We start from the raw sequence: 57671 nt of genomic DNA, 5'->3' as shown, positions 1-57671 counted from the left end.
CCGGCCGGGCGCACCTGCGGGCCATGGCGCACAGCAACGGCATCCCGGTCCGCCGGGTCGACGAGGTGCTGGACACCGTCGGGCTGGACGAACGGGCCGCCGGCAAGCCGGGGCGCACGCTCTCCCTCGGCATGGGCCAACGGCTCGGCATCGCCGGCGCGCTGCTCGGCGACCCGCCGGTGGTGATGTTCGACGAGCCGGTGAACGGCCTCGACCCGGACGGGGTGCGCTGGGTACGACAGCTGACCCGCTCGCTGGCCGACGAGGGGCGCACGGTCTTCGTCTCCAGCCACCTGATGAGCGAGATGCAGCTCACCGCCGACCAGCTCGTGGTGATCGGCCGTGGACGGCTGCTCGCCGACGCGCCGATCGGCGAGGTGATCGCCCGCGGCACCGTCGCGGTCCGGGTCCGCAGCCCGCACCCGGACGGGCTGGCCGCCCTCGCCGCGCGCCTCACCGCCGCCGGGGCGAGCGTCGAGGCAGCCGACCGCAACGAGCTGACAGTCACCGGCGCCACCGCGGACCAGGTCGGCGACCTGGCCCACGAGCTGGGGGTACGACTACACGAGCTGAGCGCGCACGCCGCGTCGTTGGAGCAGGCGTTCATGGAGCTGACCGCCGACAGCGTCGAGTACGCGGGCGGCCCGACCGGAGGTGGGGCGCGATGAGCACCAGTACCCGTGGTGGCATCGTGGCCGCCGAGTGGACCAAGCTCTCCTCCGTCCGGAGCAGCTGGTGGACGGCGCTGGCCGGGCTGCTGGTGATGGCCGCGAGCGCCGGCCAACTGGCCATCTACGCCGCGAACGACAACACCAACGACGACCCGACGGACGACCGGGGGATCGTCACCGTCGGCAGCGTGCTGATCGCCTCGGTCGAGCTGACCCAGTACGTGGTGCTGGCGCTGGGCCTGCTCGCGATCACCGCCGAATTCACCAGCGGCACCATCCGCACGACGTTGCAGTGCACCCCGTCGCGCGGTCGCGTCCTGCTGGCCAAGGCCGCCGTCGCCGGCGCTGTCACCTTCGCGCTCGGGTTGCTGCTCGGCGGCGTCGGCGCCCTGGTCGCCCGGCCGGTGCTCGGCGAGTGGGGCAGCGCGCCCGCCGCCGACACGATCGCCGACATCGTGCGGGTCGCGATCTACCTGGCGCTGATCGGCGTCCTCGCCCTCGGCCTCGGCGCGGCACTCCGCAGCGCGGTGCTCACCCTCACCGTGCTCCTCGCCACCCTGATGATCGTGCCGCTGTCGCTGCAGGAGCCGGACATCGACGTGCTGAACCGGATCGCCGACGTGTTCCCCGGCGTGGCCGGCGGGCACTTCCTGACCGGCGACACCGAGCCGTACCCGCGGGTGGTCGGGCTGCTCCTGCTCGCCGGGTGGGCCGGTGCCGCGCTGCTGCTGGGCCGGGCCGCACTGCGCCGCCGCGACGCGTAGGGCGAACGGGCTGAGCGGGGGCTGGCCGGCCCCCGCTCAGCCGTCGACCAACCCCGCCTCGTACGCGAGGATCGCCGCCTGCACCCGGTTGCGCACATCCAGGCGGGTGAAGATGCTGGTCAGATAGCTCTTCACGGTGCCCTCCACCAGGTGCAGCCGGCGGGCGATCTCGGCGTTGGAGAGGCCCGCCCCGACCAGGGCCAGCACCTCCCGTTCCCGCTCGGTCAGCCCGGCGGTACGGTCCCGTGCCGCGGGTCGGCGGGCCAACCGGCCGGCCCCCAGCTCGATCACCCGGCGGGCCACCCTCGGCGACAGGTACGCCCCGCCGTCGGCGACCGCGTGCACACCGGCGATCAGTTCACGCGGGTCGCCGGCCTTGAGCAGGAATCCGCTGGCACCGTGCCCGAGCGCCCGGGCCACGTGGTCGTCCTCGCCGAACGTGGTCAGCATGATCGTCGCGGTGTCCGGCACGACCCGGCGGATCTCGGCGGCGGCGGCCAACCCGTCCAGCCGCGGCATCCGGATGTCCAGTAGCGCGACCCGGGGTCGGTGGGCCCGGACCAACTCCACCGCCGCGTGCCCGTCGCCGGCCTCGGCGACCACCTCGATGCCGGGGTCGCTGGCGAGGATGGCCCGCACACCGGCCCGGATCATCGCCTCGTCGTCGGCGAGCACGACCCGGATCGGCGGTGCCCCCGTCGTGTCGGTGTCCACTACGCGATCCACTCCTTGCTGACCAGCCGGCCATCGGTGAAGCAGAGCCGCCAGGTCGGCTCCGCGAGGGGGAAGTTGCCGTCGGTGTAGTACTCGCAGCCAGCCCGGTCGACCGCTGCGGGCCGTTCCAGCTGCCGCCGGGGCAGCCCGACCAGCTCCGATCGGGCCGCGCCGACGCGCATCTGGTCGAAGGTGGCCCGGTCCAGCACCGTCCCGGCCGTCGCCACCGGGTAGTAGACGAGCGAGAGCACCAGGGCGAAGCCGACCGGTGCCACCAGCGCCACCAGCAGACTGCGCCGAACCCGCCGTCGGGCGTCGTGCAACCGCCGCTCGGCATCGGTCGGCCGCCGCACCGGGCCGGTCCGCTCGGGCCACGGCGCCAGCTCGGCCTCCGCCGCCGACCCGATCGCCGCCGGCGGCGGCGCGGTTGCCGGCAACACCGCCCGTACCGCGAAACCGCCGCCGGCCCGGTGGTCGGCGTCGAGCGTCCCGCCGGCGAGACGGACCCGCTCGGCGAGGGCGAGCAACCCACTGCCCTGCGACGGCGGGGCGGGCAGCGGCGCGGCCGATGGGGCGTCGTTGACGACCGTCACCTCGACCCGGTCACCGTCGAGGGTGAGACGCACGTCGACAGCCGCGCCGGGCGCGTACCGGGCCGCGTTGGTCAACGCCTCACGAACGATCCGGTGCGCCGCGTGACCGGTCATCGCCGGCAGCTCGGCGACCGCCGGGGCGGCGGCCAGCCGTACCGCCATGCCCGCCTCCCGGGCACCCACGACCAGGTCGGCGACGGTCTCCCCGCTCGGACGCAGCGACGCGCCACCCTCCTCGCGGAGCACGCCGATGATCTCGTGCAGTCGCTCGGTGGCGGAGGAGACGCTGGCCCGCAGTTCCGCCGCCGCGGCCCGGTGCCGGTCGTCGAGGTCGGCGGCGACCTCCAGGGCACCGGCGCGCAACGCGATCAGGCTGAGGTCGTGACCGAGCGAGTCGTGCATCTCGTGGGCGATCCGAGCCCGCTCCCGCAGCCGGATCCGCTCGGCGGCACCGCGCTGCTCGCGGGTCAACGCGTCGACGTGTCGGCGACCCGCCTCCGCGAGCTCCTGCTGCTGACGGCGATACCGGCCGACCAACCAGGGAAACACGGCGGCGAAGAGCAGCACCGAGGCGAGCAGGAACCAGGTGGCCGCGCCGGTGCCGAGCATCCCCAGGTTGAGCGCCGTGCCGCCGGCCGCGATCAGGACGAAGACCCCGACCGCCGAACCCACCGAGGCACTGCGCCGCCCGGCCAGGTAGCTGAAGACCGGAATGGCGAACACGAAGTTGCCATCGAGCAGCGACCCAAGCACCACCAGCACCAGGGCGACCAACGGCAGACGTCGACTCGCCACCACCGCCACACCCAGGAGCAGCAACTTGCCGACCAGCAGCGGCAACGCGTACGGCGGGTAGGGCGGGCTGACCCCGGCATAACCGACCGGAGCGGCGACCGCCGCCCAGAGCAGCACGTCCAGCAGCAGGCGACGCCGCCGGTGCGGCCAACCCGGCGGCGCGGAGTCGAGGATCCGCACGGCGGCCAGGCTACCCACGCCCGACCTGCCCCGACACCGACGAAGGTCAGGTGTTCAGCTGCTCTCCTCGGCCCACACCCGCCAGTCGTCGAGCACGCCGTGCAGGGCCGGGGTGAGCCAACCCGGCGCGGAACGCCGGAACACACCCGGGTCCATCGCGCCCGCGCCGTTCGGCAGCGCGCCGAACAGGTTCGGCACCAGGTCGGTGAGATTCGTCCAGTGCACCAGCTCCGGCCGGGCCGGCCAGGCACCGATCACCACGCCCGCCGGCACCGCCCTACGGTCCAGCGCCTCCAGGGTCAACGCGATGTGATTGAGCGTGCCCAGACCGGCGCGGGCCACCACCACCGCGGGCGCGCCGAGCGACACCGCCAGGTCGGCCATCGTCCACGGCTCACCCGACGGCCGCAGCCCCATCGGAACCAGCAACCCACCCGCGCCCTCGATCAACACGAGGTCGTGCTTGTCGGCCTCCGCACGGACAGCGTCGACCGCCGTGTACAACTCCAGCGGCGGCAGATCGGCCACCCGCGCGGCGGCCAACGGGGCGAGCGGATCCGGAAAGCTGGCCAAGGTCCGACCGGTCAGCGGCGCAGCCAGCCGGTTGACCACGTCCACGTCACCGGGTTCACCGCCGGCCGTACCGGTCTGGCCCGGTTTCACCACCGCCACCCGCAGGCCGGAGGCCTGCGCGGCGGCAGCGATCGCCGCGGTCACCACCGTCTTGCCGACCTCGGTGTCCGTCCCGGTAACCAACACCGGCCCCACCCACCCGGTCATTGCGCCACCTCGGTTCGCGACTGCGGGGCTCGCAAACCCGGCTCACTCCTCGCGCTCACGGCGCCACCTCGGTTCGCGACTGCGGGGCTCGCAAACCCGGCTCACTCCTCGCGCTCACGGCGCCACCTCGGTTCGCGACTGCGGGGCTCGCAAACCCGGCTCACTCCTCGCGCTCACGGCGCCACCTCGGTTCGCGACTGCGGGGCTCGCAAACCCGGCTCACTCCTCGCGCTCACGGCGCACAGTCCACGATGACGTCCAGGGCCCGCTCGAACGCTGCCCGGGGCACCCCGGCGCTGACCGTGAGCCGCAACCGGGAGCGGCTGTCCGGGGTGGACGGCGGCCGGAAACAACCCACCGCGACGCCGCGGTCCCGGCAGTCCGCGGCCCAGGCGGTCGCCGCCTCCGGCCCGGGGGCGGTCACCGAGATCACCGCCGCGTCGGGGGCGGAGACGGTCAGCCCGGCCGCCCTTAGTCGACCGACCGCCAGCGCCACCCGGTCGGACAGCTCGGCGCGCAGGTCGTCGCCGACCCGGGCGAGCCTCAGCGCGGCGTGCACACCGGCGGCGACCGCCGGTGGCAGTGCGGTGTCGAAGATGAACGTGCGCCCGGTCTCGACCAGATGCCGGACGAACTCGGCCGGGCCCGCCACAACGCCACCCGCGCCACCGAGCGCCTTGGACAGGGTGGCGGTGACCACCACGTCCGGCTCGCCGGCCAGCCCGGTTGCCGCCACCGCTCCCGCGCCGGCCGGGCCGGTCACGCCGAGCGCGTGCGCGTCGTCGACCAGCAGCAGCGCGCCGTGGCGGCGGGCCACGGCGTGCAGCCGAGCCAGTGGGGCGAGGTCACCGTCGACCGAGAAGACCGATTCGGTCACCACCACCGCCGGGCGGCCGGGAGCGGCAGCGAGCGCGGCGGCGACCGCGTCGACGTCGGCGTGCGGGGTGACCACCGTCTCCGCGCCGGAGAGGCGGCAGCCGTCGATCAGCGACGCGTGGTTGTGCGCGTCGGAGACGAGCAGCGTCCGAGGTTGGACGAGCGCCCGCAGCGCGCCGAGGTTGGCCAGGTAACCGGAGGAGAAGACCAGGGCGCCGTCGGTGCCCAGCCAGCGCGCCAGGTCCTCCTCCAGTGCCCGGTGCGCGTCGGTGGAGCCCCGCACCAGGCGCGACCCGGTCGCCCCCAGCCCGTACGCCGAGAGAGCCGCCGTGGCCGCGGCGGTGACCTCCGGGTGGGTGGCCAGGCCGAGGTAGTCGTTGCCGGCCAGATCAATCAGCTGATCGTCGGCCGGACGCGAATGCAGTCGCCGGGTGAGCCCGGCCTTCGCCCGCAGCTGGGCGCGGCGGTCGAGCGCCGCCAGCCAGTCCGCCACCGTCACCCTCCCCCGCTGTGCGTGCCGGTCAGCCCGAACACCCGCCGGGCGAAATTACCACCCGCCGCCATCGGCCCGACCATTCCACTCGGTGTGAGCTGTCGGCGAACTGCCAGGGCATTCCGGCTGATCGGGGGCTCTCGCACAGGCCTAGTAGGGTACGAGCCATGCCAGAGATCCTCGACCAGGCCCGGACCCAGGTCCTGGGTGACGGTGTCGGCCTCGATCAGGCCGGCATCCTCGCCGTGTTGAACCTGCCCGACGAGCACCTCCCCGCCGCCCTCCAGCTCGCTCACGAGGTGCGGATGCGCTGGTGCGGCCCGGAGGTCGAGGTCGAGGGAATCGTCTCGCTCAAGACCGGCGGCTGCCCGGAAGACTGCCACTTCTGCTCGCAGTCGGGCCTGTTCACCTCGCCGGTGCGCTCGGTCTGGTTGGACATCCCATCGCTGGTCGAGGCTGCGAAGCAGACCGCCGCGACCGGGGCGACCGAGTTCTGCATCGTCGCCGCGGTCCGCGGCCCGGACGCCCGGCTGATGAAGCAGATGCGCGAGGGCGTCGCCGCCATCAAGGCGGCTGTCGACATCCAGGTCGCCGCGTCGCTGGGCATGCTCACCAAGGAGCAGGTCGACGACCTGGTCGACATGGGTGTGCACCGTTACAACCACAATCTGGAGACCTGCCGGTCGTACTTCCCCAACGTGGTCACCACGCACTCGTGGGAGGAGCGCTGGGAGACGCTGCGGATGGTTCGCGACTCCGGCATGGAGGTGTGCTGCGGTGGCATCCTCGGCCTCGGCGAGACCGTCGAGCAGCGGGCCGAGTTCGCCGCGCAGCTCGCCGAGTTGAACCCGCACGAGGTGCCACTGAACTTCCTCAACCCGCGCCCCGGCACCCCGCTGGGTGACCGCCCGGTGGTGGAGGGCAAGGACGCGCTGCGGGCCATCGCCGCGTTCCGGCTGGCCATGCCGCGCACCATCCTGCGGTACGCCGGTGGTCGCGAGATCACCCTCGGCGACCTCGGCACCCGCGATGGCCTGCTCGGTGGCATCAACGCGGTGATCGTCGGCAACTACCTGACCACGCTGGGTCGACCGGCCAACGCCGACCTGGAGCTGCTGGACGAGCTGAAGATGCCGGTCAAGGCTCTCTCCGCCACGCTGTGACGACCATGACGACGACGGAGCTGTGGTGCGACAGGTGTGGTGAGGCGGCGACGGCCGCCGCCCACCCGGCCTGCGCCTCGGCCCGCCAGTTGGAGCCGCCCCGGTTCTGCCCCCGCTGCCGACGCCGGATGAAGGTGCAGGTGTTGCCGGTGGGCTGGTCGGCGGTCTGCGTCGAGCACGGCGAGATCCGGGGCTGAGCCGTGCTGCGGGGGCGGGCGGTGACCCTGCGACCGGCGACGGTCGCGGACGTGCCGGCCCTCGCGGCGATCCGGGCCGACCCGGAGGTCCGCCGGTGGTGGCGCGGCGGCGACGACCTGGCCGACTCCGTCCGCGCCGACCTCGCCGACGACGACCTGCACGTGTACGCGATCGAGCACGACCGCCGGGTGATCGGCGCGATCCAGTGGTACGCCGAATCGGACCCGGACTACCGGCACGCCAGCCTGGACGTCTTCCTCGATCCTGCGGAGCGCGGCGCCGGCCTCGGCGGTGACGCCATCCGCACCCTGGCCCGACACCTGATCGACGAGTACGGCCACCACCGCTTCACCATCGACCCGGCTGCGGCGAACAGCGCCGCCATCCGGGCGTACGCCAAGGTGGGCTTCCGTCCGGTGGGCATCATGCGCCGCTACGAACGCGGCGAGGACGGCCGCTGGCACGACGCGCTGCTGATGGACCTGCTCGCGGAGGATCTGGTCGGCTGAGTCAGCCCGCCCAGAGCAGATGCCCGTCGGGCAGGCGGCGGGCGCCCTCGGCCGGCCGGTGCGGGCTGAGCCGGCCGTCCGGCATGAGGTGCGACACCGGCACCCCGCGGCCGAGCACTGCGACGTCGGCGATCAGCCGCCGGTGGCAGCGCCACCAGACGCTCTCACTGCACATCACCGCTGTGGTGCGCGGTACGGCGTCGGCCAGCACCTCGTCCAGGGCCGTGTCGAAGTCGGGGGTGCGCGTGTGCGCGGCGTACGCCCGGAAGGCGGCGACAGTCCACCAGGTGTCCGGTTCCGGCTCGCCGGCGCGGACGTGCCGGCGACCGCCGAGGCGCGGCTCCCAGCGGTAGCCGATGCCCCGTTCGGGCAGCCAGCGTTCCATGGCCTCCCGGTGGACGTCCGGGTTGGTCCGGCTGGCCGGGTAGCGGCGCACGTCCACGACCAGGGCGACCTCCGCGCCGGCCAGCAGTGCCCCGAACTGGTCCCGGCCGGCGGCCCCGTGCCCGACGGTCACCAACGCGCGCTCCATCGCCCCAGCTTGCCCCGGGTCGCCGCCGTCCGCCCGCCGGCCCGGCACGGTCCACCGAAAAGCGCGCCCGGCACCATACGGGTGCCGGGCGCGCTTCGGTTCTGCGCAGTGGGCCTAGCGCTGGATGGTCAGCACACCCGGCCGCCACGGCAGCCGGTTGTAGTCGCCGCCCGCACTGGGGTCCTTGCCCTGGTACAGCAACTGCAGGTTGCAGGCGTCGACGGTCTTGGTCTGGTCGGGGTTGGTGCGGACCAGGTCACCGTGGCTGATGTCGTTGGTCCACGTCGCGCCGCTGTTGGCCTTGCCGGCGAACGGGTTGCTCTCGGTGGCGGCCTGCGGGGTCCACGAGCCGCTCAGGCTGTTGGACGTGAAGGAGCGGAAGTACCGCCCCTGGCTCCCGATCGCCTCGACGATCATCAGGTACTGGTTCTGGCCCGCCACCTTGTAGACCTCGACGCCCTCGAACAGGTTGTTGGTCGAGTCCGTCATGATCGTCGTGTAGGTCGAGCCGAAGCTGCCCGGGAAGTTCCCCAGCGGCATGCTCGACCGGTAGATCTTGCCGTTGTCCCCGGCGAAGAAGAGGTACATGTTCTGGTCGTCGCCGATGAGGGTCTGGTCGATCACCCCGTACGGGGCGTCGGAGAGGGTGGCGGTGGAGAGCGTCTGCGCCGAGGACCAGCCGTTGGCGTTGGTCGGGTCGCTCGACGTCTTGTAGCTGAACGAGGTCGGTCCCCACTGGTACGCCAGCACCCAGATGTTCTTCGGGGCGAAGTACAGCAACGTGGGCGCCACCGTGCCCTGGTTCATTCCGTTCTGGCTGGCCGAGGCCATGTCGGACCAGTTGGTGAACGGGCTGAAGTTCATCGAGCTGTACTGGCCGCTGCTGTTGACGTACGACCCGTAGACCAGGTGCTGGCCGTTGTAGACCACGTTGGTGAAGTCCTTGAGCGAGAGCCAGCCGTTCTTCGGGCTCGTCAGCGCGCCGGTCGACGACCACCGGTAGGTCGACGGGAGCGCGCAGCCACCCGTCGGCGGGGGCGTGGTGGTCGGCGGCGCCGACGTCGGCGGGGTGCCGCCACCGAAGTCGGTCCGCCACTGCTGGTTGGTCTGGCCGTGGCAGTCGTACAGCTGGACCTGCTGGCCGTTGCCGGTGCCCCAGACGTCCAGGCACCGGCCGGACTGCACGCCGCTGATGGTGCCGTTGGAGTTGACGTTCCACTGCTGGTTCGCCCCGCTGTTGCAGTCCCAGATGATGATTCCGGTGCCGTTGGCGGTGGCCCCGCCGTTCGCGTCCAGGCACTTGCTGCCGTAGACCCGCAACTCCTTGTTGGAGGTGTACGTCCACTGCTGGTTCGACTGACTGTGGCAGTCGTAGAGCTGGACCCGGGTGCCGTTGGTCTGCGAGGCGTTGGGCACGTCGATGCACCGGCCCGACTGCACCCCGACGATCCGGCCGGCACCACCACTCGGCGGCGGGCTCACGGTCGGGCTGACGGTCGGGGTCACGGTCGGCCCGGAGGTCGGCGGGGCCGCGTTGAGCGCGTTGAGGACGGAGTTGTAGGCGGCCTTCTTGTTGCCGTTGCCGTCGAAGAGCAGCGGGCTCTCGTTCGAGCGCCAGGAGTCGCTGTCGCGTACGCCCCAGACGGTGATGCCGATGCAGCGCGGCACGTTCAGGCACGCCTGGGTCAGGCCGGCGTACTGGGTGGTGGAGGAGTTGGTGACGTCGACCTCGGTCAGCGCCACGTCCACGCCGAGGGCGGCGAAGCTGGACAGCGTGGTCTGGAAGTTGCTCGGCAGCGAGCTGCCGCCGGTGAAGTGGGTCTGCAACCCGACGCAGTCGATCGGCACGCCCCGGGACTTGAAGTCCTGGATCATGCGGTAGACGCCCTGCGTCTTGCCGTACGACCAGTTCTCGATGTTGTAGTCGTTGTAGCAGAGCTTGGCCGACGGGTCGGCCGCCCGCGCGGTGCGGAACGCCACCTCGATCCAGTCGTTGCCGGTGCCCTGAAGGTTCGACTGGCGGCGGCTGCCGTCCTCGTTGAACGCCTCGTTGACCACGTCCCACGCGGCGAGCTTGCCCCGGTAGTGGCCCATCACGCCGTTGATGTGGTCGATCATCGCCTGACGCAGGTTGCTGCCGTTGAGGCTCTGCATCCACCCCGGCTGTTGCGCGTGCCAGGCCAGGGTGTGCCCACGCACCTTCAGGCCGCGCTGGGTCGCCCAGTTGTAGATCTGGTCACCGGAGTTGAAGTTGAACTGGCCCCGCTGGGGCTGCGTCGCGTCCGGCTTCATCTCGTTCTCGGCCGTGATCATGTTGAACTCACGCGCCGCGATCGTGCTGTACGTCGAGTTGCTCAGCCGGCCCGCCGCGATGGCGGTGCCGAAGTACCGGCCGGACTGGGCGGCGGCCGCGCCGAGTGTGCTCTCGGCGGCGTTCGCCGAGGGCATCATCACCGCGACGGCGGCCACGGTCACGACGCTGAACGTGCCGGCGAGCAGCGATCGGACGACGGGCGATCGCAGTCGCCGAGTCCCGCCGCGAGGAACGGATGGGCTCATTTCCATCTTGGCCTCCTTACTGGTCAACACCCGGAACGCCGAGGTGGGACGACCGGACGTCTTGGCTGGGTATTTGACTCGATCGATGTTTGCACCACGCGGCCGGAGCGCCGCGGCCTGGCCTCAGGCGATGGCGCAGGTGGTGTTGTTGACGGTGAAGGCCGTCGGCTTCGGGTTGCTGCCGTTGTGCGCGCCGTTGAATCCGAAGCTCACCGTCGCGCCCGGCGCGATGGTGCCGTTGTAGGACAGGTTCGTCGCGGTGACCGCAGCGCCGCTCTGGGTGACCGTCGCCGACCAGCCCTGGCTGACCGTCTGCCCGCCGGCGAAGCTGAACCGCAGCGTCCAGCCGTTGATGGCGGTGGTGCCGGTGTTGGTGATCGACACCGTGGCGGTGAAGCCGGTGTTCCAGTCGGTCGTGGCGTACCCCACCGAGCAGGTGCCGCCGACCGGCGGGGCCGCGGTGGTCACCGCCACCGGCGCCGACGCCGCGGAGGTGTTGCCGGCCGCGTCCACCGCCACCACGTAGAACTGGTACGCGGTCGAGGCGGTCAGCCCGGTCACCGCGAGGGTGGTGCCGGTCGGCGAGCCGACCAACGCGTCGGTGGCGCCGGCCTCCCGGTAGACCCGATACCCGGTCACGCCCACGTTGTCGGTGGACGCGGCCCAGCTCAGGGTGAGCCCGGTGGCGGTCACCGCCGAGGCGACCGGGGTGCCGGGCGCGGTGGGCGCGGTGGTGTCCGACGCCGGTCCGGCCGGCGTGGTGACGCTGACGGCGGCCGACGACGCCGACCGGTTGCCGGCACCGTCGAGGGCCCGCACGGTGAACTGGTACGTCCGCTCCGGCAGCAGCCCGGTCACCGCGAGCGTGTTCGTGGTGGCGGTACGCAGCACCAGCGCGTCGCTGCCCGGCTGCGACTGGGTGATCTCGTAGCCGGCCAGGCCGCTGCCGCCGGTGTCGGTGGACGCGGCCCACGTCAGCGTGAGCCCGCTCGACGTGACGGCGGACGCGACAGGCGTACCGGGCACGCTCGGCGCGGTGGTGTCCGGCACCGTCGGCCCCGGCTCGTCGCCCCAGACCCGGGTGCTGCCGGAGTAGAGCGGCACCTTGCGGTTGGGCCCGGCGGTGGCCTGGTACGACGGGTCGTTGGTGGGGTCCCAGGTGCCGCCCTCCGGCACGCCGACCTTGAACTGGACCTCCATCCGGTGCTGCGACTGGCCCGCCGGGGCGATGGTGTACCCGGTGCAGTCCACCTCGACGTACCAGATGTCCCCGCTGAACTGCTTGGCCGTGGTCGGGGACGGGCAGCCCTGGGTGTAGCCGGCGGTGACCTGCACTGCGCCGGTGCCGTCGGGCCGGAAGTAGTACCGGAACTTCCCGTCGGTCAGCGCCCGGGCCGGGAACGCGGACTTGTTGTAGACCATCACCTTGAGCCCGGTGGCCCGAGGCTCGGCCTGCGTCACAGTGGTCTCCACGGTCAGCTCGTCGATGTCCGGCGTCTCCGCGACCGGGAAGTTCGCCAGCGGCGTGCCGCCGTACTCGGAGGTCAGCCGGACCAGCGCGGACGTGAAGCCGGCGTTGTAGTCGGTGGCAACCTCGTTCATCACGTAGTCCGACCGGCTGTCGCTGTACGCGTCGTTGGCCGAGGACGGGCCGCCGACCAGCGCGCCGTAGAGGGTGTGCCGGGTCTCGACGGGCACGGTCTGGCTGTCCCACCAGGAGCCGTGCGCGGTGCGGTGGTGCGGGTTCTTCGGCGAGTTGGCGCCGAACCCGATGACGTAGCTGGAGTTGCGGGGGTTGTCGCCGAGCGCGTAGTTGATCTGCCGGACGGCGAAGTCGTGGTAGCGCGCCTTGCGGGTCGTGTCGGTGGTCTTGTCGCTGTAGACCAGCGCGGCGAACGAGGTGTTGGCGGCGTAGCGCAGCGCGCCCCAGGAGTCGAGCACCGCCATCCCACCGGGGGAATACGGCACCCGCTGCCCGTTCACCCCGACGGTCCAGTAGTCGAGCCACCGGTTGGCGTCGTCGACGTACTTCTGCTTGCCGGTCAGGTTGGCCAGCAGCACGTACGCGCCGAACTGCTTGTTGTCCCAGGCGATCGTCCACTTGTAGGAACGGGTGGTGGACTGGTTCTCGGTGCCGAGCTTGTCGTACTCGCTCTCGGCCTTGGCCAGGTAGCTGGCGTCACCGGTGGCCCGGTACAGCCAGATCGCGCCCCAGACCAGCTCGTCCTGCCAGCCGCTCCACGAGCGGTAGAAGCTCGTGGCGTCGGTGATGCACTCGTGGTAGGACTTCCGCACCGTGTCGGCGAAGGTGTAGAGCTGCCGGGCGTGGGTGAGCAGCCGGTCGGCGTAGGTCGCGTCGGTGGGCCGGAACACCATCGACGAGGCGGCCATCGCGGCCGCCGTCTCCCCCGCCAGGTCCGCGCCGCCACAGCTCGCATCGATCTTGTACGCGGGCCGCGCCATCGGCATCACCTCGGCCGGGCCCCACCACTTGTGGTCGTCATCGCCCTTGCCGACCTGTCCGTAGAGGACGTTGGCCGACGGATGCGCCTTGATGAAGTAGTCGTTGACGAAGCGCAGGTTGTTGAGCAGGTGCGGCAGTTGCCCGGACGCGGTGTAGCCGCTGCGGTACTCGACCGCTCCCCAGGCGAGCATGGTGGCGCTGAACGCCATCGGGAAGCCGAACTTGACGTGGTCGCCGGCGTCGTACCAACCGCCGGTGAGGTCCACGCCCGAGCCGGCGCCGTCGGTGAGCGCGCTGTCACCGCGCCAGGAGACCCGGTTCCAGTCGGGCAGTCGACCGGACTGCTGCGCCTCGTAGAAGAGCAGCGACTTCTGCAACGCCTCGGCGTAGTTGTAGGTCGCCGCCGGCGCGGCGGAGGCGGGCGCGGACGGCGGCGCGGTCACCGCGAGGGACGCGCCGGTGAGCAGCGCGACGCCGATGGTCAGCAGCCGCCGGGGCCAGGGCTGGTCGGCGGCCGGTGACCGGCCAGGCTGGCCGCTGAACGGCCGGGTCAGGTGGCGCATGGCGGGCTCCTGTCGGAGGCGTCGCCGGCGGTCGCACCGACGCGGGACGGCGTACGGGCGGCACGGCCACCGGCGACAGCGGGGCGGCGGTGTGACCACGGGCCGTGGAAGCGCTCCCATGGATAAACGACAATGTAATGGTCGGCTCGACGGTTGGGAAGCCTGCCGACCTGGACCGACCCGCCCGGGGTCCACTCCGTACTCGCGAGTAACCACTGCGGACCATTTCACACCATCGATACGTATCGATTAATGTCTCATGTTTCCGCAGCTCACGGTGTGCGTTTCTGGAAAGATCCTCGCGCCGTTCGGACGCTTGGGCGGCCAGCCAGACAAACGTACTGTTGCTGACCCGCTACCCGGCGCGAGACAGTACCGCTCACCAGCGGTGCCGTCGACGCCGCCGCTCCCCGGTCAACCCTGAGGAGAAGCGATGGCACTACGACTCGCCGACGGCACCGCCTGGACCGACATCCTGGCCCGCGCGGTGGCCGTCACCCCGGAGGCGTTCGGCCCCGAGGTCGACGGCGTCACCACACTGCACAACCTGGTCGAGGGCGAATGGCAGGCGGTCGGCCAGCCCGCCGCGGTCCGCACCCCGCTGGACAACACCGTCATCATCAACCTGCCCCGGCTCGACGCCGACACCGCCCGCGCCGCGGTCGCACACGCCGCCACCACACACCGCGCCTGGGCCCGGACCCCGCTGGCCGACCGCAAGGCCCGGGTCGCCGACGCCCTGGACTCGCTCACCGCCCACCGCGACCTGCTCGCCCTGCTGCTGGTCTGGGAGATCGGCAAGCCGTGGCGGCTGGCCTGCGCCGACGTGGACCGGGCGCTCGACGGCGTCCGCTGGTACGCGGAAGAGATCGACCGGATGCTCGCCGACGGCCGCGAGCCGCTGCCCGGCCCGGTCAGCAACATCGCCTCGTGGAACTACCCGATGAGCGTCCTGGTGCACGCCGAGTTGGTGCAGCTCCTGGCCGGCAACGCGGTCATCGCCAAGACCCCGTCCCAGGGTGGCGCGGTGTGCCTGACCGTCGCGCACGCGCTGATGCGCCGGGCCGGGCTGCCCGCCACGCTCGTCTCCGGCAGCGGCGGTGAGCTGTCCGAGGTGCTGGTGCGGGCACCCGAGATCGGCGCGGTGGCGTTCGTCGGCGGCCGGTCCAACGGCGGCAAGGTCGCCGCCGCGCTGCTCGACAGCGACAAGCGGCACTTCATCGAACAGGAGGGCCTCAACGCCTGGGGCATCTGGAACTTCTCCCAGTGGGACCAGCTCGCCACGCACCTGAAGAAGGGCTTCGAGTACGGCAAGCAGCGCTGCACCGCGTACCCCCGGTTCGTGGTGCAACGCGACCTGGTCGACGAGTTCCTCGACATGTACCTGCCGGTCGTCCGCTCGGTCCGCTTCGGTCACCCGCTCGCCGTCGACGACGCCTGGGCCGCCGGTGACCCACTGCCCGAACTGGACTTCGGGCCGCTGATCAGCGCCGCCAAGGCCGACGAGCTACGCCGCACCGTCGACGAGGCGGTCCGCGGCGGCGCGATCCCACTGCACCGGGGCAAACTCACCGCCGCGCCGTTCCTACCCGGGCAGGACACCTCGGCGTACGTGGCGCCGTCGGTGCTGCTCGCCCCGCCCGGCCGGTCCCGGCTGATGCACGCCGAGCCGTTCGGGCCGGTCGACACGATCGTCGTGGTGGACACCACCGACGAACTGCTGGCCGCGATGAACGCCTCCAACGGCGCGCTGGTGGCCTCACTGGCCTGCGACGACACCGAGGAGGCCGGCAAGCTCGCGGTGGACCTCCAGGCGTTCAAGGTGGGCATCAACAAGCCGCGCTCACGCGGTGACCGGGACGAACCGTTCGGCGGCCGGGGCGCGTCGTGGAAGGGCGCATTCGTCGGCGGCGACCTGCTGGTGCAGGCCGTCACAGTCGGGGGCGACAACCGGCTCTACGGCAACTTCCCCGACTACAGCAGCTACCCCGCCACCTGAGCGGCGGCGGCAGGAGGGGCACCGACGCTACAGCGAGGTGCCTCTCCCGTCCGCCAGGGCGGCGACGGCGAGCGGGACCGTCACGGTGAGCAACCCGCCGTCGCGTTCCACCTCTCCGGGCCGGTCCAGCCGGCGCAGCGTACGCAGCATCGGATCGTTCGTGGCCTGGACGTGCAGCACCAGCGCCGCGTACCCGGACCGGTCGGCGTGCTGAGCCAACCGGCGCAGCAACGCCGAGCCGAGCCCACGCCGCTGCCAGTCGTCCCGCACCAGCAACGCCACCTCGGCCTCGTCGCCCTCGCCGAGCAGGTTCGCCATGGCGACCACCGACTCGACAGCGCCCTCGGCGCCGGTGGTGGTGGCGACCAGTGTCAGCCCCCGGCTCGGCTCCAACAGCCGGCGCAGGCGGGCCGGCTGCGGCAACGCCGCCCCGCCCAGATAGCGCCGCTGCCGGCTGCACGGTGAGCACGCCTCGTGCAGCTCCACGACACCGGACAGATCGTGGGCGCTGGCCGGCCGGACGGCCACCTCCCCGCCGTGCGGCAGCACCAGGATGACCTGTTCGGCGGCCCGGCGAGCCACGGTGGCGGCCAGCTCGACCAGAGCCTGCGCCCGCGCGTACTCCGCCGGGGTGAAGTCGGGCGCGACCCGACGCAGCGCGAACGAACCGCCCGCCGGGTCGGCCAGCAACATGCTGGCCCCGGTGATCCCCCGTTCAGCGCCGACCGACGCCGGCCGCCAGCTGACGACGTCGGCAGCGAGCAGGGCCCGCAACGCCTCGCCCGTCGCGTCCGGGTCACGCACCAGCCGGTTGGCCAGCCCGAGCACCCGGGTGGGCTGGTCGGCCAGACCACGCGCCTCGCTGCGCGCCACCCAGCAGTCCCGGCCCCGACCCCGCTCGACGGCGGCGATCAGCTCGGCCTCGTCGAGCGCGTCCGGCGCGTCGACCAGGAAGTCGTCAACCGCCCCCTGCTCGGTGGGCTGCACCTGCACGGTGAGGATGTTGACCCCACGCAGCGCGAGGCTCGCCGTGAGCACCGACAGGTAACCCGGTCGGTCGTCCACCGTCGCCCGGATCCGCCACAACGTCATGGTTGGCTCCCTTCCCCGGTAAGAGCCTCACCCCCGCCTGTTGCCGCCCGGTTGCCCGGCGGTGTCGGCCCGGGAACTCCTCGCGCCGGTCAGGGGCCGGTCAAGGGCCGGCGACCACCGGCGGCGTGCCGACGAGATCCAGCCGGTCACCGAGGATCACCGCGCTGGCGCGCACGAGCTGGGTGAGCCGATCCACCTCGGTGCTGTGGAACGCCGCGGCGGAGAGGGTCTCGCTGCGCTCGCGGGCCACCACCAGCACCAGGCCCGCCCGGCCGAACGGGGTGATCGCGTGGTGGGTGCCGTCGGGCGTGGTCATCGACCGACCGCGCAGCGGAGTCACCTCCGGCAACCGCAGGGGGACCGGGGCGCGCCAGCTCGCGTGCCCCACGGTCGCCCCGCCACCGCCGGTGCGCGAGGCCCAGTCGACCGGCACCACAGCCGCCACGGCCCAGTCGGCGGCCAGCAGCCCCGGCACCGCGTCGACCAGGGTCGCCAGCCCGTCGGCCGGGTTGGCAGCGACCTGGGCCAACAGCTCCGCGTCCTGTCCGGTGGTGGTGGGCGCGCCGATCGCCCGCCACACACCGTCCACCCGCACCCCCGGTATCGCCGCGAGGCCAGCCAGCAGCCGCTCCACCCGCGCCGCGCCCGGCCAGACGACAGTGAAATCGTCCACCGCCCGCCCGCCGAGCCGTTCGAGGACCACCACCTGGACGATGTCCGCCCCGGAGACGCCCAACGTGCGGGCGACCTGGCCGAGGGTGCCCGGACGGTCCGGCAGGGTGACCCGAACTCGCAGCAACATGTCTGTCCCTCCGCTCGGCGGGCCGGCTGAAGAGCCGCCGGCAGGCTGTTCCCAGCCTGGTCGTTGACCATTTCGTCCCTGTTGCAGGGGCATGTCCCGAGGGGAAATTCCGACCTTGACAACGTGAGCGGGCTGCCATCAACTAGTCGGATGAGTGATCCGGCCGTCGATGCGCCACGGCCGGGGGCCGTCTCCACCTCCCCGGCGGGGCTGGCCCTGGACCGGCTCGCCGACCATCTGGCGCAGCACCGGCCCGAGCTGGCAGTCGGGCCGCTACATGCTCAGCTGATCGCGGGCGGCAAGTCCAACCTCACCTACCTGCTGCGCCTCGGCGACCGCGAGGTCGTGCTGCGCCGACCCCCGCTGGGGCACGTGCTGGCAACCGCGCACGACATGGCCCGCGAGTTCCGGGTCATCTCGGCGCTGGCCTCGACCGCGGTGCCGGTGCCCGGCGCGCTGCTGCTCTGCACCGACCCCGACGTGATCGGCGCCCCGTTCTACCTGATGGAACGGATGCCCGGCGAGGTGTTCCGCACCCGCGCGCAGACCGACCCGCTGGGCGACGAGCGCCGTCGTGCCCTCGCCATGGCGATGATGGACACGCTCGCCGCGCTGCACAACGTCGAGCCGTCCACCGTCGGGTTGGCCGACTTCGGCCGCCCCGAGGGCTACCTCGCCCGGCAGGTGCGCCGCTGGGCCGGGCAGCTCGACCGCTCCCGCAGCCGCCCACTGCCCGGCATCGACGAGCTGCGTGACCTGCTCGCGGCGACCGCCCCGGAAGGCGCGAACGCCGGCCGGATCGTGCACGGCGACTATCGGCTGGACAACCTCCTCGCCTCGGCCGACCCGGTCGCCGTGCACGCGGTGCTCGACTGGGAGATGGCCACCCTCGGCGACCCCCTCGCCGACCTGGGGCTGCTGCTGACGTACTGGGACGTGCTCGGCGGCAGCGACACCGCCGCGGGCAACCCCGTCGCCGACGGGCTCGGCCCGCGCGCCGGCTTCCCCACCGGCAGCGAACTGATCGACAGGTACGCCGGGCGCAGCGATGTCGACGTCGGGCCACTGCACTGGCACGTGGCGTTGGGCTGTTTCAAACTCGCGGTCATCTGCGAGGGCATCCACTACCGCCACACGCTCGGGCAGACGCTCGGCGAGGGCTTCGACCGGATCGGCGAGATGGTGGCACCGCTGGTCACGCACGGGCTGAGCGCCGCCAGGGAGCGGTGATGGACTTTTCATACGATGCCCGGACCGAGGAGCTGCGCGACGAGCTGACCCGGTTCCTGACCGAGCACGTCTACCCGGCCGAGGCCGTGCACGCCGAGCAGGTGGCCGCCGGAGACCCGTGGTCGCGTACCCCGGTGTTGGCCGAGTTGAAGGCGGAGGCCCGCAAGCGTGGCCTGTGGAACCTGTTCCTGCCCGACCCGCGCTACGGAGCCGGCCTGACCAACCTTCAGTACGCCCCCCTGGCCGAGCTCACCGGGCGCAGCCCGCACCTCGCGCCGGAGGCGGTCAACTGCGCGGCACCGGACACCGGCAACATGGAGTTGCTGGCCGAGTTCGGCTCGGAGGCGCAGCAGCAGCGCTGGCTGATGCCGCTGCTCGAAGGTGAGATCCGCTCGGCGTTCTGCATGACCGAGCCGGACGTCGCGTCCTCCGACGCCACCAACATCGCCACCCGGATCACGCGCGACGGCGACGAGTACGTGATCAACGGGCGGAAGTGGTGGTCGTCCGGTGCCATGGACCCGCGCTGCGAGATCTTCATCGTGATGGGCAAGACCGACCCCACCGCGGACCGGCACCGCCAGCAGAGCATGGTGTTGGTCCCCCGCGACACCCCCGGGGTGACCGTGCGCCGAGGCATGACCGTCTTCGGCTACACCGACGGTTCGCACGGCGGGCACGCCGAGATCGACTTCACCGACGTCCGGGTGCCCGCGGAGAATCTGATCGGCGCCGAGGGCACCGGCTTCGCCATCGCCCAGGCCCGGCTGGGTCCGGGCCGGATCCACCACTGCATGCGATTGATCGGAATGGCTGAGCGGGCATTGGAGCTGCTCTGCAAGCGGGCGCTCGGGCGGATCGCGTTCGGTCGACCGCTGGCCGAGCAGGGCGTGGTCCGGGAGTGGATCGCCGAGTCCCGGGTCCGCATCGAGCAGGCCCGGCTACTGGTGCTCAAGACGGCCTGGCTGATGGACACCGTCGGCAACAAGGGCGCGCACACCGAGATCCAAGCCATCAAGATCGGCACGCCGGCGATGGCGGAGTGGGTGATCGACAAGGCCATTCAGGCGTACGGCGGCGCCGGCGTCAGCCAGGACACGCCACTGGCCGCCCTCTGGGCGCAGACCCGCACCCTGCGCCTCGCCGACGGCCCCGACGAGGTGCACCGCAACTCCCTCGCCAAGCGCGAACTCCGCCGCTGGGCCCCCTGACGCCCTAGTCGATCATGAAGTTATTGCCACCCGCCGCGGCGTGTCGTGGCAATAACTTCATGATCGACGGGGTCGGGGTGGGGTTGGGGTTGGGGGTTAGGGGGTTAGGCGGAGGCTCGGTGGACTAACTGGGTGTCCAGGAGGATGTGGGAGGCGGGTAGCTCCTCGCCTCGGATCCGGGCCACCAGCAGGCGGGCCATCTGCCGGCCCATCTCCTCCACCGGCTGGAAGACCGTGGTCAACGGCGGCTCCGCCCGCAGGGCGATCGTCGCGTCGTCGAAGCCGATCACCGCGACGTCCTGTGGCACCCGCCGGCCGGCCTCGCGCAGCGTCCGCAACGCGCCGAACGCCATCAGGTCGGAGGCGACGAAGACCGCGTCCAGGTCCGGGCAGGCGTCCAGCAGCCGACGCATGGCGGCCGCCCCGCTGCCCTCGCTGAAGTCGCCGTACGCGATCAGGTCGGGGTTGACACCGGCCCCGGTGGCCTTGACCGCCTCGGTGTAGCCGGTCAACCGCGCCAGGCCGACGCCCATGTCCTGCGTTCCGGCGATGGTGGCGATACGTCGCCGCCCCTGCCTCGCCAGGTACTCCACCGCCTGCCGGGCCCCGCCAACGTTGTCCACATCGACAAACCAGGCCGGTTGGGCGCCGGGTTGCAGCATGCGGGCGGGCCGACCGCCGAGCACGGCGGGCAGGCCGCGCTCCTCCAGCAGCGTCGGCAGCGGGTCGGAGTCGTGCAACGACAGCAGCAGTACGCCGTCGACGTGCTGGTTGGTGAGGTGGTGCTCGACCCGCTCCCGCTCCACCGGCGACTGTGCCATGGCCAACCAGAGCTGCATCGGCGTCTCCAGCAGCCCGGAGCTGATCCCCCGCACGATCGCGGCGAAGAACGGCTCGGTGAAGACCCGCTCGCCGGATTCGGACACCACCAGCGCGACGGAGTCGGTCCGCTGGGTGACGAGCGCACGGGCGGCCCGGTTCGGCACGTACCCCAGCTCTGCGATCGCCTGTTGGACCGCGGCCCGGGCCTCCGGGCTGACCTGGGGCGAGCCGTTGACCACGCGGGAAACCGTGCCCCGACCGACGCCGGCACGCGCCGCGACCGCGTCGAGGGTCGGGCGCCCGAGCGACCGGGTGCGCTGCGTTGTCATCGTCTGCTCCTCCGACGGCGGGCGGACCCGGCGCCACCTACGGGAGGTGGACGCCGGGGCCGTCCTGATGGCTGGCCCGAGCCTATTGTGCGGCCAGACCGTTGCGCCGGATCACCGAGGCGTACCACTTGGCGCTGGACTTGGGGGTGCGGACCTGGCTGTCATAGTCGACGTGGATCATGCCGAACCGCTTGGTGTAACCCCAGGCCCACTCGAAATTATCCATCAACGACCAGGCAAAGTATCCCCGCAGGGGCACTCCGGCCTCGATCGCCTCGTGGGCGGCGCGCAGGTGGGCGTCGAAGTAGGCCAGCCGGTCGACGTCGTCGACCTGCCCGTCGACCACCGAGTCGACGAACGCGGAACCGTTTTCCGTGACGTACAAGGGCAGGTCGGTGTAGCCGTGCACCCGACGCAGCGTCTCGGTCAGGCCCGGGGCGTCGATCTCCCAGCCCATGTCGGTCACCGGGACGCCACGGGTGACGAACCGGACGTCCTCGCTGCCCGGCCAGCACGACGGGGCCGTGTCGGCCTCGACGCCCTCGACCGGTGCGGCGACCACGTGCCGGCTGTAGTAGTTGACCCCCACCAGGTCCAGCGGCGTGGAGATGGTCGCCAGGTCGCCGTCACGCACGTGGTCGAAATCGGTCACCGTGCTGAGGTCGGCCACCAGGTCCTCCGGGTACGACCCACGCAACAGCGGGTCCAGGAAGAACCGGTTGGCCAACCCGTCGATCCGCCGGGCGGCATCCCGGTCGGCGGCGGTGTCGCTGGCCGGGTCGACCGGGTAGAGGTTGACTGTCACGCCCACCTCGACGCCCGGCCGGGCGGCCCGCAGCGCCTGCACGGCCAGGCCGTGACCGAGCATCAGGTGGTGTCCGGCGCGCACCGCGTCCGCTCCGTTGGTGCGACCGGGCGCGTGCACACCCGAGCCGTAACCGAGGAACGCGGAGCACCACGGCTCATTCAGCGTCGTCCAGTAGCGCACCCGGTCACCGAGCGCGTCGGCCATCAGGGTCGTGTAGTCGGCGAACCGGGCCGCGGTGTCCCGGGCCGGCCAGCCACCGGCATCTTCCAGCGGCTGCGGCAGATCCCAGTGGTAGAGGGTCAGCCACGGCTCGATGCCGTTGGCCAGCAACTCGTCGACCAGTCGGCGGTAGAAGTCCAACCCCTGCGGGTTGGCCGCACCGGTGCCGCCGGGCTGCACCCGGGACCAGGAGACCGAGAAACGGTACGACTTCAGGCCCAGCTCGGCCATCAGCGCGACGTCCTCGCCGAGGCGGTGGTAGTGGTCGCACGCCACGTCCCCGGTGTGCCCGGCGACGACCCGGCCCTCGGTGTGGCTGAAGGTGTCCCAGATCGACGGGGCGCGGCCGTCCTCGGCCGCCGCCCCCTCGATCTGGTACGCCGCCGTCGCGGCCCCCCAGAGGAATCCTGGTGGAAAGGTCAGCCCGGGGCGCTCGTCGAGGACGTCGACGGCGGGTGGGCTGGCGGGGTTGCTCACGACTTGACGGCACCTTCCATGATCCCGCCGATGATCTGGCGGCCGAACACGAGAAAGACGAGCACGAGGGGGATGGTGCCGACCGCCGTGGCGGCGAACACCTGTGAGTAGTCGGTGTAGTAGGCGTACGAGAGGAAGGAGAGCGAGACCTGCAGGGTCGGGTTCTCCGGGGTGAGGATGGCGTACGGCCAGAGGAACGAGTTCCAGGTTTCCATGAAGGTCAGCAGACCGAGGACGCCGGCGGCGGGACGCAGCGCGGGAAGCACGATGCTCCAGTAGATCCGGAACGTGCTCGCCCCGTCGACGCGACCGGCCTCGATCAGCTCGTCGGAGATCGCCTGACTGGCGTACTGCCGCATCATGAACACGCCGAAGGCGCTGGCCAGGAACGGCACGGTGACCGCGTAGAGGGTGTCGTCCCAATTGAGGTCCACCATCATGCCCCAGAGCGGGATGATGCCCATCTGGGTCGGGATCATCAAGGTGACGATGATCGCCAGCAGAAGGGCGTTGCTGCCCCGGAACCGCAGTTTGGCGAAGGCGAACCCGGCCAGCGAACCGGTGAGCACCACCGACAGGGTGACCACCGAGGAGACGATGATCGAGTTCACCATGCCGGTGAGGAAGTTGGCGGCGTCGTTGTCGAGGACCCGCCCGAAGTTGTCGCCGAACGCTCCGGCGGGCGTTATCGGTGGCGGCACGTCGTTGATGTTGTCCAGGCTGCGAGTGCCGATCACCACCATGTAGTAGAACGGGTAGATCGACAACAGTGCCGCCAGGACAAGCGCCACGTAGGTCAGCGGACTGGTGCGCCACAGGCGCTGGGAAGCCGAGATCATCGCTCTCTCCTCACTTCGCCGAGCGGCGGACGAGTAGGAAGTTGATCAGCGACACCACGACAATGATCATGAAGATCGCCCAGGCGACCGCGGCTCCGTAGCCGGCGGTGTTCAGGTTCTCGATGCCCATCTCGTACATGTACATGGCCAGCGTCTGGAACTCCCGCTGGTTGCCGCCGAGGATGTTGCCGTTGGCGAAGAGCAGCGGCTCGGTGAAGAGCTGCATGCCGCCGATCGTGGACAGGATGACCACGAAGATGAAGGTGGGCTTCAGCATCGGCAGGGTGATCTGCCAGAACTGCCGCCACGGGCTCGCGCCGTCGATCTCCGCGGCCTCGTAGAGGTCCTTCGGGATGGCCTGCATGCCGGCGAGCAGGATCAGGGTGTTGTACCCGGTCCACCGCCAGTTGACCATTGAGGAGATGGCGAACCAGGAGCTCCACCGCTGCCCGTCCCAGTCGACCGGGTCGACCCCGACGAGGCTGAGCAGCCAGTTGAACAAGCCGAACTCCCGCTGGAACAACATCCCGAAGACGATCGCGACCGCGGCCACCGACACCACGTTCGGCATGAAGATGGCCATCCGGAAGAAGGTCTTGGCACGCAGGAAGGTCCGGTTGAGCAGGTTCGCCAGGAAGAGGGCGAGCAACAGCTGCGGGATGGTCGACAGCACGAAGATGCCGACCGTGTTGTAGAGCGCGTTCCAGAAGTACTCGTCGGACACCAGCCGGGTGTAGTTGTCGAAGCCGATGAACGAGTGCTCGCCGATCATGTCCCAGTCGTGCAGCGACATCCAGGCGGTACGCAGCATCGGGTACAACCCGAAAATTCCGAAGATCAGGAAGAACGGTGCGATGTAGAGGTACGGCGAGTACTTGACGTCGAGACGGTTGAGTAACCTGCCCCGGTTGCGTCGGGAAGAGACGCCGGGGGAAGGCGGTGCTGCTGGCGACGGTGGTGCCGTCGTGGCCGACAGGCTCATGCGAATTTCCTTTTCCGGCGAGGCCCGGGGGCCCTCGCGCAGGGCGCTACGCGGAGGGGACCGGCCGGTGGCGTCCGGGAAATCCCGGACGCCACCGACAGGGAATCACTCAGAAGGCACCCTGAGTCTTGGCGTCCTTCGTGAACTGCTCCCAGGCCTTGTCCTTGCTGGCCTGCCCGTTCTCGAACGCCCGCATTGCCGGCTCGAACGCGTTCTCCTTCACCGCCTGGTGCCTCGGGCCCAGGTGGGTCGGCTGGATCTTGGCGACGCTCTCACCGAAGATCTTGCCGGTCGGCGCGTTGCTGAAGTACTCGTTGGTGTAGCCGAGGAACGCCTCGTTCTTCAGCGCCTCCAGGTTGGTGGGCAGCGGGCCCTTGAGCTTGAAGGCCTCCACCTGGCTCTTGGCGTTGGTGAGGTACTCGGCGAGCTTCGCCGCCTCCTTCGGGTACTTGCTCTGCTCCGGAACCGCGAGCCACGAGCCGCCCCAGTTACCGCCGCCGCCCGGCACGGCCGCGACATCCCACTTGCCCTTGTTGGCCGGGCCCGAGTTGTCGGAGACGATGCCGAGCATCCAGGACGGGCAGAAGGTCGCCGCGAAGGTGCCCTGCTTGAAGCCACCGGACCACTCCGGCGACCAGGTCTGCGCCTTGGCGGAGATGTCCACCATCGAGGTGGCGGTGTCCCAGGCGTTCTTCACCGCGGGGCTGGTGTCCGCGATGATGTTGTTCTCCTTGTCGTAGAACAGGTCACCGTTGCCCTGGAACATCACACCGTTGGAGACGGCGGTGATCGAGTCGATGAACGCCTTGCCGGTGGCCTGCTTGTACTTCAGGCCGGCGTCGTGGAAGCCCTTCCAGTCCGGCCAGAGCGCCGACACCTGGTCGCGCTCGGTGGGCAGGCCGGCAGCCTGGAACAGGTCCTTGCGGTAGCAGACGGCGAGGCTGCCGACGTCGGTCGGCAGGCCGATCAGCCGACCGTCGGGCGCCTTGCCCAACTCCCACTTCCAGGGCAGGTATTCCTTGGAGTGGTCGGCGATCAGCGGGTTGAGGTCGGCCCAGTTGCGCGGGTTGGCCTTGAACTCGTTGAGGATGCCCTCTTCCAGGGCAATGACGTCCGCCGCGCCCTTGCCAGTGGCCAGGTAGCGGACCAGCTTCGGCCGGTACTCACCGAGCTGCGCGGTCTTGCGCAGCTCGACCTTGATGCCGGTGTCCTTCTCGTACTGCTTGACGAGCTCGTCGTAGCCGAACTCGCTGAAGGTGTCGACGACCAGCTTGGTCGGCTTCTCGCCGGCTGCCGGCTTGTCGTCGTCGTTGCCGCAGGCCGCGAGACCGCCGATTGCGGTGATCGCAGCCAGGGCAGCGGCCGCCAGGCGGGTACGCCGCGTGGTGACACTCATGCGCTGACCCCTCTTTCCGGTGGTGAGGCTGGGTGGTTGTGGTGGGGGGTGCCCGTCGCGCCAGGCCGGGGTCCGTGAGTGAGCCACGCCACCTCCGGGAGCGCTCCCATGAGATTGCCGGCGGGTAACGGGAGTGTCAATAGGGCGTTGGGAGCGTTCCCAGATCGTTACCGCTGATCACTCGGGTAACAGCCGCCCCAGGCCGCACCCCCGCCCCAGGGTGATCAAGAAGTTTCGGTCAGAAAACGAGGCCCAGCTGACGCAAACCTCTTGATCGACAACGCTCGGTCCGGGTGGGGGGTGGGGGGTGGGGGGCGGGTCAGCAGAAGCGGCGGAGGAGGGTGGTTGCGCGGGTGGGGTCGAAGCGGGACGGGTCGAAGGTGGGACCCGCCCAGTCGCGCAGCATCGCGTGACGGGGGCTGACCAGGTCGCCGGCTGCGGTCTGGTCGTCCAGGGCCTCCAGCAGCGCCTGGTAACCCAACGGCCCGCCGACACCCTCCGGCGGGCAGGCCCGCTCGCCGGCCAGGCAGACCGGGTACCGCTCGTCGGGGTCGGCGGTCAACGCGTCCTCCACGACCAGGTCGTGCTCCCACCAGTCGCCGAAGTCGTACGTGTAGGAGAACCGGCTGCCCTTGCCGAGCACCGCGTCGAGCCGCACGTCCAGCTCGTCGTGCAGCGCCAACTCCCCGTCCGGGTCGGGGTCGCCGTACTGCACCGCGTCGATCTCGAACGAGTGCAGGTGGCAGTCTCGCCAACCCATCGCGTGCTGCACCACCCGGTGCAGCCGGTCCAGCGTGTAGCCGGCCGGCACGAGCACCCGACGCCACACCGGCGGGCGGGTCCCGGCGAGGGACATCTTCACCTGGAAGATCTGACGCGGCATGCTGTCCTGTCCTCCCGCGGCTTAGGCTGCGAGCATGATCTGCCGAGCGTGCCGGGCCCGGCGACACGACGACTGCCCGGGCCGGAACTGGTGCGACTGCCAGCACCGTACCGCCGAACCCACCCCTCCGGTCACCGGTCCGGCCGGCGAATGACCGTCGGAATTCCGATCCGACGGCTCTGGCCCGAGCCGTCGACGCAGCCGCTCGACGACGCTGCGCTGACCGCTCTCTACGGCCGCGCCGACCAGCCCCGACTGCGGGTGAACTTCGTGACCAGCCTGGACGGCGCGGTCACCGTGGACGGCTACTCCGCCGGGCTCTCCGGCGAGCCGGACAAGCGGGTGTTCGGCCTGCTGCGGATGGCCTGCGACGCGCTGGTGGTGGCCGCCGGCACGCTGCGTCACGAGGGGTACCGGGCGGTCCGCCTCGACGAACGCCGCCGCGCCTGGCGTCGGTCCAACGGACTGGCCGAATACCCGACGCTGGTGGTCGTCTCCGGATCGCTCGACCTGGACCCGGCGCAGGCCGCCTTCGCCGACGCGCCGACCCGCCCGATCGTGCTCACCCACGCCGCCGCCGACCCGCCGCCCGGGCTGACCGACGTCGCCGACGTGCTGCGCTGCGGCACCGATCGGGTCGACCTGGCCGCCGGCCTCGCCGAGCTGCACGGACGCGGGCTGACCCAACTGCTCTGCGAGGGCGGCCCACACCTGTTCGGCGCGCTCACGGCCGCCGACCTGGTGGACGAGTTGTGCCTCACCGTCTCGCCGCTGCTGGCGGGCCCCGGCCCCGGCCGGATCACCGCCGGCGACATCACCGCGCCCCGGCATCTGCCGCTGCGGCACGTGCTCGCCACCGAGGACGGCGTCCTCCTGCTCCGCCACGCCCGCCAGTAGGTCGGTTGGCTCCGGCCGCAGCGAGGCCCGGATCGGCTCAGTCCGTGAGCACCGCCCCGGGAGCCCACGGGATCCGGTAGCGCTGACCGCTCGCGGTGCTCGCCCAGACCTGCACCTCGTCGTACGGCTCGGCGGCGACCACCTCCGCCACCGCGCCGCGCGGCGCCGGGCCGAGCAGGTGCGGCACGCCGGCGGCGACAACCTCGACGGTACGCCCCGGCGGCGCCTGGACCAGGACGTAGAGCCGGCCGCCGGTGCGCCGGGCCACGGCCACGCCCAGCCCGCTGCCGGTGGCTCGGACTGCCGCACAGGCCGCGTCACCGTCGACGCAGGCCAGGTCGTACGAGAGGTAGTCGGTCAGCCGGCGCGGATCTCCCCCGTCCGGGGCGGTCCAGACCTCCGCCGCCCGCCCCCCGGCGGCCCGCTCCTCGCCGCGTGGCTCCCGTTCGATCAGCACGAGCGTCTCCGCTCCGGTACGGCCGACGGCAACCACCTGCGCCTGCGTCACGGGTCGACCGTCAGGATCGACGATCCCGGTCGGCACGTCGACAACCGCACTCGGCCCGATGCCGCCGGCCTCGCCGTCACCACGGCCGACGGGCCCCAGGTGCGGAAACAGCAGCGCCCCCACGGCGACCGCCACCGCCACCGTGCCGCCCGACAGCAGCAGACGTCGGCGACGCCGCGCCCGGCTGCCCGTGATGACCCGGCGGGCGAAATCAGGCGGCAACTCCACCGTTGCGACAGCATGGTCGAGGAGGCCGGCCACCTCGTGGTCACGCATGGTTCTCCTCCGCGAGGTCGAGGTCGAGTGGGGTGACACCGGCGGATTCCAGTCGGGCCCGCAGACGGTGCAGCCCACGGGAGGCCTGGCTCTTCACCGAGCCCACGGAACAGTCCAGTTCGGCGGCGGCCTCCGCCTCGGAGAAACCAAGCCAGTACCGGAGCACCACCGTTGCCCGCATCCGCGGCGGAAGCTCCCGCAGCGCCGCCAGCAGCAACTCCCGGTCGTCGACCCGGGTCATCTCATCCTGTTGCAATATCGCGTCCGGAAGGCCGGCGGTCCGACGTCGGTTCCATGGTGAACGCAACCGGCTGACCAGCCGGTTGGTCATCGCGCGACGCAGATAGGCCTCCGGCTGCCGCTGCCGGACCGCGTGCCAGCGGGGGTACGCCCGCTCCAGCACCTCCTGCAGCAGGTCCTCGGCGTCCGCCCGCTGCCCCGTGATCAGAACGGCGAAGCGGAGCAGTCGCGGGCCGCTCGTCGCCACGAAGGCGCCGAAGTCGTCATTCATGCGTGCTCCATGCCTAGATAACGCGACCAACGCCTCGGTAGTTGAGTCCCGGACTCGCGCGGTGCCCGACACCGCTCCCGCCCACCTGGTGCGCTCGGTTGAGCACCCAGCGTCATGAGTGTGACGGGGCATGGTGTCCTCCGCCGCGTCGCGTGGCGACCTGTCGTACTCCTCGGGCAGGATGCACTGCATGCGCGCCGACCGTGATGCCCGAGCGACCCGGGTCGCCCGATGACCGACGCCGACCTCGACAGCCCTGGCGAGGCGGTCGGCCGGGTGCTGGGCACCGCCGACGCCACCCCGCTGCAGTTCTGGACGGCCGTCGCCCCGGGCAGTTACCTCCAGCTCGACGACGTGGTTGTCACCCGGCGGGAGCTGCCGGACCGGGAGCCGGTGACGATCGCCGGGGTGGTCACCCAGGTCCGCGCCCGGCACGAGGGCGCCCAGTTCGAGTCCGACGTGTTCGCCATCGCCGACGGCACGCTGCCCGCGCAGGTGCAGGAGGCGGCCGAGGTGACCACTACCCGGGTCGACCCCGAGCTGTACGTGCCGCCGACCCCGGGCGCGGTGGTGCACCGGGCCGAGGGTGACGCCCGGGCGCGAGCGCTGCACTTCGACCGGATGGAGCGGCGCATCCCGATGGGCATGGGCCGCGACGGCGTGCCGGTCTACCTCAACGCCGACTTCCTCGACGGCAGTCGGGGCGCGCACGTCTCCATCTCCGGCATCTCCGGGGTGGCCACCAAGACCAGCTTCGCCACCTTCCTGCTCTACTCGGTTTTCCGCTCCGGGGTGCTGGGCGGCGACGCGGTCAACGCCAAGGCGCTGATCTTCAACGTCAAGGGCGAGGATCTGCTCTTCCTCGACCACCCCAACACCCGGCTCGACGAGCCCACCCGCGCGGCGTACGCGAAGCTCGGGTTGAGCGCCGGCGCCTTTCCCGACGTGCGGGTGTACGCCCCGCCCCGGGTCGGCGACGCGGCCGGCACGCCGGACGTGAGCAGCCGGCTCACCGGCGTCGACAGCTTCTACTGGACGCTGAGCGAGTTCTGCACCGACCGCCTGCTTCCGTACGTCTTCGCCGACGCCGACGACGAGCGCCAGCAGTACACGATGGTGGTGCACTCGGTCGCCGCGCACCTGGCCCGCTACGCCCAGCCGGCCGACGGCGGGGTGAGCATCGACGGGGTCCGGCTCGGTTCCTACGGCGACCTGGTCGACCACATCGTCGACCAGCTCAACGACGACGAGACCCGCTCCGACTGGGCGGGCAGCGCGGTGGGTCTGGGCACGGTCAACGCGTTCGCCCGGCGGTTGATCGGCAGTAAGAAGGACCTGGCCCGGCTGATCCGCGGTGACCTCGCGGCCCGCCGCCCGCACTCGATCAACACCAGCGAGTCGGCGCAGGTGACAGTGGTCGACCTGCACAACCTGCCCGACCGGGCGCAGCGGTTCGTGGTCGGTGTGACGCTGAAAAGCGAGTTCGAGCGCAAGGAAAAGTCCGGCACCGCCAAGCCGCTGCTCTTCGTCGTCCTCGACGAGCTCAACAAGTACGCCCCCCGCGAGGGCTCCTCCCCCATCAAGGAGGTGCTGCTCGACATCGCCGAGCGGGGCCGTTCGCTCGGGGTGATCCTGATCGGCGCTCAGCAGACGGCGAGCGAGGTGGAGCGGCGGATCGTCACCAACTCGGCGATCCGGGTGGTCGGCCGGCTCGACCCGGCCGAGGCGTCCCGCCCGGAATATGGCTTCCTGCCGCCGGCGCAGCGCCAGCGGGCGTTGCTGGCCAAGCCGGGCACCATGTTCGTCAACCAGCCGGACATTCCGGTGCCGCTCTGCCTGGAGTTCCCGTTCCCGGCCTGGGCGACCCGGGTCTCCGAGGCGGGCCGGGCACCATCGGAGACGCTGCGCTCGATCACCCAGTCCGCCGACCCGTTCGCCGTGGTGGGCTCCGGTGGCGGCGGCACCGACGACGACATCCCGTTCTAGCTGGGGGCGAGCACAGCCATGAAGATCCTGCACACCTCCGACTGGCACGTGGGAAAGGTGCTCAAGGGGCAGTCCCGGGCCGACGAGCACAAGGCCGTGCTGGCCGGGGTGATCGACATCGCCCGTGCCGAGCAGCCGGATCTGGTGATCGTCGCCGGTGACCTCTACGACACCGCCGCGCCCAGCTCGGAGGCCACCCGCCTGGTCACCAGGGCGTTGACGGCGCTGCGGCGGACCGGCGCGGACGTGGTGGCGATCGGCGGCAACCACGACAACGGTCCGGCGCTGGACGCGCTGCGACCGTGGGCCGACGCCGCCGGCATCACCCTGCGCGGCGGGGTGCGGGAAAACCCGGACGAGCACATCATCGACGGCACCACAGCCGGTGGCGAGCGGTGGCGGTTGGCCGCGTTGCCGTTCCTGTCCCAGCGGTACGCGGTGCGCGCCTTGGAGATGTACGAGCTGACCGCCGCGGAAACCAACCAGACGTACGCCGACCACCTGGGCCGGGTGCTGGGGCGACTGACCGAGGGGTTCACCGAACCGGACCGGGTGCACCTGGTCACCGCGCACCTGACGGTGACCGGCGCGGCCACCGGTGGTGGCGAGCGCGACGCGCACACCGTGTTGGGGTACGCCGTTCCGGCCACCGTCTTCCCGGCCACCGCGCACTACGTGGCGCTGGGTCACCTGCACCGGGCGCAGCGGGTCGCCGGCCCCTGCCCGGTGCGGTACAGCGGCAGTCCGCTCGCTGTCGACTTCGGTGAGCAGGAGAACATCCCGTCGGTGACGATTGTCGAGGTGACGGCCAGCACCGCGGCCCGGGTGCGGGAGGTGCCGGTGACGGCGGCGAGCGCGCTGCGGACGGTGCGGGGCACCCTGGCCCAGCTCGCCGAGATCGAGGCACCGGACGCGTGGTTGCGGGTGTATGTGCGGGAGCAGCCCCGCGCCGGCCTGCGCGAGGAGGTCCAGGAGCTGCTCCCCCGGGCCCTGGAGATCCGGATCGACCCGGAGTTGTTGGCCGCGCCGGGCAGTGGCGCCCGCATCGCCCAGCGGTCGGGGCGTTCGCCCCGGGAGTTGTTCGCCGACTACCTGGACAGCCGTGGCCACGCCGACGAGGGTGTCCGGGAGCTCTTCGACGAGCTCTTCGAGGAGGTCGAGCACTGATGCGTCCGATGCGGTTGGACATGGCCGGGTTCACGGTCTTCCGGGACGAGACCACAATCGACTTCACCGACGCCGACTTCTTCGCGCTGATCGGCCCGACCGGGTCGGGTAAGTCCACGGTGCTGGACGCGATCTGCTTCGCCCTGTATGGCATGGTGCCCCGCTGGGGCGGGGCCCGGGGGCTGGCGAACGCGCTCGCGCCGTCGGCGACCGAGGCGCGGGTGCGGTTGGTCTTCGAGTCCGGCGGCGCCCGGTACGTGGCGACCCGGGTGGTCCGCCGGGACGGCCGGGGCAACGTGAAGACCGCGAACGCCGGGTTGCAGCTGATGCCGGCCGGCTTCGACGTGACCAAACTGGACACCGGGTTGAGCCCGGACGACCTCGGCGAGGTGGTGGCCGGCACCCCAGCCGAGATGGAGCAGGCGGTCCTGGAGGCGGTCGGGCTGCCGTACGAGCAGTTCACCAGCTGTGTGGTGCTGCCGCAGGGGCAGTTCGCCGACTTCCTGCACGCCAAGCCGGCGACCCGGCAACAGATCCTGGTCAACCTGCTGGGCCTCGGCGTCTACGAGGACGTACAGAAGAAGGCGACGGCCCGCGCCGCGCAGGCGGAGGCCCGGCTGGAGGCGGTCGACCAGGTGCTCGCCGGGCTGACCGGCGTGGACGACGAGGCGTTGGCCGAGGTCGATGCCCGGGTCGACCGGATGGCCGAGCTGGCGGCCGCGGTGGCCGAGGCGGTGCCGGAGCTGGCGGCGGCCCGGGTCGCCGCACGGGAGGCGGCGGAGGCGCTGACCGCCCTGGACGACGAGCTGACCGTGCTGACCGGGGTGCGGGCGCCGGGTGGGGTGACCGCTGTCGCTCGCGCGGTCACCGCGGCGCGGGCCGAGGCCGAAACGGCCGCGACCGGGGTGTCGCTGGCCGAGGAGCGGGAGGAGAAGCTGCGCGGCGAGCTGGCCGGTGCCGGTGACGAGAGCGCGTTGCGACTGCTGCTGCGGGCGTACGACGATCGGGACCGGCTCTCCGGCGAGGCCGACACGGTCCGCGCGGCGGTGCGCACGGCGAACGACGAGCACACCGCGGCGGTGGCGGCCCTGGCCGCCGCACGCGCGGTCGCCGAGCGGGCCGACGCCGAGCTGGAGGCGGCCTTCCGGGCGCACGAGGAGGCGAAGGCCACCGATCTGGCGGTGAGCCTGCGGGTGCATCTGCATGCCGGCGCGGCGTGCCCGGTGTGCGAGCAGCCGGTGGCCGAGGTGCCGGCGGTGCCGGCCGATTCGGCGGTGGCGGCCGCGACGGCGGCCGGCAAGGCCGCGCGGGCCGCGACCAAGGCCGCGCAGGCGACGGTGCAGGAGCGGGACACGGCGGCGCGTGAGCTGGAGCGGCTGCTGGTGCAGGCGCGCGCCCGGCAGGAGCAGCTGGAGGCCCGGCTGGCCGAGCTGGACGGGCAGCTCTCCGGGGCGGCCGAGCCGGCCGTGCTGCGCCGGGAGTTGGCCGAGCACGCCCGGTTGCGGCGCGCGCTGGAGGAGGCGGCGACGGCGGTCCGGGCCGGCCGCGAGACCGCTCGCCAGGCCCGGGCCGCTGTGGATGCCGCCGAGGAGCGGTTGCGGGCGGCGTGGCGGGCCTTCGACACCGCCCGGGACGGGTTGGCCCGGTTCGGCCCGCCGGCCACCGACCGGGACGACGTGGCCGCCGCGTGGGCGACGCTGACCGACTGGGCGACCAACGAGGCGGACCGTCGCCGCGCCGACCGGGCCGGTCGGGCCGCCGCCGTGGCAGCGGCCGAGTCGGTGGCCGACGGGGTGCAACGGGCCATCGCGGCCATCTTCGCCGACGCCGACGTGCCGGTCGGGGACGACCCGGTGCACGCGGCGACGGTGGCGGTGGAGCGGGCCGACGCCGACCGGCGGCGGCTGCACGAGCGCCGCGAGCAGGCCGGTGCGTTGCGCGAGCAGCGGGCGGGGCACGAGCGGGAGGCGCAGGTGGCGCGCGCGCTCGCCGGGCACCTGCGGGCCAACAACTTCGAGCGGTGGTTGCTGGCCGAGGCGTTGGACCTGCTGGTCGACGGTGCGTCGGGGATTCTGCGGGAGTTGTCCTCCGGGCAGTACGAGTTGGTGCACGACAAGGGCGAGTTCGTCGTGGTCGACCACCACGACGCGGGGCTGCGCCGGGGTGTGCGCACCCTCTCCGGCGGTGAGACGTTCCAGGCGTCGCTGGCGCTGGCGTTGGCGCTCTCCGAACAGTTGGCCGGGATGTCCACCACGGCGGCGAGCCTGGAGTCGATCGTCCTGGACGAGGGTTTCGGCACGCTCGACGCCGCCACCCTGGACACGGTGGCGGCGACCCTGGAAAACCTGGCGGCCCGGGGCGATCGGATGGTCGGTGTGGTCACCCACGTGCCGGCGTTGGCCGAGCGGATCCCGGTCCGCTTCGAGGTGCGCAAGGACGCCCGGTCGGCCCGCGTGGAGCGGACCGGCCGGTGAGCGACGCCGCGTTCTTCGTGGATTCGTGGGATCCGGCGTACGGGGCGTCGTTCGAGGCGTCCGCCGCCGGGCCGGCCGCGCCGAGCAGCGCCCAGGTCGACGCGGACGTGGAGTTGCCCGCCGTGGACTGGCGGGCGATCGGGGTACGCCCCGGGGTCCGGGCACCCGACGTCGTGTTGCTTGTCGACGGGGTACGCCGGATCGACGCGAGCATCTGGACGGCCGAGACCGACGGCGGGTCGTTCCCCGGGCTGGCCGCCTCGTACGCGGCCGGGGTGGTCCGGTGTGACCTGGGCCGGGGCGCGGCGCAACTGGCGGGCACCCGGGTCGGTCGGGGCCTGTTCACCGCCAGCCCGTCGGCGCAGGATGTGGTGGCGGGCGCGATCCGTTACCCGGTGCACCGGGTGGGTGGCACCGGTGAGCTGGCGAAGCTGCCGGCCGCCGTGCAGGGTCCGCTGACCGCGTTGGAGGTGGCGGTGTCCGACTCGGCCCGGGTCGACGGTGACCTGTTGGTGGTGGACGGCCCGTTGCGCAGTCGTCGGCAGTTGCCGCGCACCCTGGGCTACATCAAGACGCAGCACAGCCAGTACCTGGATGCCCGGCTGACCGCCGTGGTGACCGGGATGGCGTCGGGTGAGCGGTCCCCGGTGTTCCGGCTCGGCACCGCCTGGGGTGGTTGGTCGTGGTATTTGCGGCTGCCGGTGGCGATCGGCGCGCCGTGGGCGGGCATCGTGCGGGTGGAGTGCTCCGCCGACCTGCCGGTCGAGGCGGCGATCGAGCTGGCCGACCTGTCGCTGGTCACCCTGCCACGTTTCGCGTCCACCCCGTACAAGGATCCTCGGGCCCCACAGAACCTGATCCCGATCGCCGGCCTGGAGCGCCGACTGCGGGCCCTGCTCGGTGATTCCCGGCTGCTGCACCGCGCGTTGACCGCTGCGGCCCGCGCGGCCCGTTGAGCGCGGATACTGGTTCCGGTGGGGCGTAAACGGGCTGGTGACCGGGTGGTCGAGCAGGTCGACACCGGGCTGGCGGAGCTGGTGCCGGATCCGGATCGAGCCGGCTCGTGGACGCTGCTGTTGGACGGCGCGCCGCAGTCACACGTCGACCTGACCGACCCCACTCACCTGGAGTTCGAGTACGTGCGTCGGCTGGCTGCCGCCGTGGATCTGATCGCGCCGGCCGGTGAGCCGCTGCGGGTGCTGCATCTCGGTGGCGGCGCCCTGACCCTGCCCCGGTACGTCTCCGTCACCCGACCCGGGTCGACCCAGCGGGTGTCCGAGGTGGACGGCGCGTTGGTGGAATTGGTCCGTCGGGCATTGCCGTTGCCGTCCGACCCCCGGCTGCGGGTCCGGGTGCAGGATGCGCGGGCGGTGCTGGCGTCCACCCGGGAGGCCAGCTACGACGTGGTGGTCGCCGACGTGTTCTCCGGTGCGCGCACACCGGCCCACCTCACGTCGCTGGAGTACGCGGCCGAGGTGGCCCGGGTGCTCCGTCCCGCCGGTTGGTACCTGGCGAACCTGGCCGACGGCCCGCCGTTGCGGCACGCCCGTGGGCAGGTCGCCACGGTCCGTTCGGTGCTGCCGCAGGCCTGTCTGGTCGGGGACGCGGCGGTGCTGCGCGGGCGCCGGTACGGGAATCTGGTGCTGGTGGCCGGGCGGTCCACCCCGCCGGTGCCGGAGCTGACCAGACGCGCCGCCGGCGACTGGTTCCCCGGCCGGGTGGTGGCCGGCGACGAGCTGGACCGCTTTGCCGGTGGCGCGCAGGTCGTTCGGGACGCCGACGCGACGGGCTCTGATCCGCCACCGCCGGGGCTGTTCTCGGTGCGCCGCTGATCGTCCGCTCATCGGCGGCGCAGAAGTTTTTTTCGCCGTTTGTTGATCCGCTGGGGCCGGTGCTGCGTACCACCGGGCGGCCCGCCTCGTGGGCTGGCGTTGGTCACGGAGATCCCGGAGGTCTGCATGCACGCGGTGGCGGCCGGTTGGCATGGCGACGCGGTACGCGCTGACTGGTTGTCGGCTCGACCCTCGTCACGGTCAACCTCGTCTGCCCGGGGGGTCGACGCACGCGCGACGCCTCGCCAGAATGGTCCGGTGACGCCGCGACCGGCGCCCGGGCGCCATCAGGCGACGTCAACCGAGGCCAGCCACTCCGACCAGTTGATCCGTCAGCTCTACGCCGAGCATGCCGGCCCGTTGCTGATGTTCGTCATGCGCCTCACCGGGGGGGACCGGCAGCGCGCGGAGGACATCGTCCAGGAGACGCTGCTGCGGGCCTGGCGCAACGCGCACCGCCTGGGCACTCAGGGGCAGGGGTCGTTGCGGCCGTGGTTGGTCACGGTGGCCCGCCGCATCGCCATCGACGAGCATCGCAGCCAGGAGGCCCGGCCGCCGGAGACGTACGACCGGGACCTGACCGCGTTCGCCGAGGCGGACAGCACCGACCGGGTGCTGCGCACCATGACGGTGGCGGACGCGCTGCGTACGCTGAGTCAGTCACACCGGGAGATTCTGATCTCGACGTACTTCCGGGGGCGGACGGTGCCGGAGGCCGCCGAGGAGTTGGGCCTGCCCCTCGGCACCGCCAAGTCGAGGGTCTACTACGCGCTGCGCGCGCTGCGCACGGCTCTGCAGGAGCGGGGGGTGACAGAATGAGCCGGCCGGACCACATGGACGTCGCGGCGTACGCGCTCGGTGTGCTCGACGAGCAGGACACTGAGCGGTTCGAGGAGCATCTCGCCACCTGCTGGGCGTGCGCGGCCGAGCTGGAGACGATGGTGCCGGTGGTCGGGCTGCTCTCCGACATCGACGGCGAGACGATGATGGCGCTGGAGCAGACGGCGACGGACCCGGCCCTGCTGGACCGGACGCTCGGCGCGGTCCGGGCAGACCGGCGGCGTACCCGGTTTCGTCAGATGCTCGCGACGGCCGCCGCGGTGGTGGTCTTCGGCGGTCTGACCGGGTACGGCTTCGTCAGCGTGACCGGCAACGGGCAGCCGTCGGGGGTGCTTGCCGAGGCGACGCCGAGCGCGCCCAACGACCCGCCGACGAGCGTGCCGACGGCCGCGCCGAGCGGCCCGGGTGTGGGTGGCACCGAGGTGGAGGGCGACCAGGTCGAGGCGACCGACCCGACCACCGGTGTGCAGACCACCATGTTCCTGGTGACCAAGGACTACGGCACCCGGATCAATTTCAGCCTGCGGAAGCTGCCCGGCCCGCGTATCTGCCGACTGGTGGTGGTGCGCAAGAACGCCAGCACCGAGGTCATCTCGACCTGGTCGGTGCCGGATGGCGGTTATGGCACCAACACCCGGCCGCAGGGTCTGGAGTTGAGTGCCTCGACGTCGGCGCTGCCGAAGGACATCAAGCAGCTCCAGGTGCAGTCGGTGGATGCCGACGGCGTGGCGAGTCCGCTGGTCACCATACCCATGTAGGCGCGCCCACCGCATCGGCGCCGGTCATTGCCATAATGACCGGCGCCGATCTGTTGTTGCGGGAGCCACCCCCCTCGCGGGGGCGTACGCATCGCGGCCGGCAACGGTTCAATCGGTTGACGTGAAATTGACCACTGTTACTGCTTCAACCTTGACAGCCTGCCCGCCGTACCTATGGGTGAACTGTCAAGAATGAGGAGGGCACGTGGCACAGATGAAGCGGACCGTCATCGTCGCGAGCGCGATGGTCGCACTAACGGCCTGCGCTCCCGCCGGTTACGACGGGGCGAACTCGAGTGCGGCCGAGCCGGTCGCCGTCGCCGCGGCCGAGCCCACCGCGACGGTTGAACCTGAGGCCTCGCCGTCCGCGGATGCGCCGGCCGCCGACGCCCCGCCCGCGGACGTCGACCTGACCGAGAAGTTGGTCGGTAAGAGCGTCGCCCGGATGGGCAAGGTGGTCGTCGACCAGGACGGCTGGATCCTGTACCGCTTCGACAAGGACACCGCCGACCCGCCGTCGTCGAACTGTGTCGACAAGTGCGCCGAGGTGTGGCCGCCGGCACTGACCGACGGCAACCCGGAGCTCACCGGCGTCTCCGACGACAAGGTCGGCAGCGTGACCCGGCAGGACGGCACCCGTCAGCTCACCGTCGGCGGCTGGCCGGTCTACCGCTACATCGGCGACAAGAAGCCCGGCCAGTGGAAGGGCCAGGCCGTCGGTGGCACCTGGTTCGTGGTCCAGCCGGACGGCAAGAAGAACCTGAGCTGCCTGCCCAAGGGCACCCCGAAGGCTGTCGCACCGCCGTCGGACAGCGGCTCGGACGATGCGGGCGGTTCGGGCTACTCGTACTGAGCCCGATCGCCCACGAGGGCACGGTGGTCGGTCGTCGCCGGGGAGGGCGCGGCCGGCCACCGTCGTGTCCGGGGTGGGTCAGGCCCGTTCCCACGGGCTCGGCACCGGGAAGTACGTCTGAAGGAACGGGACGAGCAGCGCCATCTGCGCGTCGAGGTCCTCCTCGACGGAGAACGCGTCGTTCAGGCAGAACACCTGCCGGTCCCGCCGGGCGAGCAGGTGCGCCAACCGGGCGGGTGTGTCCGGGTGGGACAGCTCGGCGATGGTGTACCGCAGGTTTCCCGGCGCGGCGCGTCCGGTGTGGAACGCGTAGTAGTGGTGCAGCGACGAGGCGACCGACAGGTCGTCCATGCTGCGGAACTGACTCGCCGCGGTCCGCTGGTACTGCTGCGGGAACGTCAGCTCGATCTCCTGGAGCACGCTCCGTCGCAGCGCGTGCGGCATGTGCTTCATCTTCTGGGTCAGCACGGTGCCGAACCGCTCCGCGATCAACGCCCGGTTGTTCTTCCCGGCCGCCGACGACGGGATGTCCCCGGCGGTGGGTGGGCCCGGCGGCACCAGCGCCGGCGAGGGGAAGAACCGGGAGATGCCGTTGGCCAGGAAGAAGTCCTGGGGCAGCACCTCGGTGCCGAGGAAGACGTCGTCGTTGAAGTACAGGAAGTGCTCGGAGAGCCCGTCGATGTGGTGCAGCTGACTCTCGATGGCGTGCGAGTTGTACGTCGGCAGCACCGTCGGGTCGGTGAAGATCTCCCGGTGGCTGACCACCCGCAGCCCGGTGGCGGACGGGTCCAGCCAGCCCGGCACCTGATCGTCGGTCACCAGGTAGACGTTGCGTACCCAGGGCGCGAAGAGGTGCAGCGACCGGAGCGAGTAGCGCAGCTCGTCGCGGCTGAGGAAGCGGGCCGCGCTCGCCGCCTCCGCGTGGTACGGCACCCCTGCCACCTCGGCCCGTCGGCGTAGCCACGCCGGGTCGGTGCCGTCGACCCAGGTGTAGACCACGTCGATCGGGAACGGCACGTCGTCGGGGCGCGGCGCGGCGAACTCCGGACGGGTCCAGGCGGTCGCGGGCGCGGCGGGAGGTGCCAGCCCGGTGAACCGCGACTCCGGTACGAGGACCAGCGGCGACGCCGCCGTCACCTCTTCGGCGACGGTGTTGGGTCGCGGCGCGACGAGCCTGTCACCCTCCCGGGTCCAGAACTCGACGTCGCACCCGTACTCCCGCCCCAGCACCAGCCGCCGCTGCGGGTCGGTCCAGTACCAGGTCAGCCGCAGCACCGGGGCGTCCGCCAGGCGGTCCCAGGTCTTCGGTTCGAATCCGGCGGCGGGCTGCCCGGCGTCCCCTGGCACGGAGACGTAGCCGGGGACCCGACCGCAGGCGGCGGCGAGCGCGGCGTACGACCGGGCGCGGTGCTCGGCGTCGACGGCGATCACCGACGAGCGGTGGGATTCGCCGCGTACCCGGAAGTGGGGTACGCCGGCCTCGTCGAGCGCCGACGCCACCGTGCTGACATTGTCCAGCCGGGCCGCCAGCGGGGTGACCGACGCCCCGATCCGGGCCACCCGGGGCCCCCGGTCGGCGGTGACGACCACCCGGTCCGCGCCGGCCAGCAACTCCGGCTGGCGGCGGGCCAGCCGCTCGCCCCGGCGCTCGGAGAGGTTGCCGTCGCGCGCGGCCCGGGCGACCCACTGCTTCAGCTGGTGCCGGGCCCGAGGGCTCACCTTCGTCGCGATGGCGCGGCGGGTCTGCGGGCTCAGCACCCGGCGGTACACCTCCACCAACCCGGTGGGTTCGGCCAGTGCCCGGGGTTGCTCCCCCGGCGGGGGCGTCGTACCGGTCACCGTTGCGGGCCCGGCAGCGCCGCGATGGCCGCCGCCACCCGCTGCGAGTTGTTCTGGTCCTGGACGGCGAAGAAGTCGGCCGCCCGGCGCGAGTACTCCTCCTCGCGGACGCACCCGCTCTCCAGGTAGCTCACGATCGCCTTCACCGTCTCCTCCGCGGTCTCACACACCGGGCCGAACCCGTGCTCCTTGTGCTCGAAGTAGCCCTTGCGGTAGCCCCCGATCGAGAAGTACTCCTCCTTGTCGAAGTGCGCGTAGATCATGGGAGTGCCGAGGTACGCGACATCGAAGGCGGTGGACGAGTAGTCGGTGATGAAGAGGTCACACTGGCGCAGGGCGTCCTGGACGCTGCGCTGCGTCTGGTCCACCACCGCGAAGGCGGGGTCCGTCGGCACCATGGCCGTCGAGACCTTGCGCATCTCGTAGTGCGGCAGGAACTCCAGGGTGTAGCCGTGCCGCCGCAGGCTGAGCAGCAACTCCTCGCTGCCGAACAACTCGCTCAGGAAGCGTGCGTACCCGGAGGTGTCAAACGGGAACCGGGGAGGCAGAGAGGGGTTGTAGGACGGACTGACCAGGTAGCTGCGCCAGGTGGGCATCAGCAGAATTCGCCGCCCACCCCGGTCCGGGACCAGTGCGTCGAAGCGCGGGAAACCCAGCCGCTGGGCCGCGTCGCCGTAGTCGAACTGCTTCGACACGTACTCGGCCTCCTGGCCGGCTGCCGCGACGAAGAGGTCGACGCCGGTCTTGGCCCGGTGCAACCCGCCGCTGACGTCCTTGTCCGTGACGCCGTGCTGGAGGAAGACGCGAGCTGGGCCGACCCGCCAGTTGAGGTGCCGCAGGTACTGCCCGCGCTCCCAGGTGGACGGCAGCATGTACGAGTCGATGTCGTACGAGTTGATCAGCTTGGTGGCGTGGAGCATGAGGAACTTGTGCCGGAACGAGTCGTACGTGACGACGTTGCCGAGCCCACGCAGCCGCTCCCGGTCGGGGCTGTCGCTGGCGATCACGTAATAGGCGTTCCGCCGGCGCTCGACCTTACGGAGGTGCCGGAACAGGTGCCAGGAGTTGTCCTGCGCGGTGTCCTTACGCTCGCCGACGAGCCAGACGTCGCGTCCGCGCATGAACGGCTCGGTGAGCAGACGCAACAGGCGCTGCTTCCAGAAGGGTCGGCGGGACACGACGTGTCGAAGGTCCTTGCGCACCAGCATCCGATGCCAGCGGCGGCGACCCTCGACGCCGCCCGCGCGCTGTACGAGCAGTGTGGCGTTCTCCCGACCGGCGAAGCCCGGCAGGATGCGGGTGTCGCCGGCACGCTTCATCGGGGCGTCGCGCAGGTAGGCCGCGCTGATCAGACACTGCCGGGACGCCTGCCCGGTCTCGGTCAGGAACACCAGCCGCAGCAGGTGGTTGCCGCTGCGCAACTGCGCGACGGGCACCTCGGCCGCGAAACCGGACCACTCTCGGCTGTCGTCGGCGGACTTCAGATCGCTGCGCCGCTCGAGCGTGGCGGGCACTGTCAGCTTGCCGCCCCGCAGCCGCAACGCCAGCGGGGTACGGATCGGCCGGTGCATGGGCAGCCCGTTGATCTGCACGTGCCCGGACAGCTTCAGGGCTTCCCCGGACTCGGTCAGCCGCACCTGCTCCAACCGTACGGAGACAGCGCTCACCCGGGTCAACGGAAGCAGGGCAGGCGTCACCGGGTAGTCGAGGTGCAGCTCGCCACCGCAGGCGACGACACCCTGCACCCGCTCCCACGGCCGCGCGAACAGGTCGAAGTCATAGGACTTGAAGGCGAGGTAGGGGACGCGGTGTCGGGTATCGGCGGTCCAACGGGCGATGAAGGCCGCGTCGATGTCCTGGTAGATCTGGGTGCACTTCTCGAAGATCCGCCACAGCGCGGCATCGTCGAAGACGGTGTGCGCCCTCATCGCAAAACCCTGGTAGCTGCGCACCAGGAAGCGTTCCAGCACCTCGCGGCGGAAGACATCCAGCTCGGGCCGCAGGTTGGCGAGTGTCTCGCAGAGCTCCAGGTGATCCCAGTAGTTCTGCTCCCGGACGAACAGGTTGTCCATGATGGAGCTGCCGGATTCCCGGCGACGGTAGTTGTAGACGACCGTGTCCACCAGGGCGATGCGCTCGGCCTTGAGCAGCATCGGGATGGCCAGGAAGGCGTCCTCGAAGTGGACGCCCTCGCGGAACCGCAGGCCGTGCTGACGCAGCTGGGCCAGGTCGTACAGCTTGTGGCACGGGCCGGCGTCGAAGATCAGCTCCGGTGCGTCGACGACGGTCTCCAGCAGCCGATCGCCCTTGCCGAACGGCTTCTTCCAGAGGAAGGCGGTCGGCTTCGGGAAGGTGTCCATGTCGCCGATGGCGATGCTCGCCTTGTTGGCGACGATCGCCGTGAGCAGCACCTCGATGGCTCGCGGCGGCAGCAGGTCGTCGGAGTCGACGAACGCCACGTACGGGGTGTCGGCGAGGTCGAGGGCGAGGTTGCGAGCCGCCCCCGGCCCGCTGTTGCGCTGTTGCAGGGCGGTCACGTTCGGGTGCTCCGCCGCGAACTGCTTGGCCAGCAGGTCGGAGCCGTCGGTGCTGCCATCGTCGACCAGGATGACGCGGCACTGGGAGAAGACGGTCTGCGCCGCGATCGACTGGAGTGTCTCGGGCAGGTAGTCCTCGACGTTGTAGACCGGGACGATGATCGTTACCTGCGCGGCGGGATCTACCACTCTGGGCTCCACTGGAAGGGGTGCGGAAAACGCGGGGCAAACATCGGCGGGCGGGGCTGCTGCGGGCTCACGATTTGCGCCGCAGCAGCTCGGGATTGAAGCCGGTGACCGTGTTGAGCATGTTGTTGGGCATGGTGGGCGCGTCGACCGGGGCGCCCCGACGGGCATCCTGCACCGGCCGGTACGACCGCCGCCACAGCTCCCCCGCGCCCACGTTCCGTCGCTCCGCCACCACGTCGTCCGGAAGCTCGAACGGGGCAGGGAAGGGCAGGTAGCGCGGCAGGAAGTCGGCCAACATCCGTTCCTGCTCGGCGAACGATCGAGGGTCGGAGTCGGTGTCGTTGAGGCAGAACACGTCGCGGTTGCGGCGGGCCAGCAGCTCGGCCAGCCGGGCGGGGGTCGAGGGGTGGCCCAGGTCGGCGTACTCGTACTCGATGTCACCGGGGACCGCCTGCGCGGTCAGGAACGCCCAGTACTGGTGCAGCGACGACGGGATGGACAGGTCGCCGTGGTGCCGGAAGCGGTGCCGCGCGGTGGCCATCACCTCGTCCGGCAGCATGCCCTCGATCTGCTGCATGATGCTGCGACGCAGCGCGAACGGGGTGTGCTTCATCTTCTGCGTGATGGTCACGCCGAACTGTCGCTGGATGTGCCGACGGTTGTTCTTCCCGGCGGCTTTCACCGGCGGGTCCTCCGGCTTCGCCTCCCCCAGCCCGAACTGGGCCGGCGAGGGGAAGAACTTCGCGATCCCGTTGGCGTGGAAGAAGTGGTTGGGCAGCAGCGGACGGCCGAGGAACACGTCGTCGTTGAGGTAGAGGAAGTGCTCGGACAGGCCGTCGATGCGGTGCAGCCGGGACTCGATGGCGTGCGAGTTGTACGACGACCGCCCGCCAAGGTCGGCGAAGAGTTCGGCGTGCGAGATGAGGGTGATCATCGGGTGGCTCGGGTCGAGCCAGCTCGGCAGTTGACTGTCGGTGATCAGGAAGATCCGCCGTAGCCAGGGCGCGAAGCTGTGCAACGAGCGCAGCGAATACCGCAGCTCGTCGCGGTTGTGGTAGCGCGAGGAGTTCGCGGCGACCGCGTGCAGCGGGCCGTCCGGCGCGCCGAGCGCCATCGACTTGCGCTTCAGCCACTGCGGGTCGGAGCCGTCCACCCAGGTGTAGACGGCGTCGATCGGGAAGCCGACCCGGTCCGGCGCTCGAACGGCCAGGTCTCGGCGAGTGCCGTAGGTGTGGTCGTCGGCCTCGGGCACGAAGTGGCTCATCAGCGCCGCTGCCACCCGGACCGGCTGTGCCCGCGCGGGCGCCTCGTCGACGACGCCGTTGCGCCGAGGCGCACGGACCATGTCTCCGTGTCGGCTCCAGAACTCGATCTCGCACGCGAACTGGGCGCCGAGGACCACGCCGGCGCGGGCGTCGGTCACCGGGAAGCAGACCTGGATCACCTCGGTCGGTACGGCGTCCGGTTGGTCCCGACGGGGCTGGACCTGCACCACGCGGACGTCCGCGCCCGACAGCGCCGGCGCGGAGCGGATCAGGCGTTGTACGGCCGCCCGGTTGTCGTCCAGGACCGCCACGGTGCTGCGCAGGTGGTCGTCGTTTCGAATGCAGTGGTATTCGATGCCGGCGGCGTGCAGCGCCGTGGTGACGGCCGTGAGGTTACGGTGCCACTGCTCCAACGGGGTCGCCGCGGCGACGACCTCGGCCTTGGTGCGAACGCCACCGTCGGTCACGGCCACCCGGGCGCCGAGGCGATGCACGGTGTCGCTGCCGCGGGGCCGGGAGAGCGTCTGCACCAGGCCCATCCGCCGGTGCGCGGGCAGCAGGCCCATCAGCCGCCGCCGGGCCGGCGACGGCAGGAGTCGATAGATCTTCAGGGCGATCATGCGCTGGGCCGTCCGCTCGCTACGACCGCCTCATCAGCGGGCACTGGTCATCCCTGCGAGTGGGGAGCCGGGCAACGTCCCACTCGCGATGATTCGACACACACCCGTGCGGCCATCACTGCATGCCTTTCCACAGATCCCCGTTGGCACCGCGTGACGATCTGGCGTCGACCGCGCGCCGCCTTGTGGCGGCTGTCGGCGGACACCGATCTCCGGGCCGGACCGCGTTCTCCCATGTGTGGGAGGGACAGTGGCCGCCGCAGGTGGCCCGGGGCAGTGCGTTTACCTGCAGGCCATCAAACAACCACATGATCGATACCTGGCCTAGAGGCAAATTTGGCATAAGGCCGGTTTGAGAGCATTAGTGAAGATAATCCTGGCCATTCGGGTGGTTCAATGACACCGGGACGGTCAATCGACCGCATCCCCGGGAAGCTCCTCAGCCCCGTGCGCGACCGGGTACGGCGGTCGTCGGCCCCCGCCGTGACCTGGCAGAGTAGCGGGGTGACCGAGACCGAACCCGCCGCGACCAGGGTGCTCCAGCCACCGGTCGGCTACCGGCTGGCCGCCTCGGTCCGCGCGCTCACCTTCAGCCCGTACGACCCGTGCGCCCGGGTGGCGGCCGGCACCTTCTGGTGGGCCACCCGCACCCCGGACGGTCCGGCCACACTCGCGCTGCGACCGGTCGGCGACGAGTTGCTCGCGGAGGGCTACGGGCCCGGTGCCGAGCATGTCCTCGCCCGCGCCGACGCGATCGCGGGGCTGCGCGACGACCTGACCGGCTTCACCGAGCTGGCCAGCGCACACCCACTGGTCGCCCGGCTGGCCCGGGAGCACCGAGGGCTCCGGATGCCCGCCACCGGGCAGGTCTTCCCCCGGCTGCTGCGCGCGGTCTTCGAGCAGAAGGTCACCGGCAAGGAGGCCTACCGGGCGTACGCGGCGACGGTGCGGCACTTCCGGGAGCCGGCTCCCGGCCCGCTGCAGCCGCTGCTCCTACCGCCCGAGGCCGCCGCCGTGGCCGCGACCCCGTACTGGGTGTTCCACCCGTTCGGGGTGGAACAGCGCCGCGCCGACACGCTACGTCGCGCCGCGGCGCTCGCCGACCGCCTGGAGCGCAGCACGGACGCCGCCGAGGCCACCCGCCAGCTGACCGCGATCCCCGGCATCGGGCCGTGGACGGCCGCCGAGGTGGTCCGGATCGCCTACGGGGACCCGGACGCGGTCAGCGTCGGCGATTACCACATCCCGAACACGGTGGCCTGGGGGCTCGCCGGCGAACCGCGGGGTGACGACGCCCGGATGCTGGCCCTGCTGGAGCCGTTCCGAGGTCACCGGGGCCGGGTGTGTCTGCTGCTGGAGGCCGCCGGCATCCGGGCACCCAAGTACGGCCCGCGCGCCCCGATCCGCTCGTTCGCCCGCTACTGACTCTCGTCGGCCAGACGGACTGTGGTGTGCTGTGCGGGTGAGCGCCGAGGCGAGCATCGTCCCCGCCGGTGTCCTGGACGCCGGCGAGATCCTCACTGTGCAGCGCGCCGCGTACCTGAGCGAGGCGCAGCACTACACCGATCCGTTCCTGCCTCCGCTGACCGAGACGTTGGACGAGGTCGCGGCGGTGCTGGCCGGCCCGAGCATCGTGCTCGCCGCCCGGTTGGAGCACCGGCTGGTCGGATCGGTGCGGGCCCACCTGGACGGGGACACCGCGCACATCGGCCGCCTCTCGGTCGCCCCGGACCAGCAGGGGCGAGGTCTCGGGGCGCAGCTGCTCACCGCCATCGAACGGGTCTGTGCCGGCCGGGCGGCCCGGTTCACCCTGTTCACCGGGGCGGACAGCACGCGCAACCTGCGGCTGTACCAGCGGCACGGTTACCGCATCGTGGCGCACCGACCAGACCCGAACGGCATCCCGTTGGCCGTGCTGGAGAAGACAGCCGTCAGCCCCGCTCGCAGCGACGCCTGAGCCCGTCGGCCTCGATCATGCGGCCTCGCGCAGGTCGGCCAGGCTCAGCGGGGTACGCCGACGCAGCAGCTCCTCCAGCTCCGGCACCGAACCGACCTCGCCGAGCACGTTCCGACCCCCGCCGAACCTCTCCGGGTAGCGCCGGGTCAGCCGGAAGCGGTAGCGGCCCCGGATCAGCTCGACGCTCACCCGCCACCGCCCGCAGCAGTCACAGACCCACTCGGACACCTCGCGAAAGTAGCTCTGACCTGGGGTTGTTCGATTCGCCCGGTCAGGACGAGCGACGCGTAGGCGGACACGCCACCACGGCACCCACGGTGATCTGCCTCATAACTGTCGGCACCGTCTGATTGACTGGGCGGCGTGGACCTGCCGATCAACCCGCCGATCGAGCCGATGCTCGCCAAGAGCGTCCCGAAGCTGCCCACCACGCCCGGGGTGACCTACGAGCCCAAGTGGGACGGGTTCCGGTGCATCGTGTTCCGCGACGGCGACGAGGTCGAGCTGGCCAGCCGGGGCGGCAAGTCGATGACCCGCTACTTCCCCGAGGTGGTCGAGCAGGCCCGCCGGCAGCTGCCGGAACGGTGCGCGGTCGACGGTGAGCTGATCGTGATTCGGCGCGACGGGCCGAGCGGCCAACCCCGGCTGGATTTCGAGCTGTTGGCCCAGCGCGTCCACCCCGCCGCGTCCCGGGTGAAGATGCTGGCCGAGACGACCCCGGCCGACTTCGTCGCCTTCGACCTGTTGGCCATCGGTGACGAGGCGCTGCTCGACCAGCCCTACCCGCGGCGTCGGGAGCGGTTGGTCCAGGCGCTGGCCGGGGTGCGCCCGCCGGTGCACGTCACCCAGGTCACCACCGATCCGGACACCGCGCGTCGCTGGTTCGACGTCTTCGAGGGCGCCGGGCTGGACGGTCTGATCGTCAAGCCGGCCGACCTGCCGTACGAGCCGGGCAAGCGGCTGATGTTCAAGGTCAAGCACGCCCGCACCGCGGACGCGGTGGTGGCCGGCTTCCGCTGGCACAAGTCCGGCCCGGTGGTCGGCTCGCTGCTGCTCGGCCTGTACGACGACGCCGGGGTCCTGCACCACGTGGGCGTGAGCGCGTCGTTCAGCATGGCCCGCCGCGCCGAGTTGCTCGACGAGTTGGCGCCCTATCGGGACACCGGCGGCGAGCACCCGTGGGTGCACGGCGACCACGAGCGCGGCCAACGCATCCCGGGCGGGGTGAGCCGGTGGACCGGCACGAAGAACCTGGAGTGGGAGCCGGTGCGCCCGGAGCTGGTGGTCGAGGTGGGCTACGACGCGATGGAGGGCGAACGCTTCCGGCACACCGCCCAGTTCGTCCGATGGCGACCGGACCGCGACCCCCGGTCCTGCCGCTACGACCAGCTCGACCGGCCGATCCGCTTCGACGTGGACCAGGTGCTGCGCGGCGACCCGACGGCCACCGTGGACCGAGCCGCCACCGGCTCGGCGTAGCCTGGCCGTCGACCCGATCCCGGAGGACCACGTGACCCGCACCGCCGACCAGCCTCGGATGGCGACCAGCCGCCGGGTCCGTCGCACTCTCGCTGGCTTCGTCGTGGCCGCGCTGCTCACCGCCGGTTGCACGCTGCCGGCGTTCGCACCGCGCACGGAGGCGGAGGGTGTCGCCGCGCCGACCGGGAGCACGCCGACCTGGCGGCCCTGCCCGGAGGTGCCCGACGAGCTGGTCGGGCGTGGCGCACCGAACATGCGCTACGAGTGCACCCGGATCGCGGTCCCCCGCGACTGGGGCAACGGCACCGGAGCGACCGCCGGCCCGGGGGCCGGGCAGACCTTCGAGATCGCCCTGCTGCGCGCCCGGTCCACCAAGCAGCGCGACCGGGTGGGCTCGCTGGTGGTCAACCCGGGCGGTCCGGGCGGCTCCGGCGTCGACACCGCCGTCTACCTCTCCTTCGGCTCCCAGTTCGGCGGGCTGCCGCCCTCGATCACCGAACGCTTCGACATCGTCGGCTTCGACCCGCGCGGGGTCTCCCGGTCCAGCCCGGTGAAGTGCATCTCCGACGCCGACCTGGACGCCAGCTTCGGTTACGACCCGGACCCAGCTAGCCAGTCGGCCTTCGACGGCTTCGTCGGCCTGAGCCAGCGGATCGGGCGCGGCTGCGGCGACCGCTACGGCGACCAGTTGCCGCTGTACGGCACCGAGCAGGCTGCCCGGGACATGGACGCGGTACGCGCCGCCGTGGGCGACGACAAGCTCACCTACCTGGGCTACTCGTACGGCACCCTGCTCGGTGCCACCTACGCCCAGCTCTACCCGCAGCGGGTGCGGGCGTTGGTGCTCGACGGCGCCGTCGACCCGCAGCAGCGACTGGTCGAGGGCTCGGAGAGCCAGGCCCGCGGCTTCGAACGGGCCTTCACCAACTTCACCCGCTGGTGCGCGGCGAACGCCGGCCGCTGCCCGATCGCTCCGGACGCGCGCGCCGCGGTCACCTCCGCTATCGACAAGGCCAAGGTCTCCCCGGTACGCGGCGCGGACGGGCGGGAGGCCAGCGCCGGCTGGGTGTTCTACGCCGTCATCTCCTCGCTCTACACCGAATCGGGTTGGCAGGAGCTGGCCCAGGCGATCGACAAACTGGCCGAGGGCGACCCGAAGGACGTGTTCCGGCTCGCCGACGCGTACGCCGGCCGGGAGGACAACGGGCACTACTCGAACCTGTTCGACGCCAACCTCGCCATCAACTGCGCCGACGAGACCGAGAAGCCGAGCCGGCAGCAGATCCGGCAGTTGCAGTCCGAGTGGCGCGGAAAATACCCGCTGTTCGGGCCGGCGTTGGCAGTCGGCATGCTGAGCTGCGTCGAGTGGCCGGGCGGGCGCGACCCGTATCCGACCGGGAAGGCGAACGGCGCACCCCCGATCGTGGTGGTCGGCACCACCGGCGACCCGGCGACACCGTACGAGCAGACCCCACGGCTCGCCTCGATGCTGGGCGTCGGCCGGGTGCTGACCTGGGAGGGCGAGGGGCACACCGCCTACCCGCAGACCTCCTGCATCACCAACGCGGTCGACGCCTACCTGCTCGACCTGACGGTCCCCCGGGAGGGCCTACGCTGCCCACCCCGCTGAGGGCTGTGAAAGGCTCACCGGCATGACCGACATGATCTACCGGCAGGCGGTCCGGGCCGACCTGCCTGCCGTCATCGCCCTGCTCGCCGACGACGTCCTGGGCAAGGCCCGCGACTTCACCGAGGTCGACGAGGCGTACGAGAGGGCGTTCGCCGCCATCGACGCGGACCCGCGCAACCAACTGATCGTCGCCGAGCAGAATGGCGAACTGGTCGGCTGCCTGCAGATCACCTACATCCCCGGCCTCGGCCGGCACGGCAGCGAGCGTTCCTTGATCGAGTCGGTCCGGGTCCGTTCCGACCGGCGCGGTCAGGGGCTGGGCCGGGACCTGATGACCTGGGCGATCGACCAGGCCCGGCAACGCGGCTGCGCCCTGGTGCAGCTCACCACGGACAAGACCCGCGCCGAGGCGCACCGCTTCTACCTGGGCCTCGGCTTCGCGGCCAGCCACGAGGGCATGAAGCTCGCGCTCTGAGCGCGGTGAGCCGGAGCTGACGCTGCGTCTCCGGCGGTGTCGCCCCACCAGGTCAGACGCTGTCGCCCCACCAGGTCAGACGCTGTCGCCCCACCAGGTCAGAGACTGTCGCCCCACCAGGTCAGAGACTGTCGCCCCACTAGGTCAGAGGCTATGGAGCTGATGTCGTAAACGAATCACCGCCCGATCCGTTTACGACATCAGCTCCACAGCACGCGCAACTGACCACTGGGGCGAGCTCTGACGCGCAGAGGAGCGCCACACCGCAGGGGTCCGACGAGCGGCACCCCGGCGGCGGCCAGGCACCGGTCAGCCGTCTACCAGGCGGCCGTCGCGCAGGACGAGCACCCGGTCGGCGAGGTCGATCAGGGCCGGGTCGTGCGTGGCCACCAGGGCCGTCATGCCACGGGCGTGCACCACCGCGCGCAGCAGGTCCATGATGGAGCGCCCGGTCTCCGAGTCGAGCTGGCCGGTGGGCTCGTCGGCGATGAGCAGATCCGGCTCGTTGGCCAACGCGCGGGCCACCGCGACCCGCTGCTGCTGGCCGCCGGAGAGCTCGTACGGGCGCTGCGCGGCGTGCCCGCCCAGGCCGACCAGCTCCAGCAGCACCGCGACGCGCTCTTCCCGCTCCGCGGCCGGCACCTGCGCCAGCCGCAACGGCACGCCCACGTTCTCGGCGGCGGAGAGGATCGGCACCAGCCCGAAGGTCTGGAACACGAACCCGACGGTGCCCCGGCGCAGCCGCAGCAGCTCGGCCTCTCCGGCCGAGGTCACGTCGTGACCCGCCACCACCACCTGACCGCCGTCCGGTCGGTCCAGCCCGCCGATCATGTTCAGCAACGTGGTCTTACCGGCCCCGGAGCGACCCCGGATGGCGACCAACTCGCCCCGGTTGGCCGTGAACGACACGTCCCGCACCGCGTGCACGGCGCGCTCACCCCGGCCGAAGGTCCGGCTGACCCCACTGACCCGGACCACCTCGCCGGGGTGCGCCGCGGGCGCACCATTGAACCCGGCCGCGCCGGTCACCACCATGTTCTGCCGGCTCATGCCCGCGCCCCCCGCTCCTCCGAGGCCCGGTTGCCGGGCCGTACCTCCACATGGTCCGGCTCCAGGTCGAGCCGGACCCGCTCCTTCAGCGAGAGCGCGTCGACGAACGCGGCCGGCAGCTGCATCCGACCGTTGCGGTCCAGCACCGCGTACTCCTCGCTGACCAGCTCGGTGTTGCCGTCCGCGTCGATTCGAGCGGTCCGGCGTACCTCGGAGGCGGTCCGGCCGTCGCGGATCGCGACGGTCCGGCGGACCTGCGTGGCCACGGCGTGGTCGTGGGTGACGACCACGATGGTGACACCCAGCTCCGCGTTGATGGTGCGCAGCGCCCCGAACACCTCCGCGCCGGTCGCCTCGTCCAGCTCACCGGTCGGCTCGTCGGCGAAGAGCACCTCCGGGTCGTTGGCCACCGCCACCGCCACCGCGACCCGCTGCTGCTCGCCGCCGCTGAGTTGCCCCGGCCGGCGGTCGGCGCAGTAGCCCACACCGACCAGTTCGAGCAGTTCCCGGGCCCGCGCCCGGCGGGCCTTGCGGCTGCGCTTGCCGGCCAACTGCATCGGTAGCTCGACGTTCTCCAACGCGCTGAGGTACGGCAGCAGGTTGCGGCCGGTCTGCTGCCAGACGAACCCGACCAGCTGCCGCCGGTAGCTCAACCGCCGCTTGGCGGACAGCGAGAGCAGGTCGTAGTCGGCTACCCGGGCGATACCGGCGGTCGGCGTGTCCAGGCCGGAGAGGATGTTGAGCAGGGTCGACTTGCCCGAGCCGGAGGCGCCGACGATCGCCACCAGCTCACCCCGGTCGATGACCAGGTCGAGCCCCTGCAGGGCGACCACTTCCACCCCCTCGGTCTTGAAAATGCGCACCAGGCCGTCGCAGACGATGTGCCCGCGAAGGCGGTCCTGCCCGCCGGCCCGCTCGGCGGCGCGAAGCGCTGCCCGTTGTTGCAGGGCGGCCAGGTCAGGCACCAGTGGAGTCTGGGCGGTAGCGGTCATCTCAGCTCTCCTCTCCGAGCCGAAGCACCTCTCCGAGGCGCAACCGGCGGTTGTTCAAAGCCTCGACGGCGACCGCGAAGCCGAGGGCGACCGCCCCGAGCGCGAGCACCGCGGCGACCAGGCTGGGCTCGAAAGCCACCTGGACCGGCACACCACTGGTGAACGCGGACAGGCCGAGCACCGGGTTGAGCAGCAGGGGCAGGACCGCACCGACCAGCGCACCGGTCAGCACCGACACCGCGACCAGCGGGGTCAGCTCGACCAGCAGCAGCCCTCGCCACTGCCGGCGGGACAGGCCGAGGGTACGCAGCCGGGACAGCACCTGGCCCCGGGCGCGCGCTCCGGCCAGCACGGTGAACGCGATGGCCAGCAGCCCGAGCACGGTGCCGCCGACGGCCCCGGCCACGAACCCGAAGGCCAGCACCCCGTTTGCCCCGCCGTTTCCAAGCTCCCGACGGACGTCCGCCCGGGTGTCGACGGTGACCCCGATCAGCCGTTCCCGACCGGTGACCGCGCCACCCCGCTGGTAGCGCTCCTGCCCCTGGTCTCCGGCGACGCGGAGCGCCTCCGGGTCCAGCGCGTCGCCGGCTAGCAGCAGACTGGTCGGCGCGGGTGTGGTGTTGCGCGGCGGCAGAGCCTGCCAGGGCAGGATCACGAACCGGTCGTTGTTCGCCGCCAGCAGCGGGAAAGCGTCCTCGGTGCCGGCCACCCGGAACTCGTACCGCTGGCCCTGCACCGAGATGAAGGCGGAGTCCTTCAGACCGACCTTCGCCAGGTCCGCGGCGATCGCCGGTGAGACGATCGCCGGCAGCGGCCCCGGGCCGGGCCGGGCGGTGAGCAGCGCGGCAGGAACCGACACGTCCACCTGGGAGTCGCGGGCCACCGTGTCCAACCCCGAGCCGTCGACCAGCAGCACGTCCGTCTGCCCGATGGCGGCGTCGGTGCCGAGCTCGTCGGCCGCCAGCCGCTCATCGTCCTCGAACAGCACCCGGGTGACGGCCCGGACCCCCGGCAACCGGCCCAGCTCGTCGATGGTGTCGGGTGCGAAGCGCTCCCCGCGGATCACCGCGTCGGCGGGCACGATCTGCACGGCGGCCCGTTCCCGGCTCGCGTCGACGCCGGCCGCCACGACCGCGCAGAACGCCGCGGTGCCGATCGCCAGGACCACCACGACCAACGGGGCGGCGACCGCGGCGCGGCTGGCGCGGGCCGTGCCGAGGAAGGCCACGCTGCCCCGGGTCCGCGCGGCCAGCCGGCTGACCAGCAACAACGGCCAGGGGTACGCCCGCAGCACCAGCACCGCCGCGGCGATCGCCAGGAGCACCGGCACCGACACGAGCAGTGGGTCCACCTCGCCGAGAGTCAGGCCACGTCGGCGCAGCAGCACCGCGGCGAGGCCGGCGAGCAGCAGCAGGGAAACCTCGACGGTGAGCCGACGGGCCGACGGGCGCACCCGGATCAGGTCCCGGCGGGCCGCTCCGCCGGCCGGTACGGCCAGCGTCGCCAACGGCAGTGCCAGGGTGACCAGCACGGTCACTGCGATGACGTACGGCGTGGTCGGATCCGGGGCACCGGGGAACAGGGTGCCCAGCCACCAGCCCAGCACGGCGGCGACCGGCACCACCAGCACCGCCTCGGCGAGGCTGCGTCGAGCGCCGGCGGTGGCCCCGCCCCCACGGGCGCGCAGCAGCACGAACTCCGAGCGACGCCGTCGGGTGGCGAGACCGACCGCGAGCACGACGAGCCCCGCCAGGGTGGCCAGGACACCGGCCGCGATCACCGCGAGCAGGGTCCGGACGGCATTGATCTGGGCGGCGAAAGCGCGCAACGGAACGTCGGCGCCCTGGGTCAACGTGAGATCCGGCGGACGGTTGCGCTGCATCACCTGCAGGCCGTCGATCAACTGGTCCAGCGTGCGTGCGTCGATCCGGTCGACCCCCAGGCGGTACCGCCAGTTGGTCTGGACCGGCCAGCCCTCCGCGGCCCGCTTGTTGAGGAACGACTGCGCCACGACGCCGACGGCGACGAACGGCTGGCCATCGCCGACCGGTTCGATGATCTGCAGCAGCTGTGGCAGCCCGTCCCAGATGCCATTCGCGCGGTCGACCGGGCGGAACAGCCCGGAAACCACCAGCGGGGCGGCGTCGAAGAACGTGCCCTTCTCGTCGTCGGCACGGCCGATGCGCAGTTGGCTGCCGGCGCGCAGGTTGAGCTTGCCGGCCACGTCGACGTCGAGCGCCACCTCGATCGGTCGGTCGGGAACGTAGGTCTCGCTCGGCCACGCCCCCTCGACGAGGGTGCTCGCGCGCTGGATGTCGGGCACGGCCCGTAGGCCCAGGTCGACCAGCAGCTTGCGGGCCGCCAGGTCCGGCCCGACCACGCGGGTCCCAGCGGTCTCGACCGTGTACCACTGTTCGGTCACCGCCGAGCGCACCTGCGGCGGCATGTCCGCGGCCAGGGCGTCGAACCGCTCGACGGCCTTGCCCATCGCCGTCCGCTCCGACGTCGCGGGTTCCATTGTGGTGCTGTACGAGAGGTCCCGACGTTCCGCCGGCTCGCTGTTGAGTTGCGCCCGCAGCCCCTGTTCGGCGAGCCGGTTGACCAACCTTGGCACTCCGCTGATCAGCAGCGTGACCACCAGGGTCAGCACCGCCAGGAGCAGGAACTGCCCCCCGTACGCCCGGACCCGCCGGACGGCTGCCCCGACGCTCATCGTTCTCCCCCGATTCGCAGCTGCACCGCCGCCACCCGCTGACGGATGCCGGTGGCGATGAACGCGCTGAAGGCGAGCGCCGCCAGCAACAGACCGACCGCGGTCAGGCCGATCGGCACCCACGGCAGCACGAACGCCGCCGGGGGTATCGGCCGGCCGGCGGCCGGGGTGAGGATGACCAGTGGGGCCATCGTCGCGCCGACCGCGGTGCCGAGTAACAACCCGACGCCCACGCCGATGCCGGCAAGGAACGTCTGTTCGGCCAGCAGCGCCCGGGCCATCAGCCGGGGCGTGGCACCGAGGGTGTGCAGGACCGCGAACTCACCGAGCCGACGCCGGGCGGTGGCCCACACGTCCACCATCAGGCCGACGAGGGCGAGCAGCACCGCACCGAGCGCGGCGGCGAGCATTCCGGTACGCGAGCCCTGCCAGTACGGGTCGTCGGCTGCCGCCTCGATCACCGCCTCCCGGTTGAGCACGGTGACGCCCGGGAGCGCGCTGGCTGCCTGGGCGGCCGCGTTCGCGTCGCTCGCGCCGACCCACCATTCCGGTACGGGGCGCACCGCGCCGCGGCTCCGGATCATCGAGTCGACCGCGGCTGGCAGGTCCAGCAGGACGCCTTCCCCGGTGGTGGCCGGCACGGCGGCAAGCTCGCCGACCAGGCGCACCGGCAGCGTCACCCCGGAGAGGGGCAGGTCGACGGTGTCGCCGACGCGCAGGCTCAGCGCGTCGCGCACCCCGGAGGTCATCAACACCGGTACGGGCTTGTTCTCTCCGCCGGGCACGACGGTGAACCGGGTCGGCGGCTGGTACGCAAACTGCCCGCCGGGAATCACCTCGACCGCGCGGACCGCGGCGAAGCCGGTGGCGGTGGTCAACACCGGCGTGGTCTTCTCCCCCGGGGCGGTCATCGCCCAGTCGCCGCTCAGGTCGGCCGGTTGTCTCGTGCCGTCGGCCTTCACCACCGTCAGCCCGTCCACCTGGAGGCGGTAGGCGTTGCCGGCGGCCAACCCACCGTCGGCTTCGAAGCCGGCCAGCCGCATCCGCGCTCCGCCCAGGTCGGGCAGTGTCGCGGTGAACGGGGTGGCCCGGCCGTCGCCGTCGGCGTCGGCCGCCGGCAGCCGCAGTGCGAGCCCGTCGGGGGTCGTGACCAGCAGCGTCACCGCGACCTTCACCGACCGGGCGGCGTGGCTCACCGGGGTACGGATCGTGCCGGTGATCGCGCGCGCCCCGTCGGGCAGTTCGACGCCGGCAGGCACTCCCCGCGCGCCGACCATCTTCTTGTACTGCTCTGCGGCCGAGCCGTCGCCGAGGCGGTCGGCAAGCCGCACGACGCCCGGGGCGCTGGCCGGGTCGACGGCGATCGCGGTCGCCGACAGGTTCTCCCGCCCGACCCGGATCTCGTCCCGCCACGCCGGCAGCACCCGGCTCACGGTCGGCAGCGCGGCGAGCTCACCGGCCCGGGTGGGTGGGGCGTCCCCGGCACGTTCGGTCACCCGGAGGTCGGCGCCGACGGTGTGTCCGGCCTGCTCGACCTGGGACCGCTCACCGGTGCTGATCAGCGACCAGGCCAGGGTGCTGCCGCCGACGGCGAGGGCGAGCAGCAGGACCGGGCCGGCGTGGGGACGCCGACCGGCCTGCCACATGCCGAACATGGTGGCGGTCCAGGGACGTCGGTCGACGAACCGCTCCGCGAACCGGGTGAGCGGCGGGAGCACCCGCAGCGCCAGCACGGCACCGGCCAGCACGCCGAGCGTGGGGGCGGCGATCAGCAGCGGGTCGAGCCCGAGCCGGCCGCCCGAGCCGGCCAGCGGGGAGGCGTACCGGCGTAGTTGCACCCAGGCGATCACGGCGAGCGCCACGAGCACCAGGTCGACGCT

47 protein-coding genes (2 of these 47 only partly in view) are annotated in these 57671 nt (G+C 71.8%); 22 read left to right on the top strand and 25 right to left on the bottom strand.

What is annotated here, in order from left to right; all coding sequences use genetic code 11:
* Both V6U86_RS19430 and V6U86_RS19425 read left to right on the top strand, forming a co-directional pair.
* Positions 1 to 668 carry the 3' portion of an ABC transporter ATP-binding protein gene (locus V6U86_RS19430; protein WP_334505240.1) on the top strand. It extends 265 nt beyond the left edge of the window, so the window shows 668 of its 933 coding nt (coding positions 266-933); its start codon lies off the left edge, out of view; its stop codon occupies positions 666 to 668.
* Entirely contained in the window at positions 665 to 1435 is a 771-nt protein-coding gene (locus V6U86_RS19425) for an ABC transporter permease (RefSeq protein ID WP_334505239.1), read from the top strand. Before V6U86_RS19430 ends, V6U86_RS19425 begins: the two co-directional genes overlap by 4 nt.
* 36 nt (positions 1436 to 1471) lie before the next feature.
* On the opposite strand, the gene V6U86_RS19420 is transcribed toward V6U86_RS19425, so the two are convergent.
* The 4 genes from V6U86_RS19420 to V6U86_RS19405 form a co-directional block, all read right to left on the bottom strand.
* Positions 1472 to 2149, bottom strand: coding sequence for a response regulator transcription factor (locus V6U86_RS19420; RefSeq protein ID WP_334505238.1), 678 nt, complete (start codon positions 2147 to 2149; stop codon positions 1472 to 1474).
* Positions 2149 to 3717 carry a sensor histidine kinase gene (locus V6U86_RS19415; RefSeq protein ID WP_334505237.1) on the bottom strand — a complete coding sequence of 523 codons (1569 nt, stop codon included), beginning with the start codon at positions 3715 to 3717 and terminating at the stop codon, positions 2149 to 2151. Before V6U86_RS19415 ends, V6U86_RS19420 begins: the two co-directional genes overlap by 1 nt.
* A gap of 54 nt (positions 3718 to 3771) precedes the next feature.
* Positions 3772 to 4497: a dethiobiotin synthase gene (bioD, locus tag V6U86_RS19410; RefSeq protein WP_334505236.1), complete on the bottom strand. Its 726-nt coding sequence runs from the start codon at positions 4495 to 4497 to the stop codon at positions 3772 to 3774.
* Positions 4498 to 4729: 232 nt separating this feature from the next.
* Positions 4730 to 5866 carry an 8-amino-7-oxononanoate synthase gene (locus V6U86_RS19405; protein WP_334505234.1) on the bottom strand — a complete coding sequence of 379 codons (1137 nt, stop codon included), beginning with the start codon at positions 5864 to 5866 and terminating at the stop codon, positions 4730 to 4732.
* Between the two features lie 167 nt (positions 5867 to 6033).
* Here V6U86_RS19405 and bioB point away from each other — a divergent pair, with 167 nt between their 5' ends.
* The 3 genes from bioB to V6U86_RS19390 are packed head-to-tail and all read left to right on the top strand — an operon-like array spanning position 6034 to position 7736.
* On the top strand, positions 6034 to 7029 hold the full coding sequence (gene bioB, locus V6U86_RS19400) for a biotin synthase BioB (RefSeq protein ID WP_334505232.1): 996 nt from the start codon (positions 6034 to 6036) through the stop codon (positions 7027 to 7029).
* Between the two features lie 5 nt (positions 7030 to 7034).
* Positions 7035 to 7226 carry a biotin synthase auxiliary protein BsaP gene (bsaP, locus tag V6U86_RS19395; RefSeq protein WP_334505230.1) on the top strand — a complete coding sequence of 64 codons (192 nt, stop codon included), beginning with the start codon at positions 7035 to 7037 and terminating at the stop codon, positions 7224 to 7226.
* Between the two features lie 3 nt (positions 7227 to 7229).
* Positions 7230 to 7736, top strand: coding sequence for a GNAT family N-acetyltransferase (locus V6U86_RS19390; protein WP_334505229.1), 507 nt, complete (start codon positions 7230 to 7232; stop codon positions 7734 to 7736).
* Position 7737: 1 nt separating this feature from the next.
* Here the strand turns inward: V6U86_RS19390 and V6U86_RS19385 are convergent, their stop codons facing one another.
* The 3 genes from V6U86_RS19385 to V6U86_RS19375 all read right to left on the bottom strand — a co-directional run bounded on the left by V6U86_RS19385 (position 7738) and on the right by V6U86_RS19375 (position 13854).
* Positions 7738 to 8268: a DUF488 domain-containing protein gene (locus V6U86_RS19385; protein ID WP_334505228.1), complete on the bottom strand. Its 531-nt coding sequence runs from the start codon at positions 8266 to 8268 to the stop codon at positions 7738 to 7740.
* 114 nt (positions 8269 to 8382) lie between these two features.
* Entirely contained in the window at positions 8383 to 10833 is a 2451-nt protein-coding gene (locus tag V6U86_RS19380; RefSeq protein WP_334505227.1) for a non-reducing end alpha-L-arabinofuranosidase family hydrolase, read from the bottom strand.
* A 117-nt stretch (positions 10834 to 10950) separates the two neighbouring features.
* Positions 10951 to 13854 (bottom strand): glycoside hydrolase family 9 protein, encoded by a 2904-nt coding sequence (locus V6U86_RS19375; RefSeq protein ID WP_334505226.1) that lies wholly within the window; start codon positions 13852 to 13854, stop codon positions 10951 to 10953.
* Positions 13855 to 14287: 433 nt separating this feature from the next.
* Between V6U86_RS19375 and V6U86_RS19370 the strand changes: the two genes are divergently transcribed.
* Positions 14288 to 15853, top strand: a complete 1566-nt coding sequence (locus V6U86_RS19370; RefSeq protein WP_334505224.1) for an aldehyde dehydrogenase family protein — start codon at positions 14288 to 14290, stop codon at positions 15851 to 15853.
* Between the two features lie 27 nt (positions 15854 to 15880).
* Here the strand turns inward: V6U86_RS19370 and V6U86_RS19365 are convergent, their stop codons facing one another.
* Together V6U86_RS19365 and V6U86_RS19360 are read right to left on the bottom strand one after the other, a co-directional pair.
* Positions 15881 to 16945, bottom strand: a complete 1065-nt coding sequence (locus tag V6U86_RS19365) for a GNAT family N-acetyltransferase (RefSeq protein WP_334505223.1) — start codon at positions 16943 to 16945, stop codon at positions 15881 to 15883.
* A 100-nt stretch (positions 16946 to 17045) separates the two neighbouring features.
* Positions 17046 to 17747, bottom strand: coding sequence for an amino acid-binding protein (locus V6U86_RS19360; RefSeq protein ID WP_334505221.1), 702 nt, complete (start codon positions 17745 to 17747; stop codon positions 17046 to 17048).
* A gap of 150 nt (positions 17748 to 17897) precedes the next feature.
* Between V6U86_RS19360 and V6U86_RS19355 the strand changes: the two genes are divergently transcribed.
* Positions 17898 to 18977 (top strand): phosphotransferase family protein, encoded by a 1080-nt coding sequence (locus V6U86_RS19355; RefSeq protein ID WP_334505219.1) that lies wholly within the window; start codon positions 17898 to 17900, stop codon positions 18975 to 18977.
* Entirely contained in the window at positions 18977 to 20188 is a 1212-nt protein-coding gene (locus tag V6U86_RS19350; protein WP_334505217.1) for an acyl-CoA dehydrogenase family protein, read from the top strand. Before V6U86_RS19355 ends, V6U86_RS19350 begins: the two co-directional genes overlap by 1 nt.
* 104 nt (positions 20189 to 20292) lie before the next feature.
* Here V6U86_RS19350 and V6U86_RS19345 read toward each other — a convergent pair whose 3' ends face one another.
* The 6 genes from V6U86_RS19345 to V6U86_RS19320 form a co-directional block, all read right to left on the bottom strand.
* Positions 20293 to 21339, bottom strand: coding sequence for a LacI family DNA-binding transcriptional regulator (locus V6U86_RS19345; protein WP_238671913.1), 1047 nt, complete (start codon positions 21337 to 21339; stop codon positions 20293 to 20295).
* A gap of 82 nt (positions 21340 to 21421) precedes the next feature.
* Positions 21422 to 22843, bottom strand: a complete 1422-nt coding sequence (locus tag V6U86_RS19340) for a GH1 family beta-glucosidase (protein WP_334505216.1) — start codon at positions 22841 to 22843, stop codon at positions 21422 to 21424.
* On the bottom strand, positions 22840 to 23682 hold the full coding sequence (locus V6U86_RS19335; RefSeq protein ID WP_334505215.1) for a carbohydrate ABC transporter permease: 843 nt from the start codon (positions 23680 to 23682) through the stop codon (positions 22840 to 22842). Before V6U86_RS19335 ends, V6U86_RS19340 begins: the two co-directional genes overlap by 4 nt.
* Before the next feature lie 10 nt (positions 23683 to 23692).
* Complete coding sequence (locus tag V6U86_RS19330) at positions 23693 to 24664, bottom strand: carbohydrate ABC transporter permease (protein WP_334505214.1); 972 nt, start codon at positions 24662 to 24664, stop codon at positions 23693 to 23695.
* Between the two features lie 109 nt (positions 24665 to 24773).
* A complete protein-coding gene (locus V6U86_RS19325) occupies positions 24774 to 26060 on the bottom strand; it encodes an ABC transporter substrate-binding protein (protein ID WP_334505213.1) in 1287 nt (428 codons plus the stop codon).
* 319 nt (positions 26061 to 26379) lie between these two features.
* A complete protein-coding gene (locus V6U86_RS19320; RefSeq protein WP_334505212.1) occupies positions 26380 to 26943 on the bottom strand; it encodes a plasmid pRiA4b ORF-3 family protein in 564 nt (187 codons plus the stop codon).
* A gap of 150 nt (positions 26944 to 27093) precedes the next feature.
* Between V6U86_RS19320 and V6U86_RS19315 the strand changes: the two genes are divergently transcribed.
* Entirely contained in the window at positions 27094 to 27840 is a 747-nt protein-coding gene (locus tag V6U86_RS19315) for a pyrimidine reductase family protein (protein ID WP_334505211.1), read from the top strand.
* Positions 27841 to 27877: 37 nt separating this feature from the next.
* Here V6U86_RS19315 and V6U86_RS19310 read toward each other — a convergent pair whose 3' ends face one another.
* Both V6U86_RS19310 and V6U86_RS19305 read right to left on the bottom strand, forming a co-directional pair.
* Entirely contained in the window at positions 27878 to 28624 is a 747-nt protein-coding gene (locus tag V6U86_RS19310; protein WP_334505210.1) for a hypothetical protein, read from the bottom strand.
* The gene (locus V6U86_RS19305) at positions 28617 to 29135 is read right to left on the bottom strand and encodes a SigE family RNA polymerase sigma factor (RefSeq protein WP_334505209.1); all 519 of its coding nucleotides are present in this window, start codon (positions 29133 to 29135) and stop codon (positions 28617 to 28619) included. The genes V6U86_RS19310 and V6U86_RS19305 overlap by 8 nt, the downstream gene beginning before the upstream one ends.
* 231 nt (positions 29136 to 29366) lie before the next feature.
* Here V6U86_RS19305 and V6U86_RS19300 point away from each other — a divergent pair, with 231 nt between their 5' ends.
* From V6U86_RS19300 to V6U86_RS19265, 8 genes are all read left to right on the top strand, one after another.
* Positions 29367 to 31121: an ATP-binding protein gene (locus V6U86_RS19300; protein WP_334505208.1), complete on the top strand. Its 1755-nt coding sequence runs from the start codon at positions 29367 to 29369 to the stop codon at positions 31119 to 31121.
* A gap of 18 nt (positions 31122 to 31139) precedes the next feature.
* Complete coding sequence (locus V6U86_RS19295; RefSeq protein WP_334505207.1) at positions 31140 to 32288, top strand: exonuclease SbcCD subunit D; 1149 nt, start codon at positions 31140 to 31142, stop codon at positions 32286 to 32288.
* A complete protein-coding gene (locus tag V6U86_RS19290) occupies positions 32288 to 34762 on the top strand; it encodes an SMC family ATPase (RefSeq protein WP_334505206.1) in 2475 nt (824 codons plus the stop codon). Before V6U86_RS19295 ends, V6U86_RS19290 begins: the two co-directional genes overlap by 1 nt.
* Positions 34759 to 35718, top strand: coding sequence for a hypothetical protein (locus V6U86_RS19285; RefSeq protein WP_334505204.1), 960 nt, complete (start codon positions 34759 to 34761; stop codon positions 35716 to 35718). Before V6U86_RS19290 ends, V6U86_RS19285 begins: the two co-directional genes overlap by 4 nt.
* An 18-nt stretch (positions 35719 to 35736) precedes the next feature.
* Positions 35737 to 36594: a spermidine synthase gene (locus V6U86_RS19280; RefSeq protein ID WP_334505203.1), complete on the top strand. Its 858-nt coding sequence runs from the start codon at positions 35737 to 35739 to the stop codon at positions 36592 to 36594.
* 126 nt (positions 36595 to 36720) lie between these two features.
* Positions 36721 to 37413 carry a sigma-70 family RNA polymerase sigma factor gene (locus tag V6U86_RS19275; protein ID WP_124773096.1) on the top strand — a complete coding sequence of 231 codons (693 nt, stop codon included), beginning with the start codon at positions 36721 to 36723 and terminating at the stop codon, positions 37411 to 37413.
* Positions 37410 to 38192 (top strand): anti-sigma factor family protein, encoded by a 783-nt coding sequence (locus V6U86_RS19270; protein WP_334505202.1) that lies wholly within the window; start codon positions 37410 to 37412, stop codon positions 38190 to 38192. Before V6U86_RS19275 ends, V6U86_RS19270 begins: the two co-directional genes overlap by 4 nt.
* Positions 38193 to 38397: 205 nt before the next feature.
* On the top strand, positions 38398 to 39045 hold the full coding sequence (locus tag V6U86_RS19265) for a hypothetical protein (RefSeq protein WP_334505201.1): 648 nt from the start codon (positions 38398 to 38400) through the stop codon (positions 39043 to 39045).
* 78 nt (positions 39046 to 39123) lie between these two features.
* Here the strand turns inward: V6U86_RS19265 and V6U86_RS19260 are convergent, their stop codons facing one another.
* From V6U86_RS19260 to V6U86_RS19250, 3 genes are all read right to left on the bottom strand, one after another.
* Positions 39124 to 40884, bottom strand: a complete 1761-nt coding sequence (locus V6U86_RS19260; protein WP_334505199.1) for a stealth family protein — start codon at positions 40882 to 40884, stop codon at positions 39124 to 39126.
* A complete protein-coding gene (locus tag V6U86_RS19255; RefSeq protein WP_334505197.1) occupies positions 40881 to 43610 on the bottom strand; it encodes a bifunctional glycosyltransferase/CDP-glycerol:glycerophosphate glycerophosphotransferase in 2730 nt (909 codons plus the stop codon). Before V6U86_RS19255 ends, V6U86_RS19260 begins: the two co-directional genes overlap by 4 nt.
* Before the next feature lie 67 nt (positions 43611 to 43677).
* On the bottom strand, positions 43678 to 45495 hold the full coding sequence (locus tag V6U86_RS19250; RefSeq protein ID WP_334505195.1) for a stealth family protein: 1818 nt from the start codon (positions 45493 to 45495) through the stop codon (positions 43678 to 43680).
* A 504-nt stretch (positions 45496 to 45999) separates the two neighbouring features.
* On the opposite strand from V6U86_RS19250, the gene V6U86_RS19245 reads away from it, so the two are divergent.
* Entirely contained in the window at positions 46000 to 46920 is a 921-nt protein-coding gene (locus V6U86_RS19245; RefSeq protein ID WP_334505194.1) for a DNA-3-methyladenine glycosylase family protein, read from the top strand.
* Positions 46921 to 46957: 37 nt separating this feature from the next.
* The gene (locus V6U86_RS19240; RefSeq protein WP_334505192.1) at positions 46958 to 47452 is read left to right on the top strand and encodes a GNAT family N-acetyltransferase; all 495 of its coding nucleotides are present in this window, start codon (positions 46958 to 46960) and stop codon (positions 47450 to 47452) included.
* Positions 47453 to 47467: 15 nt separating this feature from the next.
* On the opposite strand, the gene V6U86_RS19235 is transcribed toward V6U86_RS19240, so the two are convergent.
* Positions 47468 to 47680 carry a hypothetical protein gene (locus V6U86_RS19235; RefSeq protein ID WP_334505190.1) on the bottom strand — a complete coding sequence of 71 codons (213 nt, stop codon included), beginning with the start codon at positions 47678 to 47680 and terminating at the stop codon, positions 47468 to 47470.
* 135 nt (positions 47681 to 47815) lie between these two features.
* On the opposite strand from V6U86_RS19235, the gene V6U86_RS19230 reads away from it, so the two are divergent.
* The 3 genes from V6U86_RS19230 to V6U86_RS19220 are packed head-to-tail and all read left to right on the top strand — an operon-like array spanning position 47816 to position 51036.
* On the top strand, positions 47816 to 48931 hold the full coding sequence (locus V6U86_RS19230) for an ATP-dependent DNA ligase (RefSeq protein ID WP_334505189.1): 1116 nt from the start codon (positions 47816 to 47818) through the stop codon (positions 48929 to 48931).
* Between the two features lie 58 nt (positions 48932 to 48989).
* On the top strand, positions 48990 to 50561 hold the full coding sequence (locus V6U86_RS19225) for an alpha/beta hydrolase (protein WP_334505321.1): 1572 nt from the start codon (positions 48990 to 48992) through the stop codon (positions 50559 to 50561).
* Positions 50562 to 50583: 22 nt separating this feature from the next.
* Positions 50584 to 51036: a GNAT family N-acetyltransferase gene (locus V6U86_RS19220; RefSeq protein ID WP_334505188.1), complete on the top strand. Its 453-nt coding sequence runs from the start codon at positions 50584 to 50586 to the stop codon at positions 51034 to 51036.
* Positions 51037 to 51345: 309 nt separating this feature from the next.
* On the opposite strand, the gene V6U86_RS19215 is transcribed toward V6U86_RS19220, so the two are convergent.
* The 4 genes in view from V6U86_RS19215 to V6U86_RS19200 are tightly spaced (at most 11 nt apart) and all read right to left on the bottom strand, a layout consistent with a single transcriptional unit that may run on beyond the window.
* On the bottom strand, positions 51346 to 52071 hold the full coding sequence (locus V6U86_RS19215; RefSeq protein ID WP_334505320.1) for an ABC transporter ATP-binding protein: 726 nt from the start codon (positions 52069 to 52071) through the stop codon (positions 51346 to 51348).
* Between the two features lie 11 nt (positions 52072 to 52082).
* Entirely contained in the window at positions 52083 to 53078 is a 996-nt protein-coding gene (locus tag V6U86_RS19210) for an ABC transporter ATP-binding protein (RefSeq protein ID WP_334505187.1), read from the bottom strand.
* A gap of 1 nt (position 53079) precedes the next feature.
* A complete protein-coding gene (locus tag V6U86_RS19205) occupies positions 53080 to 55791 on the bottom strand; it encodes an FtsX-like permease family protein (RefSeq protein ID WP_334505186.1) in 2712 nt (903 codons plus the stop codon).
* A protein-coding gene (locus tag V6U86_RS19200) for an ABC transporter permease (protein WP_334505185.1) crosses the window boundary here: on the bottom strand, positions 55788 to 57671 show its 3' portion. 1302 nt of this gene lie beyond the right edge of the window; 1884 of the gene's 3186 nt are visible here — the last part of the coding sequence; the start codon falls outside the window, past its right edge; the stop codon is at positions 55788 to 55790. The genes V6U86_RS19205 and V6U86_RS19200 overlap by 4 nt, the downstream gene beginning before the upstream one ends.

It is taken from the genome of Micromonospora sp. CPCC 205558, assembly GCF_036902955.1.
GTDB lineage: Bacteria > Actinomycetota > Actinomycetes > Mycobacteriales > Micromonosporaceae > Micromonospora.
Note: the sequence above shows the minus strand (reverse complement) of the source record. Positions and strands in the feature narration are given on the sequence as shown.

Excerpts from the sequence above, each read along its gene's own strand:
- V6U86_RS19425 (WP_334505239.1), top strand. The coding sequence starts at position 665 with ATGAGCACCAGTACCCGTGGTGGCATCGTGGCCGCCGAGTGGACCAAG.
- bioD (WP_334505236.1), bottom strand. The coding sequence starts at position 4,497 with ATGACCGGGTGGGTGGGGCCGGTGTTGGTTACCGGGACGGACACCGAG.
- bioB (WP_334505232.1), top strand. The coding sequence starts at position 6,034 with ATGCCAGAGATCCTCGACCAGGCCCGGACCCAGGTCCTGGGTGACGGT.
- bsaP (WP_334505230.1), top strand. The coding sequence starts at position 7,035 with ATGACGACGACGGAGCTGTGGTGCGACAGGTGTGGTGAGGCGGCGACG.
- V6U86_RS19385 (WP_334505228.1), bottom strand. The coding sequence starts at position 8,268 with ATGGAGCGCGCGTTGGTGACCGTCGGGCACGGGGCCGCCGGCCGGGAC.
- V6U86_RS19380 (WP_334505227.1), bottom strand. The coding sequence starts at position 10,833 with ATGGAAATGAGCCCATCCGTTCCTCGCGGCGGGACTCGGCGACTGCGA.
- V6U86_RS19375 (WP_334505226.1), bottom strand. The coding sequence starts at position 13,854 with ATGCGCCACCTGACCCGGCCGTTCAGCGGCCAGCCTGGCCGGTCACCG.
- V6U86_RS19370 (WP_334505224.1), top strand. The coding sequence starts at position 14,288 with ATGGCACTACGACTCGCCGACGGCACCGCCTGGACCGACATCCTGGCC.
- V6U86_RS19365 (WP_334505223.1), bottom strand. The coding sequence starts at position 16,945 with ATGACGTTGTGGCGGATCCGGGCGACGGTGGACGACCGACCGGGTTAC.
- V6U86_RS19360 (WP_334505221.1), bottom strand. The coding sequence starts at position 17,747 with ATGTTGCTGCGAGTTCGGGTCACCCTGCCGGACCGTCCGGGCACCCTC.
- V6U86_RS19355 (WP_334505219.1), top strand. The coding sequence starts at position 17,898 with ATGAGTGATCCGGCCGTCGATGCGCCACGGCCGGGGGCCGTCTCCACC.
- V6U86_RS19350 (WP_334505217.1), top strand. The coding sequence starts at position 18,977 with ATGGACTTTTCATACGATGCCCGGACCGAGGAGCTGCGCGACGAGCTG.
- V6U86_RS19345 (WP_238671913.1), bottom strand. The coding sequence starts at position 21,339 with ATGACAACGCAGCGCACCCGGTCGCTCGGGCGCCCGACCCTCGACGCG.
- V6U86_RS19335 (WP_334505215.1), bottom strand. The coding sequence starts at position 23,682 with ATGATCTCGGCTTCCCAGCGCCTGTGGCGCACCAGTCCGCTGACCTAC.
- V6U86_RS19330 (WP_334505214.1), bottom strand. The coding sequence starts at position 24,664 with ATGAGCCTGTCGGCCACGACGGCACCACCGTCGCCAGCAGCACCGCCT.
- V6U86_RS19325 (WP_334505213.1), bottom strand. The coding sequence starts at position 26,060 with ATGAGTGTCACCACGCGGCGTACCCGCCTGGCGGCCGCTGCCCTGGCT.
- V6U86_RS19320 (WP_334505212.1), bottom strand. The coding sequence starts at position 26,943 with ATGCCGCGTCAGATCTTCCAGGTGAAGATGTCCCTCGCCGGGACCCGC.
- V6U86_RS19315 (WP_334505211.1), top strand. The coding sequence starts at position 27,094 with ATGACCGTCGGAATTCCGATCCGACGGCTCTGGCCCGAGCCGTCGACG.
- V6U86_RS19310 (WP_334505210.1), bottom strand. The coding sequence starts at position 28,624 with ATGCGTGACCACGAGGTGGCCGGCCTCCTCGACCATGCTGTCGCAACG.
- V6U86_RS19305 (WP_334505209.1), bottom strand. The coding sequence starts at position 29,135 with ATGAATGACGACTTCGGCGCCTTCGTGGCGACGAGCGGCCCGCGACTG.
- V6U86_RS19300 (WP_334505208.1), top strand. The coding sequence starts at position 29,367 with ATGACCGACGCCGACCTCGACAGCCCTGGCGAGGCGGTCGGCCGGGTG.
- V6U86_RS19295 (WP_334505207.1), top strand. The coding sequence starts at position 31,140 with ATGAAGATCCTGCACACCTCCGACTGGCACGTGGGAAAGGTGCTCAAG.
- V6U86_RS19290 (WP_334505206.1), top strand. The coding sequence starts at position 32,288 with ATGCGTCCGATGCGGTTGGACATGGCCGGGTTCACGGTCTTCCGGGAC.
- V6U86_RS19275 (WP_124773096.1), top strand. The coding sequence starts at position 36,721 with ATGCACGCGGTGGCGGCCGGTTGGCATGGCGACGCGGTACGCGCTGAC.
- V6U86_RS19270 (WP_334505202.1), top strand. The coding sequence starts at position 37,410 with ATGAGCCGGCCGGACCACATGGACGTCGCGGCGTACGCGCTCGGTGTG.
- V6U86_RS19250 (WP_334505195.1), bottom strand. The coding sequence starts at position 45,495 with ATGATCGCCCTGAAGATCTATCGACTCCTGCCGTCGCCGGCCCGGCGG.
- V6U86_RS19225 (WP_334505321.1), top strand. The coding sequence starts at position 48,990 with ATGGCGACCAGCCGCCGGGTCCGTCGCACTCTCGCTGGCTTCGTCGTG.
- V6U86_RS19220 (WP_334505188.1), top strand. The coding sequence starts at position 50,584 with ATGACCGACATGATCTACCGGCAGGCGGTCCGGGCCGACCTGCCTGCC.
- V6U86_RS19215 (WP_334505320.1), bottom strand. The coding sequence starts at position 52,071 with ATGGTGGTGACCGGCGCGGCCGGGTTCAATGGTGCGCCCGCGGCGCAC.
- V6U86_RS19210 (WP_334505187.1), bottom strand. The coding sequence starts at position 53,078 with ATGACCGCTACCGCCCAGACTCCACTGGTGCCTGACCTGGCCGCCCTG.
- V6U86_RS19205 (WP_334505186.1), bottom strand. The coding sequence starts at position 55,791 with ATGAGCGTCGGGGCAGCCGTCCGGCGGGTCCGGGCGTACGGGGGGCAG.